The 57,671-nt window shown below is 33.7% G+C and carries 49 protein-coding genes, 2 tRNA genes and 1 pseudogene (2 of these 52 only partly in view); 31 read left to right on the forward strand and 21 right to left on the reverse strand.

Going from position 1 to position 57,671, the window contains the following annotated elements; translation table 11 throughout:
- The 5 genes from dnaG to ACXX80_RS02660 all read right to left on the reverse strand — a co-directional run.
- Positions 1-535, reverse strand: the beginning of a protein-coding gene (gene dnaG / locus ACXX80_RS02640) for a DNA primase (RefSeq protein ID WP_458551869.1). The gene continues 1,439 nt to the left of window position 1, outside the view; only the first 535 of its 1,974 coding nucleotides appear in the window; it begins with the start codon at positions 533-535; its stop codon lies beyond the left edge, outside the window.
- Positions 536-651: 116 nt separating this feature from the next.
- The gene (locus ACXX80_RS02645) at positions 652-2,244 is read right to left on the reverse strand and encodes a hypothetical protein (protein ID WP_458551870.1); all 1,593 of its coding nucleotides are present in this window, start codon (positions 2,242-2,244) and stop codon (positions 652-654) included.
- Positions 2,245-2,278: 34 nt separating this feature from the next.
- Positions 2,279-3,025 carry a hypothetical protein gene (locus ACXX80_RS02650; protein ID WP_458551871.1) on the reverse strand — a complete coding sequence of 249 codons (747 nt, stop codon included), beginning with the start codon at positions 3,023-3,025 and terminating at the stop codon, positions 2,279-2,281.
- Positions 3,012-3,572 carry an RNA polymerase sigma factor gene (locus ACXX80_RS02655; protein ID WP_458551872.1) on the reverse strand — a complete coding sequence of 187 codons (561 nt, stop codon included), beginning with the start codon at positions 3,570-3,572 and terminating at the stop codon, positions 3,012-3,014. Before ACXX80_RS02655 ends, ACXX80_RS02650 begins: the two co-directional genes overlap by 14 nt.
- 148 nt (positions 3,573-3,720) lie before the next feature.
- Positions 3,721-4,698 carry a polyprenyl synthetase family protein gene (locus ACXX80_RS02660; RefSeq protein WP_458551873.1) on the reverse strand — a complete coding sequence of 326 codons (978 nt, stop codon included), beginning with the start codon at positions 4,696-4,698 and terminating at the stop codon, positions 3,721-3,723.
- 195 nt (positions 4,699-4,893) lie between these two features.
- Between ACXX80_RS02660 and ACXX80_RS02665 the strand changes: the two genes are divergently transcribed.
- Genes ACXX80_RS02665 through ACXX80_RS02675 form a run of 3 tightly spaced genes read left to right on the forward strand, consistent with a single transcriptional unit; the run spans position 4,894 to position 10,497 of the window.
- Positions 4,894-7,983 (forward strand): SusC/RagA family TonB-linked outer membrane protein, encoded by a 3,090-nt coding sequence (locus ACXX80_RS02665; RefSeq protein ID WP_458551874.1) that lies wholly within the window; start codon positions 4,894-4,896, stop codon positions 7,981-7,983.
- 10 nt (positions 7,984-7,993) lie between these two features.
- Positions 7,994-9,403, forward strand: a complete 1,410-nt coding sequence (locus ACXX80_RS02670; RefSeq protein WP_458551875.1) for a SusD/RagB family nutrient-binding outer membrane lipoprotein — start codon at positions 7,994-7,996, stop codon at positions 9,401-9,403.
- Positions 9,404-9,414: 11 nt separating this feature from the next.
- The gene (locus tag ACXX80_RS02675; RefSeq protein WP_458551876.1) at positions 9,415-10,497 is read left to right on the forward strand and encodes an alkaline phosphatase family protein; all 1,083 of its coding nucleotides are present in this window, start codon (positions 9,415-9,417) and stop codon (positions 10,495-10,497) included.
- 52 nt (positions 10,498-10,549) lie between these two features.
- Here the strand turns inward: ACXX80_RS02675 and rlmN are convergent, their stop codons facing one another.
- A complete protein-coding gene (rlmN, locus tag ACXX80_RS02680; protein WP_458551877.1) occupies positions 10,550-11,593 on the reverse strand; it encodes a dual-specificity RNA methyltransferase RlmN in 1,044 nt (347 codons plus the stop codon).
- A 201-nt stretch (positions 11,594-11,794) separates the two neighbouring features.
- Here rlmN and ACXX80_RS02685 point away from each other — a divergent pair, with 201 nt between their 5' ends.
- The 3 genes from ACXX80_RS02685 to ACXX80_RS02695 all read left to right on the forward strand — a co-directional run bounded on the left by ACXX80_RS02685 (position 11,795) and on the right by ACXX80_RS02695 (position 12,978).
- Complete coding sequence (locus tag ACXX80_RS02685) at positions 11,795-12,046, forward strand: hypothetical protein (protein WP_458551878.1); 252 nt, start codon at positions 11,795-11,797, stop codon at positions 12,044-12,046.
- Positions 12,047-12,109: 63 nt separating this feature from the next.
- Complete coding sequence (locus ACXX80_RS02690) at positions 12,110-12,337, forward strand: type II toxin-antitoxin system RelE/ParE family toxin (protein ID WP_458554069.1); 228 nt, start codon at positions 12,110-12,112, stop codon at positions 12,335-12,337.
- The gene (locus ACXX80_RS02695) at positions 12,337-12,978 is read left to right on the forward strand and encodes an O-methyltransferase (RefSeq protein ID WP_458551879.1); all 642 of its coding nucleotides are present in this window, start codon (positions 12,337-12,339) and stop codon (positions 12,976-12,978) included. Before ACXX80_RS02690 ends, ACXX80_RS02695 begins: the two co-directional genes overlap by 1 nt.
- A gap of 132 nt (positions 12,979-13,110) precedes the next feature.
- On the opposite strand, the gene ACXX80_RS02700 is transcribed toward ACXX80_RS02695, so the two are convergent.
- The 8 genes from ACXX80_RS02700 to ACXX80_RS02735 form a co-directional block, all read right to left on the reverse strand.
- Positions 13,111-13,677 carry a phosphatase PAP2 family protein gene (locus tag ACXX80_RS02700; RefSeq protein WP_458551880.1) on the reverse strand — a complete coding sequence of 189 codons (567 nt, stop codon included), beginning with the start codon at positions 13,675-13,677 and terminating at the stop codon, positions 13,111-13,113.
- The gene (locus ACXX80_RS02705) at positions 13,677-14,078 is read right to left on the reverse strand and encodes a twin-arginine translocase TatA/TatE family subunit (RefSeq protein WP_458551881.1); all 402 of its coding nucleotides are present in this window, start codon (positions 14,076-14,078) and stop codon (positions 13,677-13,679) included. Before ACXX80_RS02705 ends, ACXX80_RS02700 begins: the two co-directional genes overlap by 1 nt.
- Before the next feature lie 110 nt (positions 14,079-14,188).
- Entirely contained in the window at positions 14,189-16,432 is a 2,244-nt protein-coding gene (locus ACXX80_RS02710; protein ID WP_458551882.1) for a M1 family metallopeptidase, read from the reverse strand.
- A gap of 60 nt (positions 16,433-16,492) precedes the next feature.
- The gene (locus tag ACXX80_RS02715) at positions 16,493-16,999 is read right to left on the reverse strand and encodes a DUF6702 family protein (protein WP_458551883.1); all 507 of its coding nucleotides are present in this window, start codon (positions 16,997-16,999) and stop codon (positions 16,493-16,495) included.
- A gap of 82 nt (positions 17,000-17,081) precedes the next feature.
- The gene (gene bamP / locus ACXX80_RS02720; RefSeq protein WP_458551884.1) at positions 17,082-17,837 is read right to left on the reverse strand and encodes a BamP family beta-barrel-assembly machinery protein; all 756 of its coding nucleotides are present in this window, start codon (positions 17,835-17,837) and stop codon (positions 17,082-17,084) included.
- A gap of 13 nt (positions 17,838-17,850) precedes the next feature.
- Entirely contained in the window at positions 17,851-18,630 is a 780-nt protein-coding gene (locus tag ACXX80_RS02725) for a peptidase associated/transthyretin-like domain-containing protein (RefSeq protein ID WP_458551885.1), read from the reverse strand.
- Positions 18,617-19,345: a hypothetical protein gene (locus ACXX80_RS02730; RefSeq protein WP_458551886.1), complete on the reverse strand. Its 729-nt coding sequence runs from the start codon at positions 19,343-19,345 to the stop codon at positions 18,617-18,619. Before ACXX80_RS02730 ends, ACXX80_RS02725 begins: the two co-directional genes overlap by 14 nt.
- On the reverse strand, positions 19,335-20,090 hold the full coding sequence (locus tag ACXX80_RS02735; protein WP_458551887.1) for a hypothetical protein: 756 nt from the start codon (positions 20,088-20,090) through the stop codon (positions 19,335-19,337). Before ACXX80_RS02735 ends, ACXX80_RS02730 begins: the two co-directional genes overlap by 11 nt.
- Before the next feature lie 148 nt (positions 20,091-20,238).
- On the opposite strand from ACXX80_RS02735, the gene pepE reads away from it, so the two are divergent.
- Positions 20,239-20,946 (forward strand): dipeptidase PepE, encoded by a 708-nt coding sequence (gene pepE, locus ACXX80_RS02740; protein WP_458551888.1) that lies wholly within the window; start codon positions 20,239-20,241, stop codon positions 20,944-20,946.
- 158 nt (positions 20,947-21,104) lie between these two features.
- Here pepE and ACXX80_RS02745 read toward each other — a convergent pair.
- Positions 21,105-21,180, reverse strand: a tRNA-Gly gene (locus ACXX80_RS02745).
- 44 nt (positions 21,181-21,224) lie between these two features.
- A tRNA-Gly gene (locus tag ACXX80_RS02750) sits at positions 21,225-21,297 on the reverse strand.
- A gap of 550 nt (positions 21,298-21,847) precedes the next feature.
- On the opposite strand from ACXX80_RS02750, the gene ACXX80_RS02755 reads away from it, so the two are divergent.
- A complete protein-coding gene (locus ACXX80_RS02755; protein WP_458551889.1) occupies positions 21,848-23,437 on the forward strand; it encodes a L,D-transpeptidase family protein in 1,590 nt (529 codons plus the stop codon).
- Here the strand turns inward: ACXX80_RS02755 and ACXX80_RS02760 are convergent.
- Positions 23,426-24,148 (reverse strand): murein L,D-transpeptidase catalytic domain family protein, encoded by a 723-nt coding sequence (locus ACXX80_RS02760; RefSeq protein WP_458551890.1) that lies wholly within the window; start codon positions 24,146-24,148, stop codon positions 23,426-23,428. The two genes, ACXX80_RS02755 and ACXX80_RS02760, sit on opposite strands and share 12 nt — an antisense overlap.
- Positions 24,149-24,336: 188 nt before the next feature.
- Here ACXX80_RS02760 and ACXX80_RS02765 point away from each other — a divergent pair, with 188 nt between their 5' ends.
- The 11 genes and pseudogenes from ACXX80_RS02765 to ACXX80_RS02815 all read left to right on the forward strand — a co-directional run bounded on the left by ACXX80_RS02765 (position 24,337) and on the right by ACXX80_RS02815 (position 39,549).
- Complete coding sequence (locus ACXX80_RS02765; RefSeq protein ID WP_458551891.1) at positions 24,337-26,730, forward strand: DUF5916 domain-containing protein; 2,394 nt, start codon at positions 24,337-24,339, stop codon at positions 26,728-26,730.
- 133 nt (positions 26,731-26,863) lie between these two features.
- Positions 26,864-29,280, forward strand: a pseudogene (locus ACXX80_RS02770) (DUF5916 domain-containing protein).
- Positions 29,281-29,420: 140 nt separating this feature from the next.
- Positions 29,421-30,938, forward strand: a complete 1,518-nt coding sequence (gene gpmI / locus ACXX80_RS02775) for a 2,3-bisphosphoglycerate-independent phosphoglycerate mutase (protein ID WP_458551892.1) — start codon at positions 29,421-29,423, stop codon at positions 30,936-30,938.
- A 124-nt stretch (positions 30,939-31,062) separates the two neighbouring features.
- On the forward strand, positions 31,063-31,734 hold the full coding sequence (locus tag ACXX80_RS02780) for a TetR/AcrR family transcriptional regulator (protein WP_458551893.1): 672 nt from the start codon (positions 31,063-31,065) through the stop codon (positions 31,732-31,734).
- A gap of 15 nt (positions 31,735-31,749) precedes the next feature.
- Positions 31,750-33,411, forward strand: coding sequence for a peptidase domain-containing ABC transporter (locus tag ACXX80_RS02785; RefSeq protein WP_458551894.1), 1,662 nt, complete (start codon positions 31,750-31,752; stop codon positions 33,409-33,411).
- Between the two features lie 2 nt (positions 33,412-33,413).
- The gene (locus ACXX80_RS02790) at positions 33,414-34,760 is read left to right on the forward strand and encodes an HlyD family secretion protein (protein WP_315206643.1); all 1,347 of its coding nucleotides are present in this window, start codon (positions 33,414-33,416) and stop codon (positions 34,758-34,760) included.
- Positions 34,760-36,148, forward strand: a complete 1,389-nt coding sequence (locus ACXX80_RS02795) for a TolC family protein (RefSeq protein ID WP_458551895.1) — start codon at positions 34,760-34,762, stop codon at positions 36,146-36,148. The genes ACXX80_RS02790 and ACXX80_RS02795 overlap by 1 nt, the downstream gene beginning before the upstream one ends.
- Positions 36,149-36,192: 44 nt before the next feature.
- Positions 36,193-37,011, forward strand: a complete 819-nt coding sequence (gene map / locus ACXX80_RS02800; RefSeq protein WP_458551896.1) for a type I methionyl aminopeptidase — start codon at positions 36,193-36,195, stop codon at positions 37,009-37,011.
- A gap of 68 nt (positions 37,012-37,079) precedes the next feature.
- A complete protein-coding gene (locus ACXX80_RS02805; protein ID WP_458551897.1) occupies positions 37,080-38,309 on the forward strand; it encodes an AAA family ATPase in 1,230 nt (409 codons plus the stop codon).
- A complete protein-coding gene (locus ACXX80_RS02810; RefSeq protein ID WP_458551898.1) occupies positions 38,299-38,778 on the forward strand; it encodes a hypothetical protein in 480 nt (159 codons plus the stop codon). Before ACXX80_RS02805 ends, ACXX80_RS02810 begins: the two co-directional genes overlap by 11 nt.
- The gene (locus ACXX80_RS02815) at positions 38,779-39,549 is read left to right on the forward strand and encodes a class I SAM-dependent methyltransferase (protein WP_458551899.1); all 771 of its coding nucleotides are present in this window, start codon (positions 38,779-38,781) and stop codon (positions 39,547-39,549) included.
- Positions 39,550-39,614: 65 nt separating this feature from the next.
- Here the strand turns inward: ACXX80_RS02815 and ACXX80_RS02820 are convergent, their stop codons facing one another.
- A complete protein-coding gene (locus ACXX80_RS02820; RefSeq protein WP_458551900.1) occupies positions 39,615-42,425 on the reverse strand; it encodes a M16 family metallopeptidase in 2,811 nt (936 codons plus the stop codon).
- A 168-nt stretch (positions 42,426-42,593) separates the two neighbouring features.
- On the opposite strand from ACXX80_RS02820, the gene ACXX80_RS02825 reads away from it, so the two are divergent.
- The 3 genes from ACXX80_RS02825 (at position 42,594) to pruA (ending at position 46,060) form a co-directional block, all read left to right on the forward strand.
- A complete protein-coding gene (locus ACXX80_RS02825) occupies positions 42,594-43,859 on the forward strand; it encodes a type IX secretion system plug protein (RefSeq protein ID WP_458551901.1) in 1,266 nt (421 codons plus the stop codon).
- Between the two features lie 82 nt (positions 43,860-43,941).
- Positions 43,942-44,328, forward strand: a complete 387-nt coding sequence (apaG, locus tag ACXX80_RS02830) for a Co2+/Mg2+ efflux facilitator ApaG/CorD (RefSeq protein ID WP_315206627.1) — start codon at positions 43,942-43,944, stop codon at positions 44,326-44,328.
- 106 nt (positions 44,329-44,434) lie between these two features.
- Complete coding sequence (gene pruA / locus ACXX80_RS02835; RefSeq protein ID WP_315206624.1) at positions 44,435-46,060, forward strand: L-glutamate gamma-semialdehyde dehydrogenase; 1,626 nt, start codon at positions 44,435-44,437, stop codon at positions 46,058-46,060.
- Positions 46,061-46,189: 129 nt separating this feature from the next.
- Here the strand turns inward: pruA and rsmG are convergent, their stop codons facing one another.
- Positions 46,190-46,819 carry a 16S rRNA (guanine(527)-N(7))-methyltransferase RsmG gene (gene rsmG / locus ACXX80_RS02840; RefSeq protein ID WP_165151913.1) on the reverse strand — a complete coding sequence of 210 codons (630 nt, stop codon included), beginning with the start codon at positions 46,817-46,819 and terminating at the stop codon, positions 46,190-46,192.
- A gap of 106 nt (positions 46,820-46,925) precedes the next feature.
- Here rsmG and ACXX80_RS02845 point away from each other — a divergent pair, with 106 nt between their 5' ends.
- The 7 genes from ACXX80_RS02845 (at position 46,926) to purT (ending at position 54,601) form a co-directional block, all read left to right on the forward strand.
- Positions 46,926-48,020 (forward strand): fatty acid desaturase family protein, encoded by a 1,095-nt coding sequence (locus ACXX80_RS02845; protein WP_458551902.1) that lies wholly within the window; start codon positions 46,926-46,928, stop codon positions 48,018-48,020.
- An 88-nt stretch (positions 48,021-48,108) separates the two neighbouring features.
- Positions 48,109-49,296 (forward strand): pyridoxal phosphate-dependent aminotransferase, encoded by a 1,188-nt coding sequence (locus tag ACXX80_RS02850; protein WP_417991361.1) that lies wholly within the window; start codon positions 48,109-48,111, stop codon positions 49,294-49,296.
- A gap of 335 nt (positions 49,297-49,631) precedes the next feature.
- Complete coding sequence (locus ACXX80_RS02855; RefSeq protein WP_458551903.1) at positions 49,632-49,958, forward strand: LytR/AlgR family response regulator transcription factor; 327 nt, start codon at positions 49,632-49,634, stop codon at positions 49,956-49,958.
- Positions 49,959-50,100: 142 nt separating this feature from the next.
- Positions 50,101-50,589 (forward strand): hypothetical protein, encoded by a 489-nt coding sequence (locus ACXX80_RS02860; RefSeq protein WP_458551904.1) that lies wholly within the window; start codon positions 50,101-50,103, stop codon positions 50,587-50,589.
- Between the two features lie 277 nt (positions 50,590-50,866).
- Entirely contained in the window at positions 50,867-51,223 is a 357-nt protein-coding gene (locus tag ACXX80_RS02865; protein ID WP_458551905.1) for a bleomycin resistance protein, read from the forward strand.
- Positions 51,224-51,378: 155 nt separating this feature from the next.
- Positions 51,379-53,247 carry a peptidase U32 family protein gene (locus ACXX80_RS02870; RefSeq protein WP_458551906.1) on the forward strand — a complete coding sequence of 623 codons (1,869 nt, stop codon included), beginning with the start codon at positions 51,379-51,381 and terminating at the stop codon, positions 53,245-53,247.
- Positions 53,248-53,440: 193 nt separating this feature from the next.
- A complete protein-coding gene (gene purT / locus ACXX80_RS02875) occupies positions 53,441-54,601 on the forward strand; it encodes a formate-dependent phosphoribosylglycinamide formyltransferase (RefSeq protein WP_458551907.1) in 1,161 nt (386 codons plus the stop codon).
- Positions 54,602-54,695: 94 nt separating this feature from the next.
- Here the strand turns inward: purT and ACXX80_RS02880 are convergent, their stop codons facing one another.
- A complete protein-coding gene (locus tag ACXX80_RS02880; RefSeq protein ID WP_458551908.1) occupies positions 54,696-55,559 on the reverse strand; it encodes an AraC family transcriptional regulator in 864 nt (287 codons plus the stop codon).
- Positions 55,560-55,651: 92 nt separating this feature from the next.
- Here ACXX80_RS02880 and ACXX80_RS02885 point away from each other — a divergent pair, with 92 nt between their 5' ends.
- Together ACXX80_RS02885 and ACXX80_RS02890 are read left to right on the forward strand one after the other, a co-directional pair.
- Positions 55,652-56,014 (forward strand): DUF983 domain-containing protein, encoded by a 363-nt coding sequence (locus tag ACXX80_RS02885; RefSeq protein WP_196852132.1) that lies wholly within the window; start codon positions 55,652-55,654, stop codon positions 56,012-56,014.
- Positions 56,015-56,052: 38 nt separating this feature from the next.
- Positions 56,053-56,370: a DUF6370 family protein gene (locus tag ACXX80_RS02890; protein WP_458551909.1), complete on the forward strand. Its 318-nt coding sequence runs from the start codon at positions 56,053-56,055 to the stop codon at positions 56,368-56,370.
- Positions 56,371-56,409: 39 nt separating this feature from the next.
- Here ACXX80_RS02890 and ACXX80_RS02895 read toward each other — a convergent pair whose 3' ends face one another.
- Positions 56,410-57,671, reverse strand: the 3' portion of a protein-coding gene (locus ACXX80_RS02895; RefSeq protein WP_458551910.1) for a hypothetical protein. 382 nt of this gene lie beyond the right edge of the window; only the last 1,262 of its 1,644 coding nucleotides appear in the window; its start codon lies beyond the right edge, outside the window — the gene reads right to left on this strand; its stop codon occupies positions 56,410-56,412.

A 57,671-nucleotide genomic window follows, 5' to 3' on the forward strand; every position in this document is an offset into this window, starting at 1 on the left:
CTAATTTATATCCTTTTCCTAAAGCTTCTTTAGTAAAAGCATCCCAAGCTTCCGGTGAATATCCTAAACTAAATTTCTTGATAGTCTCATTCGTAAATCCTCTTTCTTTAAAATAAGAATATCCAATTGCTTTTCCTTCTTCAGAGTTTAAAAGTGTATTATGAAAATAGGTTTTTGCAAACTCAGAAACCAAATACATACTTTCCCGAACATCAGTTATGGCCTTCTCCTGATCCGTTTGCTCCGTTTCTTCAATTTCGATATTGTATTTTTTAGCTAAATATCGAATGGCTTCCGGATACGTAAAATGAGAGTGCTCCATTAAGAAAGCCACGGAATTCCCACCTTTTCCAGAGCTAAAATCTTTCCAAATTCCCTTTGCCGGCGAAACCATGAAAGATGGCGAACGCTCTTCGGAAAAAGGACTTAATCCTTTCCAATTACTTCCGGCACGTTTTAATTGGACAAAATCACCAATAACCTCCTCTACTCGGGCAGTTTCGAAAACAATATCAATAGTGGCTTTTGAAATCAATTTTATTTGGGGTCAAAGTTACAAAGGGTCAAAGTTACAAAGTTTTTGAAGATTTAAACCCTTTCAAAGTTTGAAACTCTCAAAGGGTTCTTAAAAAAAACTAACTAAAACAATTTCTAATTGAAATCAAAACGCAGTCCTAAAGAAACATTGTTTTGTTTCACTGTATTGTCTTTAAATAAAGGATTCAAATCATATTTCAAGTACAAGCTAGTCGATTTATATCCTACGTAAGTACTCAATCCATATATAAAACTATCAACATTAAAATCACCTTTAGTTATTTCTCTTGACTTATACCCATCAATATCATAATTTATATGTTGCTTCGATTTTAGATTTGTACCAACGTATCCTCCTAAACCAATACGGAAACTATCGTGTGTTTTAAAATAGGTCTTCCCATCTCTTTCTTTGGATTTTGTGAAGTCAAATTCTAAGTGCACTGGAAATACTAAATTTACATTCTTGAAACGAGAATCATCTTGCTGCACTGCATTCACTCCCAAATTTGTTTGATTTCCATTTACTACAAAATACCTATTATCTGTAGCTCGCAAATTATTATACATCACTGAAAATCCATATTTTGCATGCAATAGATTATTGTTTTTTAAAATTCTGGTATTATAAGTTACTCCCCATTCATAAAAATGAGAGCCCAAATACCTAAAATCTGATTTTTGAACAGAGCCATCAGTCACTACATTATTCAATCCAGTAGCTAATACCAATTGTGAAGTGGTTCTTTTGGATTGGCGTTCTTCTTTATCTTCCTGACCATTATAAACCTTCATGGAGGTGATATTAATTTCAGTTTGAGAACCAATTGAATTTGGATTGTTACCTAGAATAATTGTTCGACCTCCGCTTCTATGATCCTTTTCATCTGCTACTTTTCCATCAACTTTATCTTGTACCAATTGATTTAACTTTGCTTGTTCAACACTCACTTTTGTCTCGATAGCTGCAGCATGAATTTTTGCTTTTTGCATTTTAAGGTCACTTGCTTGCTCCTTAGTGACAACACCTTTTTCTAAGTCATTGTCTATTAATTCCACAGCCTCTTTTAGGGCATTTTTTTCATTATCTGTAATTGCTTTAATTTCGCTACTAATAGCTTTAGCTTTGGTTTCAAAGGAAATTGCTTTATGGTCTCTTCCTTTATTTTGTCCTGTTTCTTCAAGGGAATCCTCAACTATTTCTATTACTACATCCTTAAACCAAATTTGCCCAGTTTCATTTAATAAAACACCATACGAAATAGCTGTTGCCTCAGTTGGAACATATAAAACCACCTCATATTTAGTCCAATCCTTAGTTCCTTTGATGGGTCTTCTTTGCATATTATCAAAAGCTAACACTGCTGCAGTATAATAATCTACTCGCATCCATAACCCTGCCCATGACTTTACATTTTCACTTTTTACATACGCAGTCATTTTGACTGTTTTTCCTAAAAATGCATCCGGTTGTATGGTTTTCATTATAGTACCAAAACCATTCGTTTTACTTGGAATCGATTTAATTTTGTAAACCGTCTGGTTGTTTTTTTCAGCGCCTGCATCTAATCCCATTTCATAACTTTCTGCTTTTGAACCCCTATAATGCCAGTCTGAACTGTTTTTTATAGCGTCTACTCCTTGAGCATTTACCTTAGTTAGTAAGGAAAGCAATACAATTGTTGTGATTAAAATAATTTTTTGCATGATTTTCGTTTTTTGATTGATGATTGATATTGATTTATTCTTCGTAATTTCTATTAACTAAAACTGTTTTTATAGCATTAAAATTCTTGTTGAATTTATTCAATGCAGATTCTCTAAATGATTGATTTAATTCTGTTTCGGCATTTGCCAATAAACTGTTTGGATTTACTGAAATAGCTTTTCTTGTTTTTTCAATAGTTTTATCCGTAGCTTTTGATTCAAATTTAGTATTCGTAACTTCTGCTAATAATTTTTCTGCTGAAATATATTTATTTACACTTGTTGATTGGTAATTCTTGTTTTCAGAAGAATTAACTACATCCTCATTCTCTTTTGACAGATTGATAATTAAATCCGCATCCTCTTTCTTATTAAGTTGCTTTGGCTGCTTTTTCAAATTATTATTATCAGCGACAACTTTATGTGTCTCTACTGTTGTTTTTTGAACTTGGCTAGGCAAAATACCTTCATTGATTATTTCTGGCTCTTCTAAATTATTCCTATCTGGTTTTTCTTCTAGAACTACTGGAATAGTCGGATCTATTTTCACAGTGTCAAATCCATTAAAAAAAACGGTCCCTAACAATAAAAACCCAACAAAACTTGCCGCCATATACATCCAAGGGAATTTAGCTTTTGGTTTTTGCTTCGCCTGTTCGCTATTGCTCTGGTCAGCAGCCGAAAGCATTGCATCCAGTTTGCTCCAAGCCATTTCTGACGGTTTGATTTCCCGAGAATTTAATTGCTCTTTGAACTGTTTTTCTAATTTATTCGGTTCCATAACTGTAATTTTTTAACGTATTAATCTGTGCTTGCAGCATTTTCCTGGCATGTGATAATTGCGATTTTGATGTTCCTTCCTTAATCCCTAACATGCTGGAAATTTCATGATGTTTAAACCCTTCGATAGCATATAAATTGAAAACCATTTTATACCCATCCGGCAAACTATCAATCAAAAATTGGATATCGTCTATTGAAAATTGGCTTTCGATATTATTGAAACTTTCTTCAAAATAGGTTTCATCTTCACTATACTTTAGCTTTTTTTCAACTCGAATAAAAGAAATACATTCATTGACCATAATTCTTCTAATCCAACCTTCGAAACTTCCTTTGTGCTGAAAATTCTTCAGATTCGTAAACACTTTCATAAAAGCAGTAATCATGATATCTTCGGCCTGATGAATGTCTTTTATGTATTGGCGGCAAACACTTAACATTTTTGGAGAAAATTGAGTATAAATCTGCTGTTGTGCATGCCGATTGTTTTCGACAGCCAACTGAATTAATTCATTTTCCTCCTGATGTAAGTTGATTACTTTCAAAATTTTTATAAAGTGTTTCTATAAGTATAGACGATTGACGATGCAAAAAGGTTGCATCTTAAATAGAAAAAATTTTGATTTTAAAATTAAAAAAACAAAAAAGTCAATAAGACTGGTAGTTAACGAGAAAAAAATATTTTAAAAAAAATTATTTTTTTCTTTCAATTACATAATTCACCATCAAAATCAGCGCATCTTTAAACTCAGAATCAGAATAATTATCTAAAAGCAAAAGGGCTTCTTGCTGAAATTCAACCATTTTTTGTTCGGCATAAAGTAATCCGTTATTGTCTTTTACAAAAGCAATAACTTCTTTAACGCGTTTTTTATCTTTATTGTGGTTTTTAATAGAATTGATAAGCCAGCTTTTTTCTTTGGAAGTGCACGTATTCAAAACATGAATAAGAGGCAGCGTCATTTTTTGTTCTTTGATGTCAATGCCAGTTGGTTTACCAATGGCTTCATCCGTATAATCGAATAAATCATCTTTTATTTGAAAAGCCATTCCAATGAGTTCTCCAAACTTGCGCATATTCTCAACTTGAACTTCATCTTCAATAACAGATCTTGCACCAAGAGCACAACAGGCAGCAATAAGTGTTGCTGTCTTTTTCCGAATGATTTCATAATAAACGTCTTCTGTGATATCAAGTCTTCGGGCTTTTTCAATTTGAAGTAATTCGCCTTCACTCATTTCGCGTACAGCGACAGAAATAATCCGGAGTAAGTCAAAATCTCCATTATCGATAGAAAGTAACAATCCTTTGGACAATAAATAATCACCCACAAGTACCGCAATTTTATTTTTCCAAAGTGCATTCAACGAGAAAAAACCTCTTCTGCGGTTGCTATCATCCACTACATCATCGTGAACTAATGTCGCAGTATGTATCAGTTCGATAACACAAGCTCCGCGATACGTTCGTTCATTTACTATTCCGGCCGAAACCATTTTGGCCGTTAGAAAAACAAACATAGGACGCATTTGTTTTCCTTTGCGGTTTACTATGTAATAGGTAATTCTATTGAGTAGAGCCACTTGTGAAGTCATCGATTCATAGAACTTTTTTTCAAAAAGTTCCATTTCATTGAAAATGGGCTGTTTTATTTGTGAAGTGACATTCATTTAGGATTCAAAGTTACATCTTTTGACAAATATATTCAGCCTTAAATCCAATTTATGTGGTTCATTCTAAAAAAACATTCTCCTTAACATTGCTAACCTATTCTTAATTTCATGTCACTTTTTGTTAAAGTTATCTTAATCTGACGCGAGTAGCTGAGGTATAAGTTTGCACCACAAAAATAAAACAACAAACAAATGAAAATTTTAAGAAAAAATCTACTCTTTCTTTTACTTCTATTCTGCGCACATATTACTACTGCGCAAACCACTACAATTTCAGGAAAAGTAACCGATTCATCCGGATTCCCGCTAACTGGAGCAACTGTTTTAGTTAAAGGAACTAAAACTGCAGCCGCTGCAGATGAAAATGGAAATTACACTATTAAAACCGAAAAGGGAAAAACATTGATTTTCACCTTTATGGGCTTCATTACCAAAGAACTTTTAGTGACCAACCAAGAAAACCTAAATATTACATTGCAAGATGATTCTATATCACTAGGCGAAGTCGTTGTAACTGCTTTAGGAATTAAAAGAGATAAACGTGCTTTAGGATATGCATCTCAAGAGTTAAAATCAGAAGATATTAATAAAGTAAACTCAGCAAATTTTGTATCCAACTTAACAGGTAAAATATCAGGAGTTCAAATTACAGGATCTGGAAACGGAATCACTAGCTCTTCAAGAATTACTATCCGTGGTGATAAATCTCTGAACATCAACAACAACGGACCTTTATTTATAGTTGATGGTATTCCAATCAATAATAATGTATATGGTGTAGGAGGCGGTCCCACTACTCAAACTGACTTACCAACTGATTATGGCAATGGAGCTTCAGAAATTAATCAAGAAAACATTGAAAGTGTAAACGTATTAAAAGGAGCAGCAGCATCAGCACTTTATGGCTCTAGAGCGGCAAATGGTGTTATTGTTATTACAACTAAATCAGGTAAAAAAGGCAAAGGACTTGGTGTTTCAATAGCTTCTTCTTTCATGACAAGCGAAGCATTGCGATTACCTGAAATACAAGGTGTTTATGGTGCGGGATCAAAACAAGTATACGATCCTGGTGCAGATACAAACTTAGGTCCCCGTTTTGACTCAGGTGTCTCTTTATTACAAAATGGAAGTCCAGGATATTCAATAGGACAGGGACAAGTTTTACCATTTGAATTCAGATACAACTTAAATGACTTTTTTAGAAAAGGAAATTCGATTTCAAACTCAGTATCGATCTCTGGTTCAGATGAAAAAACAAATTTCAGACTAAGCTATGGAAAAACTACTAGCGAAGATATCGTGCCTAATTCTAATTTAAAAAGAGAAAACATAAGTCTCAACCTTAATTACACTATTTCAGACAAATGGAAAATTGCCACAGTAGCTACTTATACAAAAAGTGCTAGTGATAATACTCCAGTAACAGGTTACGGAAGTCAAGGAATTATGTACAATTTACTTTGGAATCATACCAATGTAGACTTAGATTGGCTTAAAGATTACTGGATTGTTAAAGATGTGAGACAAAACAGCATGTTTGGTTGGGGAGACAATCCATTTAAAATTGCTAATGAAAACATTAATGCATTTAAAAAAGGGCGCCTTTTTGGTAACATTTCTTCTACTTATGAAATCGATGAAAACTTTTCGTTTATGGCTAGAATAGGAATGGATAATTCTAATGATTTTAGATGGTCAAGACGACCAATTGGATCTTCTAGATATGGTGCAGGAATGTACCGCGAACAAACGATTGGTTTTACAGAATACAATGCCGATATGTTATTGAGTTACGATCATAATTTTGGAGATTTTTCGGTTAAAATATCCTACGGAGCTAACAGCATGAACCAATACACATCTGAAAGCAAAATTGAAGGACAAGGAATCAGTATCCCTGGAATTTACAATTTACAAAATATTAATGTTACGCCGATTTCATCTAGGAATATTTACAAAAAACGTATTAACAGCATGTATAGTTTTGCAAATATTGGATACAAAGATTTTCTATACTTAGATCTAACGGCAAGAAATGACTGGTCTTCTACTCTTCCGGCAGACAACAATTCTTACTTCTATCCTTCTGCGTCATTAAGCTTTATTCCAACTTCATTGTTTGAAATGAATGAAAATATTGACTTCTTAAAGCTGAGAGTAAATACAGCTTCTGTAGGAAACGACACTGATCCTTATAAATTAGTTAAAACATACAACAATGGTACTATAGCGGGAACATTAACTAATCCTAACACTATTTTAAACAGTAATTTGAAACCTGAAATTGCAACATCTTATGAAGTAGGTGTTGAAGCGCAGTTTTTCAAAAAAAGAATTACGCTTGATGCTAGTTATTATATTACCAATTCTAAAAATCAAATCGTAGGTTTAGATGTGTCACAAGCTTCTGGATTTAATTCGAACGTAATCAACGCAGGTAAAATACAAAATAAAGGAATCGAAATAGGATTAGGAATTACGCCTGTTAGAACTGGAAATTTTGAATGGTCACTTAACGCAAATTTCACTCAAAACCGTGGTACTGTAAAAGAATTGACTCCGGGAATTGACAATTATATTATTGCTCAAGGTCCTAATGGCGGCACAATTGAAGCACGTATTGGCGAACGAATGGGAGATATGTACGGGCGTGGTTATTTAAGAAGTCCTGACAATCAAATTGTATTCGATACTAATGGTTCACCAATTTTAGATACGAAAATCAAGAAAATAGGGAACTATAATCCAGATTGGATGCTGGGTCTAAGCACTAATCTTAAATACAAAAACTTCAATCTAAATGCATTATTTGATGTACGACACGGAGGTAAAATATACTCAATGACCAATTCAATTGGTATGGAAAGTGGCATACTTGCCGTTTCATTACCTGGCAGAGAAACAGGAATTGTAGGCAACGGTGTGGTTCAAAACACAGACGGATCATACAGACCAAACACCACCTCTGTAACTGCGGAAAACTGGTATTACTACAATGCTTATCGTAGAGATAATATTGAGGCCAATTCATTTGACGCTTCTTACGTAAAACTTAGAGAGGTAAGTTTAAATTACAGAATATCAGACAAATGGACCAAAGCGATAAAAATGCAAAACTTAAGTATTGGATTAGTTGGGAATAATCTAGCACTTTGGACAAAAGTTCCAAACATTGACCCAGAAACTCAAGCAATAAGTGGCGGTACATTATTACCTGGATTCGAAGTATTGCAACTGCCATCATCCAGAAACTATGGAATCAAATTAAATGCTTCATTCTAAAAAAATTATCATGAAAAAAATCATAGCCTTTATAGTACTATTAACTCTTAGTATTTCTTGCACCGATGGGTTTGAAGAAATCAACACTAATAAAAATCAACCAACTTCTTCACAACCCAAGCAGATGCTTCCCAACGTTATTTTCAACTTGGCCAATAGTAACGTGACCAACTCCTATGATTTTGGAGACATCACAGCTCAATATGGTGGTTTCTACGAGTACAATCAATTAGACATTTATGACTGGGGTGCTGACAACCGTTTTTGGGGACTATACAAATGGCTTAACGATATCTACGATATTAAAAAACAAGCGATTGCATTAAATGACAAAAATTACGAGGCCATTAGTCTTGTTCTTGAAACCTATACTATGAGTCTAATTACGGATACCTATGGTTACGCTCCCTATTCTGAAGCTTCAAAAGGAGAATCAGGGATATTGAAACCTAAGTATGATTCTCAAGAAGCTATTTACACGCAGCTGCTGTTAAATTTAGACAATGCCAACGCTTTAATAAATGTAAATTCAAAAGTAGAAGGAGATTTATTGTATAAAGGTGACATGTTGAAATGGAAAAAATTTTGTAATTCACTACATGTTCGTCTCTTGATGCGTATTTCAAATAAGGTCAATGTTAGCGCTAAATTAAATGAGATTGTTACAAAACCAACAGTATATCCATTATTCCAATCGAATACTGACAATGCAAACTATGTGTACTCAGGAAGCTATCCTAATATTTCACCTATGAGTGATGGAGTGAACAGATTGTACGGTTACAATATTGTAATTCCTTCCACAAATTTAGTGAATACATTAATAGCAAATAATGACCCTAGACTAGACGAATGGATTGATCCTATTGCAGGAACAAAGAATCATTTAGGATTAAGACCAGGATTACCGTTAGATCAGATTGGCGAACCAACAAAATATTCTAGAAGAGCTGAAGACTATTTTTATACGAAAACGAAAATATCTTCAATATTCATGACCTATAGTGAATTGAATTTCTTATTGGCAGAAGCGAGCCAACGCAATCTTATTACAACTGGATCAGCCAAAATGTATTACGATACCGCAGTAACAGCTTCTTTTGGACAATGGAATGTAACAATGCCAAATAATTACTTGACAGTCACAGCACCATATAACGCGACAAATGAAGTTTTATATACCCAAAAATGGCTAGCTTTATACCACACGGGAATTGAATCTTGGTTGGACTGGAAAAGAACTGGAAAACCAAGTTTTATTCAGGCAGGTCCTGGAGCTAAGAACAATGGTAAAGTACCTAGAAGAATTTTGTATCCAAGTTTAGAGCAATCAGTAAACAAAGAAAACAACAGCGAGGCGATACAAAAAATAGGAGGTAGCGACAATATTAACGCAAAAGTATGGTGGGATAATTTTTAATTAAAAAAAACATGAAAAAAATATTATTAATTCTGGTACTTTTTGTTTCGGTTTGTTCCCAAGCCCAAAAAGCAGAGAACATCATTATCATCACCACTGATGGATTTAGATGGCAAGAGGCTTTCAAGGGAATGGACGAAAGTTTAGCAAAGGACAAAAAATTCAATCAGAACGACAGCTCCTATATTTATAAAAAATATTGGGCTGAAAATGTAAACGAGCGAAGAGAAAAATTAATGCCTTTTATGTGGTCTGTTCTGGCTAAAAAAGGACAAATTTATGGTAACAGAACCCTTGGCAACAAGGTAAACAATGCCAATCCCTATTGGTTTAGTTATCCTGGTTATAACGAAATCATGACAGGCTACGCTGATACTTTAATCAATTCAAATAAGTATCCTGCAAATCCCAATATTACTGTTTTAGAATTCTTAAACAAGCAAGCTAAAATAAAAGGCAAAGTTGCTGCTTTTGGAGCATGGGATGCTTTTGATAATATCTTAAACGAAAAAAGAGCAGGTTTTCCTGTGGTATCTGCTTTTGATAAGGTAGGAGGAAAATCACCAACAGAGAGACAAAAATTAATTAATGCTATGCTAGCAGATTCATTTAAACCTTTTCACGAGGAGGAATGTCTGGATGTATTTACACATTATGGCGCTCTTGAAGAATTGAAGACGAACAAACCAAAAGTATTATACATCTCGTATGGTGAAACTGATGAATGGGCTCATGCAGGCTTTTATCGTTCCTATTTAGATGCAGCACACCAAGTGGATGCTTGGATTAAAGAGATTTGGGACTTTGTACAAAATGATCCTCAATACAAAGACAAAACGGCTTTAGTATTTACAACAGATCACGGAAGAGGCGATCTCACAAAAGCAGAATGGACGAGTCATGGACCACAAATAAAAGACGCATCAGAAATTTGGTTTGCCACTATGGGACCAAAAATTGAAGCAAAAGGGGAAATGAAAGAGAAAAACCAATTGTACCAAGATCAATTTGCGCAAACCATGGCTAAAATTATGGGATATACATTTGAAGCCAATCATCCAATTGCAAAAGAAATCTCTTCAGTAGTAAAATAAAAATAATATTTTAAAAAAAAGCTGTCCAAAAGTACTTTTCGGACAGCTTTTTTTATGCTTCTTTATTGGCCAATTGCCCGCAAGCAGCATCAATATCTTTACCTCTACTTCTTCGCACTTTTACGATAATTCCGCTAGCTTCAAGTGCTTTTATGTATGCATTTATCGATTCTTCAGATGCTTGTTGAAATTCTCCATCATCGATTGGGTTGTATTCGATAAGATTCACTTTGCAAGGAACGTATTTGCAAAACTTCACCAAAGCATCTATGGAAGCTTTATTATCGTTGATATCTTTCCAAACTACATATTCGTAGGAGATTTTACTTTTGGTTTTTCGGTACCAATATTCTAATGATTCTCGTAAATCAGCCAAAGGAAAATTAGCACTAAACGGCATAATTCGAGATCGAATTTCATCGATTGCTGAATGTAGCGAAACGGCAAGTTTGAATTTCACATCATCATCCGCTAATTTCTTAATCATTTTAGGGACTCCCGAAGTCGAAACCATAATACGTTTAGGCGACATTCCTAAACCTTCCGGAGACGTAATCATTTCGATTGCTTTCAACACATTGTTATAGTTCATAAGCGGTTCGCCCATTCCCATGAAAACAATATTCGACAACGGATGATTGTAATACAAACGACTTTCTTTATCAATTGCAATTACCTGATCATAGATTTCAGCCGGTTCCAGATTTCGCATTCTTTTTAATCGCGCTGTGGCGCAAAAGTTGCAATCTAAACTACAACCCACTTGACTCGAAACACACGCTGTAGTTCTTGTATTTGTAGGTATCAAAACAGACTCTACCACTAATCCATCATGCAAACGAACGGCATTTTTTACGGTTCCATCTTCACTGCGCTGCATGGTATCTACTTTGATATGATTGATAACAAAATGCGTTTCCAGCATAGTTCGTGTTCCCTTAGAAACATTGGTCATATCCTCAAAACTATGTGCGCCTTTGCTCCACAACCATTCGTAAACTTGGTTCCCACGAAAGGCTTTGTCGTCATTAGCAACGAAAAAATCACGTAGTTGTTCTTTTGATAAGGCGCGTATGTCTTTTTTGTCGATTTCCATGGTGCAAATTTAATGACAATTTGTTGATTTGTTGATTTGATAATTTGATAACTTTATTCTCAATTGAAAAAAAATCAAAAAATACATTTCATTTCCTAAGAATTAGAAGATTGAAAATTAAAAAAAAACCAAAACACCAAACCTATCACAATAAAGAAACCTATTATAATTTTTTGTAAATTTGTGTATAAATACGTAAAAATGGGACTTCCAGAATTAAAACATAAAATCCAACTTCAATTAGATTTAGCAGATGAACGAGTACTTCGTATTGTATCCTCTGTATTTGATAATTATTTGAACGAAATTGTTTCTTACGATGCAAAAGGAAATGCCGTAACACTCTCTGAATATCATAACAAGGTTGAAGAAGGTTTAGACGATATTAAATACAATAGAGTAATTTCTCAAGAAAATCTCATTGAAGAAATGAAAACATGGAAAAATGAGTAATCCTGATTATCCAATTTTCTGGACTAAAAATGCAGAACTTGATTTAAAGGACATTTATCTTTCATTGAACAAAATTTTTCTCTCGCAGTTGCCTCCAAAGTTACCGACAAAATTTTCGAAAGTGTAAATTCAATAACTTTTCCTGATCAATTTCAAATTGATGAATACCGAATTGATTGCAGAAGAATAATTACACGAAACTACAAAATACTTTACCAATTCCATAACAATACAATTTACGTTATTAGAATATTCAATACTTTTCAAGACCCAATAAAAAGTTTAAAATAATGCATTTCATTTCCCAAGAATTAGAGGATTACATCGAGCAACATTCCGAAAGAGAACCTGCTTTACTGGCAGCGTTAAATAAAGAAACGTACCAAAAAATTCTATTGCCACGAATGTTGAGCGGGCATTTTCAAGGTCGGGTTTTGAGTATGTTGTCAAAATTGATTCGGCCTGTGAATATTCTTGAAATTGGTACCTATACCGGCTATTCAGCATTGTGTTTGTGCGAGGGCATGCAAGAAACCGGACAATTGCACACGATTGATATCAAAGAAGAATTAGTTGATTTTCAAAGAAAACATTTTGACAAATCACCTTGGGGAAAGCAAATTTTCCAGCATTTAGGAGAAGCAGTTGACATCATTCCAACATTGGACATAAAATTTGATTTGGTTTTTATAGATGCTGATAAAGAAAATTACCTCAACTATTTTGAATTGATTGTTCCAAAAATGAATAAAGGCGGGATTATTTTATCGGATAATGTGCTTTGGAGCGGTAAAGTTTTGGAGCCGTTACAACCGAATGATTTGAGTACAAAAGTATTGCTGGAATACAATCGATTATTAGCAACTGATTCAAGAGTAGAGACGGTTTTGTTGCCTATTCGTGATGGTTTGACAGTGAGTAGAGTTCTATAGTTTCAATATTTCTATTGAAAACAAATGCCCTAGCCCTGATAGAAGCGGCATCCTTTCTAGTCCTGAACCCTCAAGTTCAGGATTAGAAAGATACAGCGTAGAGCAGGAAAAAGCTCCTGAGCAATTCTAAAATTATTTTTGTGGAAAATATTTTTGTTGTGCTATTTTATATCCTTTGAAGATCAAAAATCCAAAAGTAAATCCGAACAAATAGCCTGATAAAATATCTAACGGGTAGTGTAATCCCAGATAGATTCTACTGTATGCAAAGATGAGCGGCCACAAGAATAGGAAGCCGAAATATTTGATTTTGTCTTTAAAACTAAAAAACAAAAATGTCGCAACTGCCATTGAATTTGCTGCATGTCCAGAGAAAAAACTAAATGAATTTCTGACTTGAACAATTCGTATAAAGGAATTGATTTCAGGATTATTGCAAGGGCGTAATCGTTGAAATCCATTCTTGAACAAGTTAGTTATTTGGTCAGTAAATGTAACTAAAACTGCTACAAAGAGTAATAAATACAAGGTTTGTTTAGCGCCAAGTTTTTTATAAATAACATACAAAAGGATTAAAAAAAGAGGAATCCAGTTGCTTTGTTTGGTAATAAATAACCAAAGTCCGTCATACGTTTCCGACCCTAATCCATTCAAAAAAACAAATAATTTTGTATCTAAAGAAAGTAATTTTTCCACCATTACATATGACGTTTTATAGGTCCTGCAACGTCTTCTATAATTTCTTTAGTAGCTTGAATTTGAGTGGTTGTATCTCCCAGTAAACTGTCTTTGGCTTTATTAATTTCTGAGGTGATATTTCCTGTTATATCAGTTATTTGAGAGGTATCTCCCAATAGATCATCCTTAGCTTTATTGATATGCGATGTGATATTTCCTCTGAAATCAGTTAATGTTTGTGTATCAAATCCATTAGCCTCAGCTCCTTTTTGAATCTCACTTTTTATGTCGTTTGTAGCATTTTTTAATTGCGCCATTGCTTTACCCATGGTGCGGGCTATTTCTGGTACTTTATCTGATCCAAAAAGCATGAGTACTATAAACATGATGAAAATTAACTCTCCTCCTCCTATGCCAAACATATTTCTTATTTTTTATTGCTACAAATATACCTAATTTTGAATCTTTGACTTTTAATTTTTTCATAAAAAAAAGACTCTTTTCAGAGTCTTTTTTAATTTTAGGTCTTTATTTAATCAAATTTAGACTTCACTTCTTCTTTAGGCCAAGCGTTATTGGTTACATCAATATCAGCTGTTTCTAATTTTGGATCTATCTGAATCTTTTTGATTGCTTTTTCAGTTGCATAAACTTTTTTAGCGGTATCATTGTTTTTTCTCCAAATTTGAGCTGGATATTTGAATGTTTCTTTCGTATCATCCTCGTAAGTCAATTCAACAATGATTGGCATTAACATTCCTCCTGGCTTATTAAACTCTACTTCATAGAAAAACTTAGGAGATTTTAATTTTGATTTTTCATCCGCAGAAAAGTTTTGGTTTACATACTCCGATAGTAAATTTACATCTGCAATTGCTAATGCTTTCTTATCTTTTGATGATAATTCTTCACTTGTTCCAGGAACTAAATATACGAAAGGTCCTTTTTCTTGTCCAAAACGTCCTCTTCTTACTACTGCGTCTTTCAATTCTTTTGTTGCAGTCTCAGATACGTAATATTGTTTTACTTCTTTCACTCCGATATCTACAAAATCAGTAGAGTAAAACCATCCTCTGAAAAACCAATCTAAATCTACTGCAGATGCATCTTCCATAGTTCTAAAAAAGTCTTCTGGTGTAGGATGCTTAAATTTCCATCTGTTTGCATATACTTTGAAAGCATGATCAAACAATTCTCTTCCCATAATCGTTTCTCTAAGGATATTTAAACCCGTTGCAGGCTTACCATAAGCATTAGCACCAAATTGAACTATCGTTTCAGAGTTTGACATAATTGGCTCCAAGAATTTTTGATCTCCACTCATGTAAGGAACAATTTTACTTGCCGGTCCACGACTTGAAGGGAAATTTGTTCCCATTTCTTGTTCAGCCATATATTGCATAAAGGTATTAAGACCTTCATCCATCCAAGACCATTGACGCTCATCAGAATTTACAATCATAGGAAAGAAATTGTGTCCTACTTCATGTATAACTACACCAATCATTCCGTTTTTAATACGTTCACTTGTCACACCTTTTTCATCAGGACGACCATAATTCCAACAAATCATTGGATATTCCATACCTTGATCTTCTGCTGAAACAGAAACTGCTTTTGGATAAGGATAGTCAAATGTGTGTGCTGAATAACTTTTTAAAGTATGCGCTACAGTTCTAGTTGACGTTTCTCCCCAAAGCGGATTACTTTCTTTAGGATAAACGGAAATTGCCATAACTGTTTTGTTCGTCAATTGAACTGCCATAGCATCCAGAATAAATTTTCTAGAAGTAGCAATACCAAAATCCCTTACGTTTTTAGCACTAAATTTCCATGTTTTTTTCTTTTCTGAAAAGCCTTTTTCACTTGCTTCTGCTTCCGCTTGAGTAACAATTACAACTGGTTTGTCAAATGATTTTTGAGCCAATTCATATCTTTTTACTTGCTCAGCAGTAAATACTTCACTTCTGTTCATCAATTCCCCTGTAGCTTCCATTACGTGATCTGCAGGTACGGTGATGTTTACATCAAAATTTCCAAAAGGCAACGTAAATTCTCCCGTTCCCCAAAATTGCATATTCTGCCATCCTTCAACATCATTATACACTGCCATTCTAGGATAGAACTGAGCAATTACATATAATTTATTTCCTTCTTTTTCGAACAACTCATAGCCTGAACGACCACCATCTTGTCTGTAATTATTAATATTATACCACCAATTGATCGAAAAAGTGAATTTTTCACCTGGTTTCATTGGAGTTGATAAATTAATACGCATCATGGTTTGATTGATCGAATAGGACAAAGGATTTCCTTTTACATCTTTCACGAACTCAATGTTAAAACCACGCTCTTGCTCTTGTTTCAAAAACTTATTTGCGAAGTTTCCAGCAGGAAAAACCTGTTCCATTCTTTGGCTTTCTGCCAATGGAGTTTGTGACGTTTTCGCAGCTTGATTTTGATCTAATTGAACCCATAAATACTCTAAAGTATCTGGAGAATTGTTATAATAAGTAACCGTTTCAGACCCTGTTAATTTAGATTCTTTATCATCCAGCTCTACATTTATCTTGTAGTCAGCTTGTTGCTGATAATAAGCCGGACCCGGAGCTCCAGAAGCAGTACGAAACATGTTAGGTGTTGCTAACAGATCATACATTTGGCTAAACTTATTGGTATCGTATTTTCCTGTTTGTTTTGGCGCAACAGGTGCTGTTTTTTCTTGGGCAAATAAAATTGCGGGAAGAAGTAATAATAATGTGAATTTTTTCATAGGTGGGAATCTGGTTATTCAGTGGGTGAAAATAATAATTTAAAACAAATTTTTCTAAATTTATTCATATTTTAACATTCCCTTGGATGTGGATTCTGTGAATAGTAATGTGTTTTTTACTCCAGCCACATTAAAATGCATAATATTCTGTTGCTCTGAATTTCCTTCTATGATAACGGTGTTGTAAATTTCGAGTGAATTAACTTTAAGGACTTCCTTAATACTTAAATAACAGATAAGTACATCCCCTTCCATTTCTTTACTTAAAAGATTCATGGACTTAGATTGTCCATTTATTTTTATGGAGAATTTTTCGCTTAAATACTTTTTCAACAAAATCAAATCTTCGTCTGTTTCTTTTTCGGAGCCTAAATTGATTTTTTTAGTATACTTTTTTCCAACAGCACTATTCAAATCATCAACAAAAATACGAGCGGTGATTTGAAGCATTTTCTTTTGAGGAGCGTAATTAACTTGGTATAATGCTACATAAAATTTATGTACACTAAATGAAGTCAACGTTAAAAAAAATAGGCCAAAAAAAGTAATTAAGATCGTTTTTTTCATTCAAAGATTCTATTTGTTTTTTTTATCGGAATATGGCATCGTCGTTCTTCAATCTTATTTGTATTCTGGAATCATGGCGATTTCATTTTTCAAAAGTAGTAATTCTTTTAAACTCTTCGTTCTTGGTAATTAAAAAATCAATTAGTAAAAATTCGTCTTCTTGTTTTAAAAGACTTTTTGATTTTGGATCATTTTCGCAATAATCCAGAAAAAGTCCAATTTCCTCATTTTTCAACTTCAATGTATTGATGAAGAAATACTTGTCAATTCCTTTAGAAACTACATCCGAGAAATCTACATTAGAACTCAAATCGGTTTTCTTTGCCGAATCATTTTTAAACACTTTAGAAACCATTTTGAATATTCTAACAAAATCCATTCCGTTTTCTATGCTACCATCCGATGGCATTGTTCTATTTACAGGGGAAGATTTCGCATCGTCAAAAAATTGCAGATCTACAATTCCCTGAGAATTTCCCGTTATTGGTTTTATTTCCGCTTTACGTTTAACAATAACTTCCTTCAAAAGCGTAGTTTGCATTTCTAAATTGACTATAAACAAAGGTTTTGAAAAATCTTTGTCCTGAATCACAATTTTTTTAGACTTGAAAGATGGGCTTGAAACTAACAATGTATCTTTGGCTTTCGCCAAAATATCAAAAAAACCTTGATCACTAATAAAGGTTTTCGTTTTTGAATTCAAATTAAAAACATACCCGTTGTCTACAATTGCCGTTTCATTTGTAAACTGACCATGTAGTGATTTCCTATTTTCATTTTGACCAAAAGAGATTTGGCAAATGAAAATCATGCACAATATTTTTATTGAAGTTTTCATTTTGGTTTCTGTTTTATTTACTTAGACCGGTTTGTATTTCATTGCTCAATAACTTAATATACTCCTCTGCCAAACCCACCATATAAAAAGAAATTTCCTCCTTATCCTGAAATTCTAACACCTTTAAAAAAGCTTCATGCTCTACCAGATAATATTTAAATCCACTTACATACGCGACAGGTATTCCTAATTGTGTTGTAAAATAATCCTGCTCATACCACTCAGAAATTATTTTAATTGATTTTTCTTTTTTCTCTAAAGCAACTAATTTTTTAAGTCGTTTGGTTCGCCCATTTATTTTATTGATCACTGGATCGAGAGGCATTACTCCGCCCAATAAATTTAGCAGCATAATGGGTTTAAAATCGCCTGCTGTCCTCAATCGTCTTTCTGCTGGTGTATAGTTTAAAGGAATCTTAGCTAAAATCCCCTGTGAAACTGCATTAATTGAATTCAAATTAACAATTACCTCTTTCAACTCCGTTACTTTAGAAGCCATTTTTATATTTAATACATCCAAAATCAAATCTTCTTCCTCGATTAACTTCCTGTGAATTTCAAGATTTACCGCTGTAAAAACCAGTACGTCATTGGCCTTAGCCAAAATAAAAAATTCTCCATCACTATTTGTGACAGCTGTTTTTTGGCTTACTAAATTTAAGATATTTATTCCACTTATATAAGCCGAATCGACTCTAATTTTGCCATGAAGGAGCTTTTCAGCAGCAGTTTGCCCAAAAGATATTTGGAACATTAAAAATAAAACCACCAGAAGAATTCTATTTATTTTCACCTGCAATAATTTCATTATAATTTTCGGCGAGCCTTACTATTAAAAACATGACCATTGTCTTATTTTTAGATCGCAAAGCATTTGCAAAACTAGTATCATCAATACAATAATATTGAAAACCTCTAATATAATCTGTGGGGATTTTTAAGGTTTCGATGTAATATTTATCTTCAAAAAGGACTTCGATTCTAGCTAATAATTGTTCTTTTTTTTCAATTACAATTTCCTTTTTCAGCATGGCTTTCCGACCTGAAATTGCATTCAGCAATCCATCGATACCGTTACCCGAAGTTGCCGTGTATAATTTCCTTTCGGCAGGTGTATATTTTTTTTGTCCATAAGGGATAATCCCTAAACTTTCTGCAGTGATGGTAGATTCATTCACTATTACTTCTTTCAAGATAATACTTTTAGGAATCATCTTTACCGTAATAACTTCCTGCAGCATATCCTGTTTGTCAATTTTCATTCGGAGACCTTCTAAATTAACGGCTGTAAACACCAAAACGTCGTTTTCTTTTCCTACTATAGTAAAGAAACCGTTCGCATCCGAAAAAGCAGTTTTATCCGTTGTTACATTCTCAATAGTAATGCGATCAACCGCAACAGAATCGGCGATAATTTTTCCTCGAAGCTCTTTTACATTACCCGTTTGAGCAAAAACAACTTGCACGAACAAAAAAACAATAAACTGTAGCGTAGTTTTAATTTTCACTTGCGATTATTTCTTTATATTTAGTTGCTAATTCTCCAATTAAGAAAGTAGTCATTGTAACATTTTTTGATTTTAAAATAGTCACGAATCTTTCGTTCTCAACAATATAATATTCAAATCCTTTAACATATTCAGAAGGTATTTTTAATGTATTTACAAAATAATCAATGGTAAACATATTCTCTAACTGCCTCATATAGGATTCTTTCTTTTCGACTTCAACTTCTTTTTTAAGCATTTTAGTCCTACCTGAAAACCAATTTAATAAAGGATCCGCTGAAATTGAACCGCCCATCATAGAGCCAGCATTAGCTGTGGCATTAAGATTACTGGCAGTATATAACTTTCGTTCTGCGGGAGTGTATATTTTTTGTCCCTTTGGAATTATCCCCATTGAAACCGCATTAATACCGCTCCTTACAATAACTTCGCGTAATTGATTTACTATGGGCATCATTTTTACAGTAAGCATTTCTTGTTCAAAATCCTTTTGGGTTAAGCCAATTCTAACTTCTTTAAACTGTCCTTCCGTGAATAATAATGTATCTCCAACTTTAGCCAATACAGAAAAATTTCCCTCTTTATCTGTAACTAATGCTTGCTCGCTTTTTAAGTTTATCACATAAATTCCCTCTAAAACAGAAACATCAGAAGTCACTTTTCCTTTCAATTTTATTCGAGAAGTTTCTTGTGCTACAACATTCGTTGCTACAAAAGCCAAATATAAGTACACAATTCTGATCATCCCTTTTTGAATCCGTTATTCATACCTCGTAAAAGTATCTTAATGCGTTCCAAATTAATTACTAATGGGTTGGTAAAAAAATGTTAATTAAAAATGTGAAATCAAAAAGGCTGATTTAATACCTTTAGCACAAATTATTCACTAAAAAATGAAAAATATACTAATCGCAAGTACTTCTACTCTTGCTAACCAGAATTATCTGGACTATTTATTACCTGAATTGCAATTGCATTTTCAAAACTGCAATACTATTCTTTTTATTCCTTACGCAAGACCCAGTGGCATTTCTCATGAGGAATATACCGCAATGGTAAGCTTGGCTTTCGCCAAAATAAATAAAAAAGTAATCGGAATTCATGAGTTTGAAGACGCTCCACAAGCAATAAAAAATGCAGAAGGAATTTTTACCGGAGGCGGAAGCACATTTGTCTTAGTTTCACAATTATACAAAAACAACAGTATGGAAATTCTCGCTGATGTGGTAAAAAATGGAACTCCGTATTTAGGAACAAGTGCAGGAAGTAACATTTGCGGATTAACGATGCAAACGACAAATGATATGCCGATTGTATATCCGCCAAGTTTTAAGACGCTGGGATTAATTCCTTTCAATCTAAATCCACATTATTTAGATCCTGACACCAACTCTGAGCACATGGGAGAAACTCGTGAAACCAGAATAAAAGAGTTTCATGCATATAATTCTGTACCTGTTTTAGGATTAAGAGAAGGAAGTTGGCTAGATGTAAAAGGAGACAATATCACTTTGAAAGGCGATTTGACAGCACGCCTGTTTAGAGAAAATCAAGCACCCGAAGAACTGGTAAGCGGAACTGATTTAAGTTTTTTAAAGTAGTCCCAAAATAAATGATAAAAAAAACCGAAACTATTAAGTTTCGGCTTTAAAGAGCGAAAGACGAAGCTTCCCGTATCTCTTCGTTCACGGGATATCCCGAAGCTTCGGGACTAGCACAACCTTAAAATAAAAAACCTCAAACAAAAGTTTGAGGTTTTTGGAGCGAAAGACGAGGCTCGAACTCGCGACAACCAGCTTGGAAGGCTGGAGCTCTACCAACTGAGCTACTTTCGCATTATAACAGTAAAATAAAATTTCAAAATAAATTTGAAACTTAGAGCGAAAGACGAGGCTCGAACTCGCGACAACCAGCTTGGAAGGCTGGAGCTCTACCAACTGAGCTACTTTCGCATTAACAACGGTGCAAATATAATTAATAAGTTTGCTTGAATGCAAGTTTTTTTCTTAAAAAGTCTGAATCTTACCGCTTGAATCTTTTTTAATAAAGAGGATTCAAATCATAAAGAATTTAATATGAAAATATTATACCTTTATAAGACATAAAAAAAACTTTGAAAAAATAATGCAAAACATTGAACAAATAGTTGCTTTGGATACATTTTCTGCAAGAAATCCTATACTTCGGGTTGAAAAAAACGATAAAAAATTGTCGTTTTGATGGAGGTTCTTTAGAGATTACTCTTCATTTTGATTTGTATGACACAAAAATCTGTAAGAGTTATTTCTTTATTCGAAGTAAAAAACGATTTATTTACTGCAGAAAAACAGTATCAAAAAAGGGATTTGGAGAAATATTGTATGGACCAAAATTCAAATTTAGTTAGGTTCAATAGTACGAAAGAAGCCATTAGATTCTATTAAAAAAAATATCAAGTCATAAAGGATTGCCTTCTGAAATATAAAGGAGTTGGAGAACACATTATCATATTTAAAAAATTGAATGATGAAAACGTTGATTCTAATACTATTAATCTGTGCAACTATTAGTTGCAAAAAGGAAAAACTAAAAAGTGAGGTAATCTTGAAAAGTGACTTTTCTAATCCTTATGTTCTACCTAAAGATAAATCTATTAGAATTGACTCTACCTTGCTATCTTCTTTTAACAGTAAAACACTTTCCGATTTTTACAAATCCACTAATTACAGAACGACTTGGCAATCTGTGGATAGTAAAAAAATAATTTTAGCAGCACTCCTTAAATCTGACGAGGAGGGATTAGATCCAGAAGATTACAATGTAAAAACATTAATTGATTTTGAAAAAAAATCAGCAACACTTAACGATGCAGATTTGGCTAAATATGATATTTTACTGACCGAAAGTTTTCAAAAATACATCTCACATTTAACAACCGGAACATTAAATCCAAGAGAACTATATAAAAACTGGGATTTAAAAGAAAACTTTATTGATATAAACGAAACCTTGACGGATTTACTCAACAACGATTCCTTAGCAGATAAAATAGAGCAATTAAAACCCAATCATATTGTTTACAAAAGATTAAAAACAGCACTGAAATTAATCAACACTTTTCCTAAAGATAATTTTAAAGCATTAAAAATCGCAGAAATAATTTCTCCAAACGATACCAATCCCTCTATAATTGACATTAAAAAAAGATTGATCTACTGGAAAGAATTACAACCTCAAGACAGCTTAACATCCATTTACGATGAAGAAACAATGCTTGCCATAAAAAAATTTCAAAATCGTCATGGCTTAGCCGCGGATGGAATAATTGGACCCGCTACAATTGCCTCTCTCAATTTTTCTAAAAAACAACGAATACAACAAATCATAGTCAATCTAGAGCGCTGGAAATGGTATCCAAAAGAAATGGGTAAAGAATATATCATCATTAATATTCCCGACTACAGATTGACATTAATCAAAGACAAAGACACACTAAGGTCTCATAGAGTTATTGTAGGGAGAGCGAAAAGGAAAACACCAATCTTATCATCTAGACTAACTCAGGTTGTTTTTAATCCAACTTGGACAGTTCCTCCAACCATTTTGCGAGAAGATGTTATTCCTGCCATTTTAAAAAATAGAAGCTACTTAGCTGAATCAAATATTAAAATATACGATCGCAATGAGGGAATTGTAAGCCCTTACGAATGGCACCTATCGCAAGCCAAAAGCTATCGTTATGTGCAAAGTCCAGGAACTTTTAATTCGTTAGGAATGGTTAAAATTATTTTCCCAAACCGCTTTTCTGTTTATTTACACGATACCAATCACAGAGATTATTTCGGCAAAATAAATCGTTCGTTGAGTTCCGGTTGTGTCAGAGTAGACAATCCACTAGAGCTAACAGAATATTTACTGAATGATTCCCTAAATTGGAATCTGGAGAAAATTACAGAAATCCTACAAAGCGAAAAAACAAAATTTGTAAAAATAAAAAAAGAAGTTTCCTTCCAATTATTATATTGGACTGCTTGGAGCGAAAACAACAAACTGATTTTTAGAGACGATATTTACAATCTAGATGCCGATTTATATACTAAACTAAGAAATTGATTGTGCTCCAAATTTAGAAACTCTTGAAGGATGATAAATAAAGAAACATGATTTGTTTTTTATCGTACTGATAATTTCTTTAGACAATTCAACAGGCACAGCAGGACAACCTTGACTTCTTCCTAGTCTGTGATTGTTTTTGATAAATGAATTAGAAACATAATCAGCAGCATGCATCACAACACCTCTTGCTCTTGCATTGTCATTAACTCCTTTTTCTAAACCATCTAATTTAAGTGACATTCCATGTTTGCCATTGTAAATCTCTCCAGTGACATAAAAACCTAAACTGCTTTTATACGATTCAGCTGAATTTGAAAAATTAGAAGCAAATTCATTGCCTGTATTTCTACCATGAGCAACAAGGGAATGAAACAATATATCTCCAGTTAGTAAGTCAATTACCCAAAGTCTTTTGGTATTCGAAGACAAACTGAAATCAATTAAGGTTAAAACATCTTTCTTAATTAATCCTTTTTCTTTCAACGAATAATACCCTTTCAAAGCTTCTGCAAAGCTTTCTAACTTAGGTAAAGCAAATTTATCAGAATGCAAATTGTTGTATGCCATTTCGATTTTGGCATCAACACTAGACTCTACCGTTTTAGCATAAACTACTGGTTTAAAATTATTTGGCTCAGGAATGATTGTTTTGCTAGAAGAGAAAGAAAAAAGCACAAACAAAATAGTAGGAAATAGATTATAAATCATTGATTATCTTTAAGTTATAAATTAATTCGGGTTTGCAAACGTACGTCAAAAAATAAGAATCAAAACATTTTTAACAAAATTTTAGTTCATTTACAACGAAAAACTTGATGGGATATTGAGTGAAAAATCATAAAAAACACCATTTCTATGTTAATTTTGTTATTTTTGTTTAGAATCAATCCCAATTTATGTCAAAATTACATTCTATAGCTTTATTTTTTTTAATATTCTTTAGCCATACTGTTTATAGCCAAAAAAAAACACTTCAAGCAAAATCAATCACTGAAAACATAACAATTGATGGGAAGGTAAACGAAAAAGTTTGGGAAACAGCTTCAGTTGCTTCCGATTTTATAATGTTTGAACCTGATAATGGAAAACCTATAAGCAATGATAAAAAAACAGAGGTAAAAGTACTGTACGACAACAACGCAATTTACATATCAGCATTGCTTTATGACAATGAACCGTTAAAAATTCAGAAAGAAATAACAAATAGAGATGTTTTTGGAGTTTCAGATCACTTTTCAGTTTACATCAATGGTTTCAATGATGGCCAACAAGATTTTAGGTTTTTTGTAAGTGCTGCGGGAGTCCAAATGGATTGTTTAGCAATTGAAGATTCTGAAGATTTTACTTGGGATGCCATCTGGGACAGCGAAGTAACACTCACTGAATTTGGCTGGGTCGTTGAAATAAAAATTCCTTATGCCGCTTTACGATTTTCAAAATCCGATAAACAAACTTGGGGTTTAAACTTCATGCGTGAAATCAAGCGCGATGTCCAAAAATACACTTGGAATAAGATTGACACTAAAATTGGCGCTGTTATTCCGCAAGCAGGAATTCTTCAAGGAATCGAAAGTATACAAACTCCTACCCGACTTTTCTTAATTCCATATTCATCTGCTTATTACCAACAAAGTGATATTGGTTCTGATACTACTTTAAAAGCTGGATTAGATATAAAATATGGAATAAACGACTCCTTTACATTAGATGCAATTTTAGTCCCTGATTTTGGGCAGACAAAATTTGACAATGCTATTTTGAACTTAGAGCCTTTCGAACAACAGTTGGAGGAAAACAGACCATTTTTTACCGAAGGAACTGATTTGTTCAGCAAGGGAAATCTATTCTATTCCCGAAGGATTGGTGGAGCTCCAAGTACCGAACCAGCAACCGCATCAAATGAAGAAATAACTAATTATCCTAGTACGGTAGATTTATTGAATGCCGTTAAAATATCTGGCCGTACAGAAAAAGGGTTGGGTATTGGATTTTTGAATGCCGTTACCGAAAAGACAAAAGCAACTATTTTAAATAATGACACTGGTGAAGTGAGAAAAGAGGTCATTGAGCCGCTAACTAATTACAATATGTTAGTATTGGATCAGCGTTTCAACCAAAACTCATCCGTTACATTTGTTAATGCAAATACCACCAGAAATGGAAGTTTTAGAGACGCGAATGTTTCTGGATTACTATTCGATTTAAACACAAAAGAAAACACGTATAACTTATACGGAGATTTTAAATACAGTACTATCAATACCGTTGAAGATTACGATGGCTATAAAGCAGAATTGAATTTCAGAAAAACTAGTGGGAAATACCGATATTTACTTTCTGGAAAATATGTTTCAGAAAACTATGATGTAAATGATTTAGGAATTATTTTTTATACTAATTACCATAATGCTTACGCCAGTGGCAGTTACAGAATCGTTAACCCAACAAAAACTTTCAATACATTCAGAGTGAACCAATTTGTCAATTTGGAAATCGAAAACAACACCGGAAAACTGCAAACCGGCGCTATTGGTACTGAAATTAAAGCAACAACTTTAAAGAATGACTATTTCGAATTTGTCTTAGAAGCCACACCGTTTAAAACTTTCGATTTTTACGAACCTCGTGAATATGGAAGATATGTCTTTATTCCTGAAAAAATTTTTACTGCTATAAATTTCACATCAAATGAAAACAATGCTTTTTCTATAATTATTCAACCTTCATTCACAAAATACAATGAGGATGGCCGAGACAATTACGGTCTTTATTTAGGTCCAAAATACCGATTCAACGATAGACTTTCTATCGCATTCGCAATGGATTATATCAACCAAAGTAATTATCGAGGCTGGGTTGATTCTAATGAAACTGGGGTCATTTTTGCCGAACGTAATCGAGAAATATTTCAAAATGATCTTACTGGAAAATATTCCTTAAACAATAAAATGACCATCAATCTTACGGCACGTTATTATTGGTCGTATTCTAAAAATCATGAATTCTTCACCTTACAAAACAACGGCTATTTAACTCCTAACAGTACTTACACACAAAACAAAGACCGAAATTTCAATTCTTGGAACTTCGATCTATCGTATTCTTGGTGGTTTGCTCCAGGAAGCGAAATCTCTATTTTGTATCGTAATTATGGCTTAGAAAGAGCTGACGTAGTCGAAAAAGATCTATCAAAAAATATTAAAAGTATTTTTAACAGCGATCTTACCAATGTACTTTCTATAAGCATCCGTTATTTTATTGATTACAATGCTGTGAAAAATAAATTTTAATTTTAAATCAAACTGTAACATTCAATTAAAAATAGAGTCTATTAACTCAAACTATTCGGTGGATTGGTAATTTCTCCTTTTGAAGCTTTCTGGTTTTTATAATTTTTGCATCAATCAACCAATCAATCGCTTCATGAAAAATCAGTTATTACTTTGTTTTCTATTTCTATCTGCTTTTGGCTACAGCCAAAAAAAAGTCTTACAAACTAAATTCATTTCGGAAAAAATTGAAATCGACGGAAAATTAGATGAGAATACATGGCAAACCGCTTCAATAGCTAATGATTTCATCATGTTTGATCCGGACAATGGCAAAGCTATTCCAGAAAATAAGAGAACAGAAGTAAAAGTCTTATACGATAACGACGCCATATACATTGGAGCCTTGATGTATGATGACAATCCAGATAAAATTTTAAGAGAAATCACCCAAAGAGATAATTTTGGTACTTCTGACCTTTTTGGAGTTTTTATAAATGGCTTTAATGATGGACAACAAGATTTTCAATTTTTTGTCAATGCAGCAGATGGCCAAGCCGATTGTATTACCACAGATACTAATGGAGAGGATTATTCTTGGGATGCCGTTTGGAAAAGCAAAGCATTAATTACAGATAAAGGATGGGTTGTTGAAATGAGAATTCCATACGCCGCATTGCGTTTTTCTGCCGAAAATAAACAAACCTGGGACTGAATTTTTTTAGAGAAATAAGACGAGACCGACAAAAATTTACTTGGAACTTCATCGATTCAAAACTAGGAACATTTACCCAACAAACAGGAGTTCTCGAAGGAATTGAAAACATAAAACCTCCTACTCGACTCTTCCTTTTGCCTTATTCTTCCTTTTATGTAAATGCTGACTCGAAACAAAAAACATATGGAACGCTCAAAGGCGGATTGGATTTAAAATATGGAATAAACGACGCTTTTACGCTAGATATGATTCTGATTCCTGATTTTGGACAAACAAAATACGATGATCAAATCCTTAATTTAGGACCATTCGAACAACAATTTAACGAGAACAGGCCTTTTTTCACAGAAGGAACGGATTTGTTCAGCAAAGGGAATTTGGTTTATTCAAGACGAATTGGGGGAAACCCAATCAATTATCCAACCGCTGGTGCAGATGAAGAAATTATAGACAATCCGGCTAGTGTCAATCTTATCAATGCTTTAAAAGTTTCTGGAAGAACTAAGAATGGATTAGGAGTTGGTATCTTAAATGCTGTTACCGAAAAAACAACTGCTACAATTAGAAATAATAACACACAAGATGTCCGAAAAGAAGTTGTTGAACCACTCGCAAATTATAATGTTTTGGTACTGGATCAGCGCTTTCGCAAAAATTCCTCCGTTGCATTTGTAAATACGAATGTGACTCGGAACGGAAGTTTTAGAGATGGAAATGTTACAGCTTTAGTTTGGGATTTAAACACTAAGAAAAACACCTACAACCTTTCTGGAGATTTCAAATACAGTTATATCAATGATGTTGAAGATAAAAAAGGGATTAATTCCCAATTAAATTTCTCTGAAACCAGTGGAAAATACCGTTATGGTTTTGGTGCTAACGTAGCTACAAAAGATTTTGACAATAATGATTTAGGAATCAATTTTGAAACTAATTATTACAGTTTATATGGGAATACAAGTTACAGAATCCTTAATCCGACTAAGGTGTTTAACAGCTTTAATGCTTACCTAAACCTTTACTCACAGTTTCAAAAAGAAACAGGTAAAATTCAATCCAGCAATATCAATTTTGAGATAAATTCTAAAAACAAAAAAAATCACTTTTTTGGAATTGGGATTGATGCCAATCCATTAGAAACATTTGATTATTACGAACCTAGAACGGCCGACAGATACGTTATAAAACCAACTAAAATAGGAGGTTATATATATGTTTCCACTAATTACAATAATAGTTTTGCCATCGATGTAAATCCTTCTTATGCTTTTTTTGATGAGTCAGGAAGAAATTCCTATGGTTTTTCTATTGGTCCAAGATATCGTTTTAATGATAAATTATCACTGAATTACAACTTCAATTTTTTCAGACAAAATAATAATAAAGGATACATTGACAGCATTAATGACGACCTGAATTCGGCTACGCCAAACACAATAGTTTTTGCCAATAGAAACGTAATTACGTATTCGAATACGCTTTCTGGAAAGTATTCATTGAACAGCCAAATGACATTTAATATTTCGTTGCGTCAATATTGGTCATATGCCGAAAATAAAAATACTTTATCATTAGAACAAAACGGAAGACTTGCTGATTTTACAGGATATACAACTAATAAAAACTCGAGTTTTTATTCCTGGAATGCTGACTTGTCCTATTCTTGGTGGTTTGCTCCCGGAAGTCAAGTTTCTGTTTTATATCGAAATAATGCTGGTGCATTTGAAAGAGACATCAATAAAGAATTTAGGGACAATGTTACTAATCTATTGAATAACGATGCATTGAGTCATGTTTTCTCAATAAGTGTGCGCTATTTTATAGATTACAATCAAGTTAAGAATAAATTCTAAATGCATTAATTTTAAAAAAGACAACTTTCCACAACAAAATAATCATTATTTGTTATTGTTAACCTCCGAATGTATAATAGTGATTTCCATTCATTCGAACATTTTTAGAAATACTTTATCTTTGTTTAAAATATAGTATAATGAACAAAAAAGTAATTCTTATGATTTTGGACGGTTGGGGAAAATCTCCTGACCCTAAAGTATCAGCAATTGATAATGCCAATGTGCCATTTATTAACAGTTTATATAGAAATTTTCCAAGCGCCCAACTTAGAACAGACGGTTTAAATGTTGGACTTCCTGAAGGACAAATGGGAAACAGTGAAGTAGGACACATGAATCTTGGTGCTGGTAGAATTGTTTATCAGGATTTAGCCAAAATTAACCTTGCCGTTGCGCATGACACTTTAGCAAAGGAACAAGTTTTAGTTGATGCCTTTACTTATGCTCGAATAAATAATAAAAAAGTACACTTTTTAGGTCTGGTTTCAGATGGTGGTGTACACTCGCATACTTCTCATTTACGCGGCTTGATTGACGCGACACAACAACACGGATTACAAAAAGTTTTTGTCCATGCCTTTACAGATGGTCGTGACGTAGATCCAAAATCCGGTAAACATTATATTCAGGATTTACAGGATTATATTGCTAATACTACCGTAAAACTGGCTTCAGTTGTGGGACGTTATTATGCAATGGATCGCGATAGACGCTGGGAAAGAGTAAAACTCGCTTACGATTTATTGGTAAACGGTACTGGAACACATTCAACAAATGCTGTTGCTTCCATCGAAGAAAGTTATGAAGTTAATGTAACCGATGAATTTATTCATCCAACAGTTATTGTTGATGAATATAACCAACCATTAGCCACAATTGAAGAAGATGATGTCGTTATTTTCTTTAATTTCAGAACAGACAGAGGAAGAGAATTAACGGAAGTATTGACTCAAATGGATTGTCATGAACAAAACATGCACAAACTCAATTTGTATTATGTCACGCTTACTAATTATGACGAAACCTACCAAAACGTAAAAGTCGTTTACAACAAAGATAATATTACGGAAACTCTTGGTGAGGTTTTAGAAAAAGCCCACAAAAAGCAAATTCGTATTGCTGAAACGGAGAAATATCCTCACGTGACTTTCTTCTTTTCTGGTGGAAGAGAACAACCTTTTATTGGCGAAAGCCGCATCTTGAAAAACTCTCCAAAGGTTGCCACTTATGATTTACAACCAGAAATGAGCGCCTTTGAATTGACAGAAGCTTTAATTCCTGAATTGGAAAAAGAAGAGGTAGATTTTGTGTGTCTTAATTTTGCCAACGGCGATATGGTGGGACATACCGGAATTATGAGTGCAGCGATACAAGCCTGTGAAGCGGTTGATAAATGCGTTGAAAGAGTAATTACAACAGCATTAGCACACAATTATACGACTATTGTAATTGCAGATCATGGGAATTGTGAGACGATGATTAATCCTGACGGAAGTCCAAATACAGCACACACTACAAATCCTGTCCCAATTATTTTAGTAGACAAAGACTTAAGAGTGATTCATGATGGAGTTCTTGGCGATATTGCTCCTACTATCTTAGAATTAATGGGAGTAGAAAAACCAGAAGTAATGACTTGTCATTCTTTACTTTAAATAAAATCAACTACCAATATTTGAATTAAAAGCTACTCCAAACGAGTAGCTTTTTTTATAAATAAAAGTTAAAATCTCATTATTGATAGTAATACTATTATATTTGCATAAAATATTATCAATTATGGATACAATACTATCTAATTTAAAAATACAAGTCAACGAAAAAATCTACGTTAAGGATCCGGAAACGTCTCCTTTAGGTAAAAAAATTATAGAACAAAGTATCCTTTTGATAAACGAAATTGGATTCGATAATTTCACCTTCAAAAAGTTAGGAGAAAAAATTGGTTCCAATGAAAGCTCGATTTATCGTTACTTTGAAAACAAACATAAATTATTGGTTTATTTATCCTCTTGGTATTGGAGCTGGATGGAATATAAACTGGTTTTTGCTACGACAAATATTTTGGATCCAACCGAAAAATTAAAAAAAGCAATCACTATTGTAACTGAAAAAGTTACTGATGACGCGAACACTGATCACATCAATGAAGCTATTTTGAATAAAATTATCATTGCTGAATTTACAAAAACAGTACAAACGAAAGAAGTGGATCAGGAAAATAAGGAAGGTTTCTTTCTGATTTATAAAAGGGTAATCAATAGAATTGTAGGTATTATAAAAGAAGTTAATCCTGAATATCCTTTTGCTAAATCACTAGTTTCTACTATTGTTGAAGGTAGTTTACACCAACATTTTCTGACTGAACATTTAAAAACGATTACCGATTGTAATGAATCCGTGAGTACCACTGAATTTTATCTAAATCTTACAACGAATGTCCTTCGATAAACTAAAAAAACTACTATGACTCCATTAAAACGTTTTTACAACTTACTTGAATTAGATAAAAAAGATGTTTATCAAATATTTTTCTATGCCATTTTTGCCGGATTAATAAGCTTGTCTTTACCATTAGGTATTCAGGCTATCATCAACTTTATACAATCTGGAAGAGTAAGTGCCTCTTGGATTGTTTTAATTATTTTGGTGATTTTTGGTGTTGCATTAGTTGGAATTTTATCCTTGATGCAATTGCGAATCACTGAAAATTTACAACAGAAAATATTCGTTCGCGCTTCATTTGAATTTGCAGCCCGTTTGCCAAAAATAAAAATGGATCAATTGTACAATTCCTATCCACCGGAATTAGCCAATCGATTTTTTGACACAATGACCATCCAAAAAGGAACTTCCAAACTGTTAATCGATTTCTCGGCGGCACTGTTGCAAATTGCTTTTGGAGTAATTTTACTGTCGTTATACCATCCTTACTTTATTATTTTTGGAGTACTATTATTTTTTCTTTTGTATTTTATTTTCCGATTCTCTTTTAAATCTGGTCTAGAAACAAGTTTGAAAGAATCGAAATTCAAATATAAAGTAGCAGGCTGGTTACAAGAATTAGCTCGGAATAATTATAGTTTCAAAAATGACCTTCACTACAATTTTGGACTCCAAAAAAACAACAATATAGCGGCTGCTTACTTGAATTATAGAGAAAAACATTTCAATGTTATTAAAAGACAATTTACTCAATTAATCATTTTTAAAATTTTAATAACTGGTGGATTATTATCTATTGGGGGCTTTTTGGTACTTTCAGAACAAATGAATATTGGCCAATTCGTAGCGGCAGAAATCATTATTTTATTAGTTATAACCTCTGTCGAAAAAATCATCATTGGACTTGAAACATTCTACGATGTACTGACCTCCATTGAAAAAATTGGTCAAGTGACTGACATGGAATTAGAGGACGACACCGCTTTTAGCAGCGATACTTGCTATGCTAATATATCTTTGGAAATAGAAAATCTTACTTTTAAATTTCCGGACTCCAAGAAGGAAATATTGAGTAATTTATCCCTTAAAATAGAACAAGGAGAAAAAATAGCGATTGAAGGTCCTAATGGTTCTGGAAAAACAACTCTAATTCGCATATTGTCCGGATTATTACAACCTACATCCGGTACTTTTTACATTAATGACGATACGTACAGAAAAATCAATCTGAAACAATATCGTTCCCAAATTGGCGGTATTATTCAAGGTGAAACGCCATTTGAAGGTACTCTGTTAGAAAACATTACGTTCAATGACAAGTCAATTAGTTCTGAAAATCTAAAATGGGCTATTGAGGGCGTACAACTTTCGAGCTTTGTAAAAACGATGCCGAAGGGTTTAGAAACACACATCTTCCCGGAAGGCAAGCAATTATCATCTTCCGATGCTGAAAAAGTACTGTTGGCTAGAAGTATCATACACAAACCAAAAATCCTTTTTTATGAAGATCCTATGGACATGATGGACATTAAAGTTGCTAATGAAATAATTGATTTCCTTACATCCGAAAAGAATAACTGGACGATAATAGTTTCCTCAAAAAACCCATATTGGAAAACCAAATGCAGTCGCATCATCACTATGGAAAATGGTACTATTCAACTTGATTTAAAAAATAAATAGTTATGCTAAACATATCTGACAATAAAACAAAACTGCCGCCATTAGATCGTTTTAGTACGGTGAAAAACTTGGTCAACAGACCTCACTATAAAATTTTGAATAAAATTATTGTAGGGGTTTCAATTATTGGTGTAATAGCACTTTTCCTGCCCTGGACACAAAACATTTCAGGTAGCGGAAGCGTTACCACATTAAGACCTGACCAAAGACCGCAGTCCATTCAGAGTGTGATTTCTGGTCGACTTGAAAAATGGTATGTTCAGGAGGGCGATTTTGTAAAGAAAGGCGACACCATCCTATTCATTTCGGAAATAAAAGAGGATTATATGGATCCGAATTTAGTTCAAAACACCAAAAATCAAATAGATGCAAAAAAACAATCTTTACAATCGTATGGTTCAAAAGTAAGCACGCTTACCGGCCAGATACAAGCCATCGAAAGAGAAAAAGTTTTGAAACTGGAACAAGCGCAAAATAAAATCAAACAATCAGTTTTGAAAATAAAGAGCGACAGTATCGATTTAGTTGCCGTAAGAACCCAGCTAAAGATAGCCAATACACAATACAATCGTTCTGTTCAATTGAATAAGGAAGGACTGAAACCACTTACTGATATTGAAGAGAAAAGACTGAAGTTACAAGAAGTGGAAGCGAAAATTATCACTCAGGAAAATAAATACTTAACCAGTAAAAACGAGTTTATCAATGCTAAAGTTGAGATAAACAGAATAAGTGCGGAGTATGCAGAAAAGGTCTCAAAAGCTAATAGTGACAAATTTACAGCACTTAGCAGTCAGTACGACACTGATGCACAGGTAAACAAACTTGAAAATCAATATGCAAATTACAGCATTAGAAACGGAATGTATTATATCAAAGCATCGCAAAACGGCTACATCAACAGGGCTTTGCAGTCCGGAATAGGAGAAACCATAAAAGAAGGAACACCAATTGCAACCATAATGCCTTCAAAATATGATATTGCAGTAGAAACTTTTGTAAACCCAATTGACCTTCCGCTGTTACGCAAAGGAGAAAAAGTCAGAGTTTGGTTTGATGGATGGCCTACAATTGTATTCTCCGGATGGCCAAACATGTCGTACGGAACTTTTGGTGGTAAAATTGTTGCCATTGAAAATTTCATTAGCGTCAATGGAAAATATCGCGTATTAATTTCGCCTGACGATAGTGGTGATAAATGGCCTGAGCAACTGAGTATAGGAGCTGGAGCACAAACTATTGCATTGCTAAATAATGTACCTGTTTGGTTTGAATTGTGGCGATCCTTAAACGGATTCCCTCCTAATTATTACAAACCAGCGGTAAAACCAACAACAGATAAAAAATAATGAAACAACTATTTTTAGCATTTTTATTTTTGGGTTTTGCTGCAACAGCCCAAGATATCACCTCAAAAGAACTTAGCTACAACGAGTTTCTGGGCTATGTAAAAAAATACCATCCGCTCGTGAAGAATGCCAACTTGGAAATCAATAAAGCGCAAGCTAATTTGATGATGGCTCGCGGTGGTTTTGATCCAAAAATTGAAGTGGATTTTAGTAAAAAACAGTTCAAAGACAAGGAATATTATTCCATTTTAAACAGCAGCTTCAAAATACCAACTTGGTACGGAATCGAGATTAAAGCGGGATTTGACAATAGTGAAGGTGTTTATTTGAATCCCCAAAACACACTTCCCAATCAAGGATTAACTTCGCTGGGCGTAACGGTTCCGCTTGGACAAGGTTTATTTATTAATCAAAGGATGGCTGATGTTCGAAAAGCAAAAATGCAAATGCAACTAAGCCAATCCGAAAGAAAACTACAAGCTATTGCCGTGCTATATGATGCTTCCTTGGCTTATTTTAATTGGAAGAAAAACTTCAATGAAGTGCAATTGTATGAAGAATATAACAAGAATGCACAAATTAGGTTCAAGGGAATTCAGTCGTTAATCAATCAAGGAGATAAACCTGCAATAGACAGTGTAGAAGCCGGAATTATTGTAAAAAATAGGAAACTAAGCTTGGAAGATTCGAATTTGAAATTGGCTAAAGCCAAATTAGAACTCGCTAATTTTCTTTGGTTAGAAAACAATATTCCGCTGGAATTATCCGATGAATTGATTCCTGAAACCCAATTGGAATTCACGATTCAGGAAAGCTTAAAAACGAATGATTTATTGAACACTGATTTCTCCATCGCCAATCATCCAAAAATTAATGCGTTACAAAGTAAAATTGATATGCTAAATGTGGAAAAGAAATTAAAAGCCAACATGCTCTTACCAAAAATTGATGTCGGTTACTCCTATATATCAGAACCCAGTTATATTGATAACTATCAGTTTGAGGATTATAAAATTGGATTGGATTTTTATTTTCCTTTGTTTCTTCGAAAAGAACGCGGTAGTCTGAAATTAGCAAAGTATAAAGTACAGGAATCTGAATTTACATTGGATTTAGAAAAAGTGCAGTTGACCAATAAAATCAATGCCCAAAAAATGGAAATGGAGTCATTGCTCAGACAAAAGGAGCTGATAAAAGGTTTGGTTCAGGACAATCTCACTATGTTAAACTCAGAGGAAAGATTATTTTCTTTTGGTGAAAGTTCCTTATTTTTAATCAATACACGAGAGAATAATTTAGTCAGCGCTCAGCTTTCTAAGATTGCGCTAGAGAATCGTTTTTACGTCTCAAATTCAGAGCTTTTTAAAATTATGGCTAATCCGGATTAAATAATTTATAAAATTGTACTTTTGCAAACTGAAAATTCGAAATTATGATTATTGTAAAATCACGTGAAGAAATAGAATTAATGCGCGAAAGTGCGTTGATCGTATCAAAAACATTGGGAATGATTGCTTCTGAAATCAAAGAAGGAGTTACTACTTTATATCTGGACAAATTAGCCGAAGAATTCATTCGTGACCATGGCGCTGAACCAAGTTTTCTTGGATTATATGGCTTTCCAAATTCACTTTGCATGAGTCCAAACGCTCAAGTCGTTCATGGAATCCCAAACAATACGCCTTTAAAAAGCGGCGATGTAATCTCCGTAGATTGTGGCGCATATAAAAACGGATACCATGGCGATCATGCCTATTCTTTTGAAATAGGTGAAGTTGCTCCTGAAACTAAAAAATTATTGCAGGTTACTAAAGAATCATTATACGTTGGAATCCGCGAATTAAGACTAGGAAATCGTGTAGAAGACGTAGGAAATGCAATTCAAAAATATACGGAATCGCATGGTTATGGTGTTGTTCGTGAATTAGTAGGTCATGGCGTAGGACAAAAAATGCATGAAGATCCTGAAATGCCTAATTATGGCAAAAAAGGAAGAGGAAAACTTTTTGTAGAAGGAATGGTTGTTGCCATTGAACCGATGATCAATATGGGAACCCGAAATATCAAACAGCACAAAGACGGCTGGACAATCACGACTGCTGACGGAAAACCAAGTGCACATTTTGAACATGATGTTGCCATTATTGATGGAAAACCGGAGATTTTATCGACTTTTGGATATATTTACAAAGCGTTAGGAATTGTGAGTAATGAAGAAGATGAGTTTAGAAGAGAACCGCTAGTTTTGTAAAGTACTTCATAAATGATTAATATTTCTTATTAAAAATAAAAACAACTACTTTTATAAAAAATAGTACAATGAAACTAAAACTTCAAAATATTGGAATTATTGAAGAAGCCAATATTAATATTGATGGAATTACTTTAATTGCAGGTCAAAATGATTCTGGAAAAAGTACTGTTGGAAAAGTACTATATGCTGTTGTCAAAGGTTTTAACCAGGATATTAATTTATTTCACGAAGAGAAAAATGGAATGATAATATATTATTACCAAAACATTCTAAAAGAATTAAAGAAATTTGATTCTTTTAATATTAACGAATATCAAACTAAAGAAATCAATTCAGACTGGATTGAAAAAATTGAAAAAATTATTAATTCAGAATTAATCACAGAGTCAAAAAAAACAGTTTCTAATTCATTATCCTCTTTGAAGAATTATGATAAAAGTGAATATAATACAAGAGAGGAAAAAGAAAATGAAATTGAAAAATGGCTTAAATCTGAAATAGCAACTCTTCATAATTTATTTAACATTAATGATAATATTTCTAAAATTGAAATAGATGACTTGGAGGGAAATGCAACAATTGAAGATTGGTTTATTGAACTAGGTCGTTACTACCTAAAATTAGACAATAATTTAGAGACCTACTTCAAAGAAGCTTATTATATCGAAAGCCCATTGATTATCGATGAATCATTACAAAGATTTGTGGGAAAAGACAATTTTCAAAGCTATACTAGAAACAGACAAGAAGAATTAGAAAAATCTTTATCAAATCCTCTCCAAACAAATATTTTAGATTATTCTACAATATATAGTGATATTTCTAAAATAATAAGTGGAGAAATTACAATCGATTTACTGGAAGGAGTTAGGTATAAAAAAAATGACCAAGAGATTGACATAAAAAACACTGCAGTTGGTATAAAAAGTTTTGGAATAATTCAATTATTATTGAAAAATAATCGTCTTAACAATAGGACATTACTAATTATTGATGAACCAGAAGTTCATTTACATCCAACCTGGCAAGTAAAATATGCAGAAATTCTTGTAAGACTTTCAAAAGATTTTGATATCCCAATAGTTTTGACATCCCATAGCCCTTATTTCATTGAAGCTCTAGATGCCTTCTCAAAAAAGTACAAATATGAAAAATCTACAAATTTTTATTTTTCTAAAAGAAATGAAGATGGATTATCATCTAAAATTATTGATGTTACAAAAGACATAAGTCCAATATTAAGTTCGATTTCTGAAGCATTTTATAAAATTCAAGATATAAACGATGAGAATTAATGATATCGAAGCCTTTTTTGAGGTAAATGTTTTTAAAAAAAACTTAAAAGATATTTCTTGGGATAAGACAAATCAGGTTTCTTTGATAAATTCGAACAAAGAAAGTTTTGACTTTGATGAACTCAACAAAGAGATAAAAACTTCCGATACAATCTATTTTAAAAATGGAAAAATCATTTTTGTTGAGTTCAAAAGAGGAACTATAAGCGATATTGACTTCAGACTTAAAGCAACCGAAAGTATTATATCATTTTATAATTATGCTTTTAGAAATGGCTTTAAAGAAAATCTATCTTTCCCAAATGATACCTTTCAAATCTACTTTGTATATGACAAAAGTAATTCAAGCCCCGCAAAGCTCAATACATTTAAAGCTTCTGAAAGAAAACTTAAAGCTGAATACAAACATTTGTTTTCAAAATACGAAGTGATAGATAATGATAGATTCCAGAAAATCTTTAAAATATAAATGAAAAAACTATTTAAACTTATACTCAATACCATTCCGCGTCCTATACTTATTCGCTTAAGTTATGTGGCACGTCCTATTATCGCTTATTCATTAAAAGGAACTAATTTCACCGATCCAATCGACGGAAAAAGCTTCAAATCGATGTTGCCTTATGGATACGAAACACAACGAAATAATGTGCTTTCGCCAAGTACACTTTCCCTGGAAAGACATCGTTTATTGTGGTTGTATTTAAATAACGAAACTGATTTTTTTACTTCGACAGTAAAAAAGAAAGTATTGCATTTTGCACCAGAGCAAGCTTTTTATAAATTGTTTCGAAACCAAAAAAATCTGGACTATACAACAACCGATTTATTTTCACCGTTAGCGGATGTGAAAGCAGACATTTGTAATTTGCCTTTTGAAGACAATCAATATGATGTTATTCTTTGTAATCATGTTTTAGAACACATTCCGGATGACACGAAAGCCATGCAGGAATTGTATCGGGTTTTGAAACCAGGCGGAATGGCAATTTTACAAATTCCACAGGATTTATCCAGAGCAACCACTTTTGCTGATGATTCAATTACGGATCAAAAAGAACGCGCTAAAATCTTTGGTCAATACGATCACGTGCGTATTTACGGTCGCGATTATTTTGATAAATTACGAAGTATCGGTTTCAAAGTAATTGAAGAAGATTACACCAATAAAATTGCTCCTGAATTAGTAGAAAAATATTGTTTAGCCAAAGGGGAAATCATCCCTGTTTGTTTTAAATAATTTACCTCATAAAAAAACCTGCTAAAGTTAATTTTAGCAGGTTTTTAGTTTATAAACGAGTTGGTTTATTTTTTCTCTGGCATCAACATTCCAATTACTTTATCTTTTGTAAGATATTTTTTTGCAATATCTTGAATATCCTTAGCGGTTACTGAATTAACAGTTTCTTCAAATTTCAAGACTTCTTCAGCACTACTTCCATTAGTATAAGATCTAGTAAAATTAGACAACCAATATCTGTTTTCTTTGCTATCTTTTCTGAAATCAGCTAATTCTCCTTCTTTAAATTTAGCTACATCTTTTTCATCTGGACCGTTATCAATGATGCTTTGTAATTCTTTCAACGCAGAAGCAGTTAATTTCTCGGCATTATCTGGTCCACATGGGAAACCAATCGTAAAGTTGTACGATCCATTTGGAACTTTATTCATGCTTCCTCTTGCATTAACACCATAAACACCACTTTCATTTTCACGTAATTGCTCGATTAGTTTTATAGTCAAAACTTCACCTAATGCTTGTATACTCATCGCATCTTTAGCAGAATATTTTGCATCTCCATAATACATTATGGTTACATTACTTTTAGGATCTGTTCCTTTATTAACGACTTTTTTCAAATCTCCTTTTAGCAATCTATACCCTAAATCTACTGCTTTTTCTTTTTTATCATTAGCAGGCAAAGATGCTAAATATTTAATAGAATACGCTTCCATAGTTTTATCATCTATGTTTCCAACGAAATAAAACTCAAAATCAGCAGCATTAGCAAAACGCTCTTTGTACTTATTGTACGCTAACTTGTAATCTGTATCAGCCCAAGATTTATCCGTTGGCATAACTCCGTTGAATCTTGGATTTTCCTTGTTCAAATACGTATAAAACTCTTGTTGAAAATAGTTTTGCGGTTGCGAAGCCATATTCTTAAAGAAACTAGACTGCTTTTGTTTAAAACCTTCAAAAGCTTCTGCATCATAGTTCAAATCAGTGAAGTAAGCATGCGTCATTTGGAAAAGATATTCTAAATCCTTAGGAGTGGCATTTCCTCTTAAACCTTCAGTAACACCGCCGATATAAGGACTTACTCTCGCTATTTTACCCGTCATAAATTTATTGATCTCATTCAATTTTAATCCTGAGAATCCGGCTTCTGCCAATGCTCCGTTAGCAAATTGAACTTTTTTCATATCCTCATTAGAGTATAAATTAGTTCCTCCAAGACTCACTGCTTCAAAAAGAACCTCATCGTTTTTGAAATCAGTATTCTTATAGGTCACTTTCACACCATTAGATAATACTAGCGTTTTTGTTCCAATTTTAGCATTGCTTTCACGACTAACAATTGTACCAGGTTTCACCTCATTTCGCATTAAACTTGTAGCAACGGCAGCATCTTCATAAGGTTTAAGATCATCAGCGTTAACTTTCAAAGCATCAAGAACTTGTTGTTCGGTAACTTTTTTCAAACCTTCTTTTTCAGGGCCAGTAAGTATAATTACACGGTTATCTTCTTTTACATAATCTTTAATCAAACTATTTACATCCTTTAATTCAATCAAAGGCATCAATTGTTTCATCGTTTGATAGGTCCATTCAATACCTGGAACTGGTTCTTTTTCTAAGAAATTAGCTTGATATTCTCCAACAAAATTCACTGAATTCGTTTTGTCTCTGTCGTTGTATGCTTTTTCAATAGAAGCAAGGAATTCTAGTTTCGAACGATCTAATTCTCCTTGAGTAAATCCAAATTTCTTAGCTCTCTCATTTTCAGTAACCAATACTTTCAAAGCACTTAATTGCTTATCTTCTTGAGACATTGCTAGAGACTGATATGCTTTTTTATTTCTGGCAAAAGTTCCACCATAATACGAATAACCATAGGTAAATGGAGGTGTAGCTGAATTTGTAAGTTCACCCAATCTAGTATTTAAAAGCGTGGAGAACAATCCTTCAACAATGTAATTTTTAAAATCTCCAATATTTACGATTGCTTTTGGAACTCCATAATCTTTGTAAATCAATTGTACCTGAGTACTTGAAGCTTCTTTATCACTTTCAACAGCTACAAAAGTTTCCTTGTGATTAGGAACGTCATAAAATTTTCTAGGTTTTTCTTTGGCTGGATTTTTATAACTTGAAAAATGAGATATGATTTTCTTCTCCATTTCGGCAACATCAATATCACCAACAACAATTACGCTCATTAAATTAGGACGATACCAATCTTTATAGAAATTGATTAGGGATTGGTGTTTGAATTTTTCTAAAATTTCTTTTTGACCAATTGGCAAACGCTCCGCATAATGTGATTCATGCATCATTTTAGAAATGTAACGACCCAACATTCTCTTTTGAGCACCTAAACCCAATCTGTATTCTTCTAAAACTACGCCTCTTTCTTTATCGATTTCTTCTGGTGTCAAAACCGTATTAAATGCCCAATCTTCAATAATTTGAAACCCTTTTTCTAATTTTTCAGGACTATCAGATGGAATTGGCAAAAAATAAACAGTTTCATCAAAACTGGTATACGCATTTAAATGCTGCCCAAACTTTACACCAATACTTTGCAAATAATCAACCAATTGATTTTTAGGAAAACGCTTGGTTCCGTTAAAACACATGTGCTCCATAAAGTGAGCCAATCCTTGCTGATCATTCTCCTCAAGGATAGAACCAGCATTAACCACCAGCCTAAGATCTACTTTTTTTTCTGGTTTGGCATTTTTCTTGATGTAATAAGTTAAGCCATTTTCCAGCTTACCTGTTTTTACAGAAGGATCAAAAGGAATTGCTTTTGAATAATCCATTTGCTGTGCAAAAGCAGCCAATGGAAACAGCATTATTCCAAATAATAAATTGTTGATTTTTTTCATAAGGTTAGATATATTTGAAGTAAAAATAACAAGACAACTCCTAACTTTTAAAAATATTATATTTTAATTAACAGAAATTACATCCAAAATATATTTACGCTTTGAATTACATTATCGGATAAAAACGGGGAGTATTCCTTATATTTACAAAATCTTAAGCGCTGCAAAATGACAAACCCTTTTTTTAAAATTACCACCTTTATTCTTTTGGTATTTACGGCCAATTCTTCCACTGCACAAGCAGAAAAAGAAATAGCCGCGCCTTACAATATCAAAACGATTTCTTTTTTACAAAGTGATCGAAATGTGATTCCAATTTTTAAATTAGGTGAAGGATTTCAATTGCAGTTTGATGACCTTTTTGGCAATGAAGCCAATTATTATTACGAAATAATTCATTGCGATTACAACTGGAATCCTACCGCAATTCCGAAAAACGAATATTTACAAGGTTTTGACAATCAAAGAATTCAAGATTACACGAATTCCTTCAATACATTACAAATCTATTCGCACTACAAATTATCAATTCCCAATCAATTTACGCAGCAGTTACGAATCAGCGGGAATTACATCATTAAAGTTTTAGACGAAAATAAAGAAGTCGTGTTTTCCAGAAAATTCATTTTATGTGAAGATCTTGTTACAGTTCCAATGCAGGTGAAGCGAGCACGAACAGTAAGCAACATAGAACTGAAACATAATTTAGAATTCTCTATAAAATCAAGTGTAATTACATTTCAAAATCCTATGAAAAATGTTAGAGTAGTCTTACTTCAAAACGGACAGTTTAACACAGCGATAAAAAATATAGTTCCACAATATACCATTGGAAATGACTTGATTTACAAATATGACCCAGAAACACAGTTTTGGGCAGGAAATGAATTTCTATTTTTTGAAAACAAAGACATACGATCCGCGAGTAACAATATATCACGCATAGACTCTAACACTGCAATTTATGGATCTTACTTGTACACCAATGCTGCAAAAACAAACTTTCCTTACTCGTTTACCCAAGATGTTAATGGTGATTTTGTTGTTACTAACGTAAATGCCACTAATCCTGAAATCGAAGCGGATTATGTTTGGATTTATTTCAGTCTTTCTGCCCCTACTTTTAGAATGAAAAAAAATATTTATGTTGGCGGAATGTTTAATAATTACAATTTGACACCAGAATACAAAATGGAGTATAATTCCCAAAAGAGCGTTTATGAAAAAGCTATTTTGGTTAAGCAGGGTTTTACAAACTATAAATATATTGTAGCTGATGACAAAGGAGTTATTGACTATGAAAATGCAATTGACGGGAATTTTTATCAAACCGAAAATGATTACACAGTATTAGTTTATTACAGAGAGAATACAGATCGATACGATAGAGTTGTTGGGAAAGGAATAGCAAATTCACTAAATATCACCAACTAAAAAAACTTTTCAAAAATTTGGCAAAACGAGATCAATTTTTTGTAAATTTGTCAATAATAATCACATATTCATCCATTTAATCATGGTTTCTCAAATAACAAGAGGTATAAAAATTTCAGTTTTGACTAGTTTTGAAGGAACCTACTTCAAAAACTATAAGATTCACTTTGCCTTTAGTTATGTAATCACAATTGAAAATCACAGTAAAGATTCCGTTCAGTTGATTTCTCGTCATTGGGAAATTTTTGATTCTCTAAATGCAATAGAAATCGTTGACGGAGAAGGAGTAATTGGTAAAAAACCAGTACTAAAACCCGGCGAGCAACACACCTATAGTTCTGGCTGTTTACTTTCTTCGCCTTATGGTGCCATGAAAGGATATTTCAACATGATTAACTTCACCTCTACAAGAAACTTCAAAGTTATCGTACCTACTTTTAGGTTATGCGCGCCGTTTGCTTTGAATTAAACCACAACTCTTTTATTAGAATTTTAACTTCCAATCTGATTCTCTGATTGATGAATTATTGCTACCTTTACAGCTCAATTTTTGATTCTAATTAAAATCTATTAATATGCCAAAAGGAATTTACAACGTCCCAAAAGCGTTTAACGAAACCGTTAAGTCATACGCTCCAGGAAGCCCGGAAAGAGAAGAAGTTCTAGCCACTTTCAATAAAATGTATAACGAAACAGTAGATGTGCCTTTATACATTGGAGGAGAAGAAATCCGTACAGGAAAAACTCAATCAATAAATCCTCCTTTCGACCACAAACACACTGTGGGACAGTATCACGAAGCAAATAAAGAACATATAGAAAAAGCCATTTCAACTGCTCTAGAAGCTAAAAAGAAATGGGCAAATTTAGCTTGGGAACACAGAGCTTCGATATTTTTAAAAGCTGCTGAATTGCTTGCCGGACCTTACCGTGCAAAAATAAATGCAGCTACTATGATTGCTCAGGCAAAAACAGTACATCAAGCTGAAATTGATGCAGCATGTGAATTTATAGACTTTTTACGTTATAACGTACAGTTCATGACTCAAATTTATGCTGAACAACCCGTTTCATCAGAAGGTGTTTGGAACAGATTAGAGCATAGACCACTTGAAGGATTTGTTTATGCCATCACTCCATTTAACTTTACAGCAATTGCAGGTAATTTACCAGCTGCTCCAGCATTAATGGGGAATGTTGTAGTTTGGAAACCAAGTGCTACACAAATTTATTCTGCAAATGTAATCGTAGAAGTATTCAAACAAGCAGGATTACCGGATGGCGTAATCAATGTAGTTTATGGAGACTCAGCAATGATTTCTGAAACTTTATTAGGAAGTCCAGATTTCGCAGGAATTCACTTTACAGGTTCCACTCGTGTTTTCAATGACATTTGGGGAAAAATTGGACAAAACATCAGCAAATACAAAACATATCCTAGAATCGTAGGAGAAACTGGTGGTAAAGATTTTGTTGTAGCACATTCATCAGCTATACCAGCTCAAGTTGCTACAGCACTTTCCAGAGGAGCTTTCGAATACCAAGGACAAAAATGTTCCGCTGCTTCAAGAGCTTATGTACCAGAATCTATATGGCCGGAAGTAAAAAAACTACTAGTAGCCGATTTAGCTTCTATGAAAATGGGATCTCCAGGAGATACAAATAATTTCGTTTCATCCGTAATTTCAGAAAGTTCATTTGACAAATTAGCAGGTTTTATTGACCAAGCTAAAAAAGATGCTGATGCCGAAATTATTGCAGGAGGAAATTACGACAAGTCTGTTGGTTATTTTATAGAGCCTACCGTTATCGTAACTACAAATCCAAAATACAGCACAATGGAAACCGAATTATTCGGACCAGTATTGACAATTTACGTTTACGAAGATGCTAAATGGGAAGAAACACTTGTATTAGTGGATTCAACTTCTGAGTACGCATTAACAGGAGCTGTTTTGAGCCAAGACCGTTATGCAATTGAATATGCTATGAAAGTTTTAGAAAATGCCGCAGGTAATTTCTACATCAACGACAAACCAACAGGAGCCGTTGTGGGTCAACAACCATTTGGTGGAGCAAGAGGGTCAGGAACTAACGACAAAGCTGGTTCTGTATTAAACTTATTGCGTTGGGTTTCTCCAAGAACAATCAAAGAAACTTTTGTTACTCCAGAGAACTATAGATATCCGTTTTTAGGGTAATAAATTAGTCGTAAAGTTTAAAAGTCGAAAGTCTTAAAGAACATACAAATAGTAAAAAAGCCGAATCTAAAATTTAGATTCGGCTTTTTTTACATTTTTTCTACTAACTTTTATCTTTCGACCTTATGACTACGATTGAAACTTCAAAGGCAAATGCACTACTTTCTTAGTTTCAAAGAATTCATCTTCAAAGAAATCAGCTAAATTGTATTCCGTAGCTTTTGGGAAATCCTTCAATTCTTCAGTTAAGTCTCCACCCTTTAAATAGAGAATTCCGTTTTTCAATTCGTGTTTGTTGTTCTTTTTGATTTTGGTTTTTACCCAAGAAACAAAATCCGGCATATTTGTAACGGCACGACTCACGATAAAATCGAAATCTCCTTTCACATTTTCGGCACGCATTTGTTCCGCTTTTACATTTTTCAATTCTAATCCTTCGGCAACAGCCTGAACTACTTTTATTTTTTTGGCAATAATATCAATCAAATAAAAACGCGTTTCTGGAAAAAGAATCGCCAAAGGAATACCAGGAAAACCGCCACCTGTACCAACATCCAGAACATAAGTACCTGGTTCAAAATTTATAATTTTGGCAATTCCCAAAGAATGCAATATATGTTTGGTATACAAAGCATCAATATCTTTTCTCGAAATAACATTGATTTTTTCATTCCAATCATGGTATAAAAAATCCAATTTTTCGAACTGTTCTTTCTGAATATCAGTTAAATTAGGAAAATACTTAAGAATCTCGTCCATCTATTAATTTTTTTAACAAAAGTAATACTTTACAGTTAAAATATTTATCTCAATTTTGTATATCCAAAAATTTATAATAATTACCTTTGAACTTTATTGAAAATATATGAATAATAATGCGCCAACATTTGCTAAGCAAGATAGCCTAAAGTTTTTTAGAACACTTAACTCACGGGTTAACAATTACTTCAAAGAAAACAATATCCAAAAGACCGGGAATTGGAAACTATATTTAAAAACTATAATTCTCTTTTCAGTTTTTCTTGCGCCTTATTTTTTAATTCTGACACTTGGCATGCCATTTTGGGCACATCTTCTGTTGACCATTGTTATGGGAATTGGAATGGCTGGAGTAGGAATGAATGTGATGCACGATGGAAATCACGGTTCATATTCTAATAAAACCTGGGTCAACAAATTCATGGGTGGAACTATTTATGTTTTGGCAGGAAATGTATACAACTGGCAAGTGCAACACAATGTTTTACACCACACCTATACCAACATTCCCGGACATGATGAGGATTTAGATGCCGGACGTGTTATCCGTTTTACTAAAGAAGCAAAATGGTATAACTTTCACCGTTTTCAACAATATTATTCGGTATTCTTATACGGATTACTAACCTTCAACTGGGCTATCACAACTGATTTCAAACAGATGAGAAGCTACTTGAAAAGAAAATTATCCTACGGAGAAGCAAAAAGCCCAAAAATACTTTGGACGACTTTAATTATCACAAAAGTAATTTATGTTTCAATCTGGATTGTTTTACCAATCGTTATTGGAATCACATGGTGGAAAGTTCTTATTGGTTTCTTCGTGATGCATTATACAGCTGGTTTAATCCTAAGTATTGTGTTTCAATTGGCACACGTTGTGGAAGAAACAACCAATCCATCACCAAATGAATTAGGAGAGATGGACAATACTTGGGCCATACACCAATTATTTACCACCACTAATTTTGCTCCAAAAAACGCAATCGTAAACTGGTACACAGGAGGGTTAAATCACCAAATCGAGCATCATATTTTCCCAAATATCAGTCATGTACATTATGGTAAAATTGCCAGTATCGTAAAAGAAACGGCTCAAGAATGCAACTTGCCGTATTACGAATATAAAACAATGCGAAGTGCAGTTATTGCTCATTTCAAACATTTGAAAGAGTTGGGAATGAAACCGGAACTTACATAATTAAACAGAACATGTTGTAGAGATGAACTGCAATGCATCTCTACATGCATCTTTACAATAATAAATATACTAACTACAACCTATTACAATGAATCCATTATCCGATAGAATTAACAATCTAGCAACATCACAAACACTAGCAATGGCGGCTTTGGCCAGAGAATTAAAAGCACAAGGAAAAGACATTATCAGCTTAAGCTTAGGCGAACCTGACTTTAATACGCCTGACTTTATCAAAGAAGCAGCAAAAAAAGCGATTGATGAAAATTACAGCACTTATTCTCCAGTAGAAGGATATGCTGAATTAAAAGAAGCAATCTGCAGAAAATTCAAAAGAGACAATGATTTAGACTACAAACCATCTCAAATTGTAGTTTCAACTGGAGCAAAACAATCCTTATACAACATTGCACAAGTTATGCTAAACGATGGTGACGAGGTAATTTTACCGGCACCTTACTGGGTTTCTTATTTCGAAATCGTAAAATTATCCGGTGGAGTTCCTGTAGAAGTTCCTACATCTGTAGATACTGATTTCAAAATCACACCAGAACAATTAGAAGCGGCAATCACACCAAAAACAAAAATGATGTGGTTCAGTTCTCCTTGTAATCCAAGTGGATCTGTTTATAATAGAGAAGAATTAACTGCTCTTGCAAAAGTGTTAGAAAAATACCCACACGTATATATTGTTGCTGACGAAATCTACGAGCACATCAATTTCTCAGGGACTTTTTGCAGCATCGCATCTATCCCAGGAATGTTAGAAAGAACAATTACCGTAAATGGAGTTGCTAAAGCTTTCGCCATGACAGGATGGAGAATTGGATACATTGGCGCACCAGAATTCATCGCTAAAGCGTGTACAAAAATTCAAGGTCAAGTAACCTCAGGAGCAAATTCTATCGCACAACGCGCTACAATTACAGCAGTAGATGCTGATCCAAGTGTATTGAAACACATGGTTGATGCCTTCCATAGCCGTAGAGATTTAGTGGTAGGATTATTAAAAGAAATTCCAGGAGTAAAAATCAACGTTCCTGAAGGAGCTTTTTACGTATTCCCTGATGTTTCCTCTTTCTTCGGTAAAACATTGAAAGGAACCGAAATCAAAAATGCAATGGATTTATCAATGTACCTTTTGGCCGAAGCTAACGTAGCAACAGTAACAGGTGACGCTTTTGGAAATCCAGACTGTATTCGTTTCTCTTACGCAACCAGCGACGAGATCTTGAAAGAAGCATTAAAAAGAATCAAAGATGCTTTGGCACTTTAGTCAAACCTCATAAAATAGAAAGTTAGAAAGTCAAAAATCCAACTTACAATATCATCTAAGCCTCAAGATATTCTTGGGGTTTTCTTGTTTTTGGGCGTGACCACAAGGGTCAGGCTTTCCGCTACAATCTTTATATTTTTAAAGAAAAAATATAAAGGATTTCCACTGCACTCCCTCACGCAAACCCTGCCAAAATCCTAATTATTCTAATCCAGCACGGAATGTTCGTGAGCTTTCCTTACACTTCTTAACACATTCAGAAACATAATGAAATCGCTGATGATTTGTATTTTTAATTTTATACTTTTAAGGTAATAATTAAAAAACAAACTTCTATGATAAGTGAAAATTTTACTTTTATCAAAACTGATAAAAAATTAGTAAAATTATATTTCAACGAAATTACCGTAATTAAAGGTTTAGGAAATTATGTTGAAATTCAAACAACAGAAAATAAAAAATATATTTATTACAAATCGCTAAAAGATTTAATTGAAAACTTACCAAACGAATTTATGAGAGTCCATAATTCGCACATAGTAAATTTAACTAACATTGATATTTTAGAGGATAATCACATAATTTTAAAGACCGCAAAAGTTGCAATCGGAAAAAGTTACAAAGAATGTCTAAATTCGGCTATAAATAAATACACGTTGTAATTACAAAATAAGAAATAGAAATAACGAAATAAGAAATTAATACGTTTGAATAAAAAGTTTTTAGAAAAGGTTTATTAAGTTTTAGTTTACTCGAAAGAAGAAAATAAAAAGAACAATATTAAAACTAATTTTAATCGTAATTATGACAACTCAAAATTCAAAAGCACAAGAATTAACTAAAAATTATCCATTAGAAAAAGACGTTTTAACAATCGACGGAATAATCAAAGCATTTTATGAAGTCGTTTCAGGAGAAGCAGGAGAAAAAAGACAATGGGAAAGAGATTCATCAATTCATGATCCAAATGCAATTTATTCATACTTGGACAATGTAAACGGGGAATTAAAACAAGTAACAATGTCGCTGAAAGATTTTCATAAAAAAACCGATGCAATGATAATGGAAACTGCATTTTATGAAAGTGAAATTAATAGAGAAATGAGATTATTTGGAAACATTGCACATGTTTGGAGTACATATGAAACGAGATTGGTGAAAAATGGACCAGTAGCAAGAAGAGGAATTAACAGTATTCAACTTTTCTTCGATAAAGGAAAATGGAGCATTGTTTCGCTGATATTTGAAAGAGAAAGAGAAGAAAAAATTCCAAAAACATTTGAACCAAATTAATAAATTTTGATAAAAAAAACATCGTCCAACCGCCATTTGCAAAATAGCAGATTTAGGGTCAATTTAAAGTTGGTATTCTAATTGTAAAATCAGTCTTTAACTGAAAGTTTAGGCTTACTTAAGCAGTCACATCACCAAGTAGCCAACCGTTATATGACCTGAAATATTTATAAAAAAAAGAAAAAAATATATGTTTAATATTTAGACAAACCTGTTACAATCATTTAACATTATTCTAAAAACAATCTCTAACATTCACATCAAAACCCAAACCATCATGCTAACCGCCATCAACCCAAAGTTACCCATGCGCAACAAAACGATTACACGGAATTTCTATATAAACCAATTGGGTTTTCAGGAATGGGGTAGCGCGGATTTTGATGGGTATTTGATGATACAAAAAGACAGCATTGAAATTCATTTTTTTGAGTTTGCAACCATTAATGCTGTTGAAAATTACTCAGGAGTTTACATTCGGGTGCAGGATATCGAAACCGTATATAAAAACTTCTTGAACAATGGCGTTACCATTCATCCCAATGGTCCTCTGGAAATCAAACCTTGGGGACAAAAAGAATTTTCTATCCTCGATCCAGACAACAACTTACTTACTTTTGGGGAAAGTTTGTAACTAAATCAGTGACAAACCGTACAATGGAATTATTTCTAAAAAAAATCGAGTTCTGAATTAGAAATCTTGAATAATTTATAGGAACTTTACAAACTTTTTTGGGCGAAAGCCAAAAAACTTAAAGTTTTAAAAATAATTAATTTATCATCAACTCGATGAAGAAAAAAATAGAGATACTTGCTCCTGCTAAAGATTTAATACATGGAATGGCAGCCATCAATAGCGGTGCCGATGCCGTTTATATCGGAGCCCCACAATTTGGAGCCCGTTCTAATGCTACCAATTCTATCGAAGACGTTGCCGCGTTAGTAAAATATGCACACTTATTCCACGCCCAGGTTTTTGTGGTTATCAACACCATTTTGTACGATAATGAACTTGAAACCTGCCGTCAGATGATTTGGAAATTGTATGACATCAATGTTGATGCCCTCATCGTTCAAGATATGGCGATTATGGAAATGGACTTGCCACCTATTGTTTTACACGCCAGCACACAAGCAAACAACCGCGATGCTGACAAAATTAAATTCTTAAAAGATGCCGGAATGAAACGTGTGGTTTTGGCCCGCGAATTGAATCTGCACCAAATCAAAGAAATCAGCACCGCTTCGGATGTAGAGTTGGAGTTTTTTGTAACTGGTGCCTTGTGCGTATCTTTCAGCGGAAACTGCTACATGAGCGTTGCCAATGGAGAACGAAGTGCCAACCGTGGTTCTTGCGCTCAAAACTGCCGCTTGCCGTACAACTTAATCGACGGTCACGGTGATACTTTAATCAAAAACAGCCACTTACTTTCTATAAAAGATTTTGATGTTTCAGACCAGATTCCCAATCTTATTGAAGCTGGAGTTTGCTCTTTTAAAATCGAAGGCCGATTGAAAGATATTGTCTACGTAAAAAATAATGTTTCGTACCTGAGACAAAAACTGGATGCTTTCCTCGAAGAAAATGATAGTTACGCCAAAGCTTCTTCAGGAAAGTGCACCTTTACATTTGATGCAGCATTAAACAAAAGTTTTAACCGTGGTTATACGGATTATTTTGTAAACGAAAGACACCAATCCATCGGTTCTTGGGAAAGTCCAAAATCCAAAGGGCAATATATTGGTAAACTCATTAAAACTGTTGGTGGCGCTTATGAAATCGAAAACGGAGAATTGTTAAACAATGGCGACGGACTGTGTTACATTAACGAAAATAATGAAGCCGATGGAATTTATGTCAACAAAGTCGAAAATGGCTTGGCATATCCAAACGTATTAAAAGATCTAAAAGCAGGCACTTTCATTTACCGCAACAATGATGCTGCTTTCATCAAAATAGTGGAGCGTGAGGACAGTGCCATTCGAAAAATAAGCACCACTTTATTGCTGACTGAAAACGAAAATGGTTTCGAATTGATTGCTACCGATGAAGATGGTTATGTGAGTACCGTAAACTTGGTCCATGCCAAAGAGCAGACAAAAAATAACGAATCTATTGCTGAAAATATCAAAATACAATTGGCCAAAACAGGTTTTACACCCTACACCGCCGATGGAATAAACGTAATGTTTTCGCAAAACTGGTTTCTTCCTATTTCTAAAATCAATGAAATGCGAAGAACGGTTTACGAACAATTATCGGAAATTCGTCTCGTTAATTACAAGTGCGAAGAACACCAAATAGTTAAAACATCGCATCCGTATCCGGAAACCAAACTAGATTTCATGTACAATGTATCTAATAAACTGGCTCGAAAATTCTACGAGCGTCACGGCGTTACTGAAATCGAAAAAGCATTCGAATTGCAATGGGACCCCGGAAAATCACGCGTGATGACCACCAAATACTGTATCAAATACGAATTAGAAAGATGCCCAAAATACCATCGTGAAAACATGGAACAAAAACTCAAAGAACCATTGGTATTGAAACAAGGAGAACTGGAGTACAAACTGAAATTCAATTGTAAACCTTGTGAAATGGAAATTTGGGAGAAAGATGCCGAATTCGAAATCGAAGAAGATCACGTTCACTAAAACACTAATACATTTTTTGAACCATTAAGAAATTAAGCGAAATGAAACTTAATTTCTTAATGGTTTTTTATTCGCTTAAAATGAAAAGCAATTTTCATTTTAAAAACGTGCCATTGAACACAAAATAACTGGCACTTTTGCAGTCATAAAAAAGCAATTCAGTATTTTTACATTCTAATTAAGACTTCAAAAAATGAAAATACTACTGCTTGGCTCAGGCGAATTAGGAAAAGAATTTACAATCGCTGCACAACGCATCGGGCAAATCGTAATCGCCGTGGACAGTTACGAAAATGCTCCGGCAATGCAAGTTGCCCATGATTTTGAAGTCATCAATATGTTGGACGGAGATGCGTTAGACAAAATCGTCGCCAAACACAAACCAAATTTCATCGTTCCTGAAATCGAAGCCATTAGAACCGAGCGTTTTTATGATTACGAGAAACAAGGAATCACCGTAGTTCCTTCTGCGAAAGCAGCAAACTTCACGATGAATAGGAAAGCAATCCGGGATTTAGCATCCAAAGAATTAGGTTTAAAAACCGCAAATTACCGTTACGCAACAACTGCCGAGGAATTACAAAAAGGTGTTGAAGCCGTTGGAATGCCCTGCGTGGTAAAACCCTTAATGAGTTCCTCAGGAAAAGGACAATCAACTATAAAAATCGAAGCCGATATTGAAAAAGCATGGAATTATGCTGTGGAAGGTTCCCGCGGCGATGTGGTAGAAGTAATTGTAGAAGCATTTGTCAAATTTAATTCGGAGATTACTTTATTAACCGTGGTTCAAAATAACAATCCAACACTTTTTTGCGCTCCTATTGGTCACCGTCAAGAACGTGGCGATTATCAGGAAAGCTGGCAACCCGCCAGAATATCCGACAAAGATTTGTATGAAGCGCAAGACATGGCTGAAAAAGTAACCGAAGCTTTGGGCGGTGCAGGACTTTTTGGAGTCGAATTTTTCTTGACTGATGATGGTGTTTATTTCTCGGAATTATCCCCTCGACCTCATGATACTGGAATGGTGACATTAGCCGGAACGCAAAACTTCAACGAATTCGAATTACATTTACGAGCTATTTTGAGTTTACCCATTTTCGAAATTACATTAGAAAAAGTGGGAGCGAGTGCTGTAATTTTAGCTTCGGAAAATTCAACCAATCCAACCTATTCCGGAATAGAAAATATTGCTTCCTTACCAAAAACTGATTTCAGAATCTTTGGTAAACCAACTTCAAGACCGTATAGAAGAATGGCTGTAGCTTTAGTCAATGATACTTTAGAAACTCCAATTGAAGAAGTGGTAGAAAAAGCAAAGAAAGCAGCTAGTTTAGTTAACGTGCACTCGTAATTTATTTAATACATTTTCTTTATTAAAAATACAACAAGATGAAAAAAATCCGCTAAATCCGTGTCGTCAGCGTTCTGTTTTTTCATCTTGTAAGTTATCGTTTAAGCATTCGAAAGTTCGTCGGAGTCATTCCAGTATGTTTCTTGAACAAGCGGGTGAAATACGAATAATCATCAAAGCCTAATTCGGTTGCAATTTCATTTACAGTAAACTTTTTATCCATCAGCATGCGTTTCGCTTCAAGGATAATTCTAGCTGTAATCACTTCGGTTGTGGTTTTTTGCAACATTTCATTGCAAATCCTGTTCAAGTGTTTCAAAGTAATATTGAGTTGTGAAGCGTAGAAAAAAGGTGCCTTTTCTGTTTTAAAATTATTCCCTAAAAGCACTTCGAAATTTTTAATTTTCACATTATACGAATGTGCTTCGTGCAAATGTGTTTCACCATATTTTCTGGCAATTTCGATGTGAATGATATCCAACAAATTCATTATTTTATCTTGCTTCAACAGCTGATTCGATTGTGTTTCTACAATCAGGCTTTCAAAATAAGGCAGAATCGCTTTCAATTCAGATACTTCAAAAACCATTTCCGGTTTATTGTCCACCGAAGAATAAAATGGATAGTCAGCGATTGTTTTTTGTCCAAAATAAAGATTATACATTTCCTGAGAATAGAAAATTACAAATCCTTCCACGTCATCAGATAAATTCCAATGGTGCATTTGTCCGGGTTGCAGAAAAAACATACTTCCGGGCTGAATCGAAAATACATCAAAATCGACTTCATGCGTTCCGGAACCTTTGGTAAAAAAAACCAAAACATACGAACTATGTCGATGCGGTTCCTCAACAAAACTATGGTCAATTAAGTGATTTTTAAAGGTATTAATATACAAATCACTATTCACTGAAGTACAGTTAAACCGCTGAATGTTATAAATAGGATATTTTTTCATTTTGGCCTAAATGTCTTTATTGTGCTATAATTAGCGAATATAGAAAACATCCATGACATGAATAAGAAATACCTTTGATAAAAATAATTACGATGTCAAATTCTATTGTACACATCTTGAATAATGATTGCCCTCATTGTCTTAAAGGCAAAGTTTTCAATGAAAAAAGTATCTTTTTCAATTTTGGATTCCCTAAAATGAACGAATATTGCTCTCATTGCAACTATAAATTCGAAAAAGAACCTGGTTACTTTTTTGGAGCCATGTATGTAAACTATGGTTTAACAGTAGCACAAGGAATTGCAACTTATGTTATTGCTCAATTCTTCTTTAAAGAAACTTTCGATTTACGAATCATTCCAATCATTGCCGTGGTGATTATTGCAATGGCTTCCATCAATATTCGTCTTTCCAGATTATTGTGGATTTACATGTTTAAAAATTATTCGATGTAAAAAACCTGTATCTTAGCTAAAGTAAAATTTAATCATTTATGAAAAAGATACTATACTTAGCTATTTTATTCTCTGCGACACTTGCAAGCGCTCAGGATAAAAAAGAAGAACCAAAACATCAAATTGTTGAAGCTTCGTGCGGACAATGTCAGTTTGGGATGGAAGGACACGGTTGTGAATTAGCTGTTCGCATTGACGGAAAATCCTATTTTGTTGACGGAAGTTCCATCGACTCCCATGGTGATGCGCATGCCAGTGATGGTTTTTGCGCTGCTATAAGAAAAGCTGAAGTGGTTGGTAAAGTGGTTGACAATAAATTCAAAGTCAGCTCATTCAAATTACTGTCAAAAAAATAAAAAAAAGGGCTTAAAGAAAAATCTTTAAGCCCTTTGTTATTAATTCGATTTCATACTCAATTTGAGATTACTATTCTCAAAACTCGAGATATCAATTACTTCTTCTAAGTCTACATCAAAAGAAATTGTGACACTATCACCCACCATTGTAACAGGTAATTGATTGGATATTTGGGATGAACCCACAAAAATATTAGTATAATCTTTGACTTTAAAATAATAAAAACTATTCCCGTTTTTTACATCATTTTGGATTCGGGTCACAACGGATTTCAACGATTTTTTATTAGAAACACTATTGGGATTTATTTTATTATCCGCCATATTATAAACGTTTTTAAACGAAGTCAACGTTTCCCGCATGGTATTGCCCACGCCCACAATCGTGTAATCTGAAATGGCAACCATCGCAAACATTTTAACCAATCCGCCATCATCTTTCAGCGTCATCACATAGGTGGGGATATTATTAATATTGTAAGGAATAGGCAATGAAGCCTTGTATCCTTTCTCCTGAACTTTCCCTTGTGCAGAGCTTTGAGCAGCAAATTCTGTTGCGCCACCTTGCTTATAAAAAGTAGTTTCTTTGGTCCTGGTATCCACCAATACAAAACCTACGGCAGACTCTTCTTTCCCCACTGAAGTCAATCCGGTATACCAATACGATTTATTGTCTTTTCCGTAAACCAATGTCAATCCTTCCGTAATTTGAAGTTTATCCTGATTAGAAAAATTCCAATACCCGTGAACGTATTCACCCCAATCATTCAATTGATCTTCTATGAAATCCAAAGGCTGGATTCGATCCACCCATTTTGGTGTTTTAGCAATTGAATATTCATTTATAACACCAGATTGGGCATCAACCACAATAACACCGATCGCTTCTTTTCCGGAGAAACCAATTTTTTTTCCATATTTCGTAATAATCCAAAACGGATTTCCAGCATCATCAATCTCAAAACTAAAATCAGCCAGACCAACCGTAGCATTTCCGTTAAAATAAACGTGTCTGTGAATATCACTTTGAAAATAGGCACCTTGTTGGTATTTAATTTTAATGTCCTTCCCTCCTATACTCTGAACTAATTTTACATCACGTTCATTAGTTGCAGAAACCATAACATATCCCGCAGTTCCTTCTTGGTTGTTAAACCATTTTAAAAAACCCGAATGCAATAAAGGCGCAACCCAATATAAATTGTTATTCACTTTTTGGATGCAAAAATCTCCCAATTCGACCTGACTTCCCAAGGCCGGTTGTGAACCTAAAATTTTCTCTCCCAAAAGATGTGCTAATT

Source organism: Flavobacterium sp. GNP002, from assembly GCF_054343795.1.

Coding starts and splice junctions, on each gene's coding strand:
- ACXX80_RS02715 (WP_458551883.1), bottom strand. CDS start 16,999: ATGAAAAAAACGATCTTAATTACTTTTTTTGGCCTATTTTTTTTAACG.
- ACXX80_RS02755 (WP_458551889.1), top strand. CDS start 21,848: ATGATGAAAACGTTGATTCTAATACTATTAATCTGTGCAACTATTAGT.
- pepE (WP_458551888.1), top strand. CDS start 20,239: ATGAAAAATATACTAATCGCAAGTACTTCTACTCTTGCTAACCAGAAT.
- gpmI (WP_458551892.1), top strand. CDS start 29,421: ATGAACAAAAAAGTAATTCTTATGATTTTGGACGGTTGGGGAAAATCT.
- ACXX80_RS02780 (WP_458551893.1), top strand. CDS start 31,063: ATGGATACAATACTATCTAATTTAAAAATACAAGTCAACGAAAAAATC.
- ACXX80_RS02890 (WP_458551909.1), top strand. CDS start 56,053: ATGAAAAAGATACTATACTTAGCTATTTTATTCTCTGCGACACTTGCA.
- ACXX80_RS02710 (WP_458551882.1), bottom strand. CDS start 16,432: ATGAAAAAATTCACATTATTATTACTTCTTCCCGCAATTTTATTTGCC.
- purT (WP_458551907.1), top strand. CDS start 53,441: ATGAAAATACTACTGCTTGGCTCAGGCGAATTAGGAAAAGAATTTACA.
- ACXX80_RS02685 (WP_458551878.1), top strand. CDS start 11,795: ATGGGACTTCCAGAATTAAAACATAAAATCCAACTTCAATTAGATTTA.
- ACXX80_RS02785 (WP_458551894.1), top strand. CDS start 31,750: ATGACTCCATTAAAACGTTTTTACAACTTACTTGAATTAGATAAAAAA.
- rlmN (WP_458551877.1), bottom strand. CDS start 11,593: ATGGAAATCGACAAAAAAGACATACGCGCCTTATCAAAAGAACAACTA.
- ACXX80_RS02645 (WP_458551870.1), bottom strand. CDS start 2,244: ATGCAAAAAATTATTTTAATCACAACAATTGTATTGCTTTCCTTACTA.
- ACXX80_RS02765 (WP_458551891.1), top strand. CDS start 24,337: ATGTCAAAATTACATTCTATAGCTTTATTTTTTTTAATATTCTTTAGC.
- ACXX80_RS02695 (WP_458551879.1), top strand. CDS start 12,337: ATGCATTTCATTTCCCAAGAATTAGAGGATTACATCGAGCAACATTCC.
- ACXX80_RS02735 (WP_458551887.1), bottom strand. CDS start 20,090: ATGATCAGAATTGTGTACTTATATTTGGCTTTTGTAGCAACGAATGTT.
- ACXX80_RS02880 (WP_458551908.1), bottom strand. CDS start 55,559: ATGAAAAAATATCCTATTTATAACATTCAGCGGTTTAACTGTACTTCA.
- ACXX80_RS02870 (WP_458551906.1), top strand. CDS start 51,379: ATGAAGAAAAAAATAGAGATACTTGCTCCTGCTAAAGATTTAATACAT.
- ACXX80_RS02860 (WP_458551904.1), top strand. CDS start 50,101: ATGACAACTCAAAATTCAAAAGCACAAGAATTAACTAAAAATTATCCA.
- map (WP_458551896.1), top strand. CDS start 36,193: ATGATTATTGTAAAATCACGTGAAGAAATAGAATTAATGCGCGAAAGT.
- ACXX80_RS02820 (WP_458551900.1), bottom strand. CDS start 42,425: ATGAAAAAAATCAACAATTTATTATTTGGAATAATGCTGTTTCCATTG.
- pruA (WP_315206624.1), top strand. CDS start 44,435: ATGCCAAAAGGAATTTACAACGTCCCAAAAGCGTTTAACGAAACCGTT.
- bamP (WP_458551884.1), bottom strand. CDS start 17,837: ATGAAAACTTCAATAAAAATATTGTGCATGATTTTCATTTGCCAAATC.
- ACXX80_RS02865 (WP_458551905.1), top strand. CDS start 50,867: ATGCTAACCGCCATCAACCCAAAGTTACCCATGCGCAACAAAACGATT.
- ACXX80_RS02665 (WP_458551874.1), top strand. CDS start 4,894: ATGAAAATTTTAAGAAAAAATCTACTCTTTCTTTTACTTCTATTCTGC.
- ACXX80_RS02885 (WP_196852132.1), top strand. CDS start 55,652: ATGTCAAATTCTATTGTACACATCTTGAATAATGATTGCCCTCATTGT.
- ACXX80_RS02795 (WP_458551895.1), top strand. CDS start 34,760: ATGAAACAACTATTTTTAGCATTTTTATTTTTGGGTTTTGCTGCAACA.
- ACXX80_RS02660 (WP_458551873.1), bottom strand. CDS start 4,698: ATGAATGTCACTTCACAAATAAAACAGCCCATTTTCAATGAAATGGAA.
- ACXX80_RS02790 (WP_315206643.1), top strand. CDS start 33,414: ATGCTAAACATATCTGACAATAAAACAAAACTGCCGCCATTAGATCGT.
- apaG (WP_315206627.1), top strand. CDS start 43,942: ATGGTTTCTCAAATAACAAGAGGTATAAAAATTTCAGTTTTGACTAGT.
- ACXX80_RS02855 (WP_458551903.1), top strand. CDS start 49,632: ATGATAAGTGAAAATTTTACTTTTATCAAAACTGATAAAAAATTAGTA.
- ACXX80_RS02815 (WP_458551899.1), top strand. CDS start 38,779: ATGAAAAAACTATTTAAACTTATACTCAATACCATTCCGCGTCCTATA.
- ACXX80_RS02805 (WP_458551897.1), top strand. CDS start 37,080: ATGAAACTAAAACTTCAAAATATTGGAATTATTGAAGAAGCCAATATT.
- ACXX80_RS02825 (WP_458551901.1), top strand. CDS start 42,594: ATGACAAACCCTTTTTTTAAAATTACCACCTTTATTCTTTTGGTATTT.
- ACXX80_RS02845 (WP_458551902.1), top strand. CDS start 46,926: ATGAATAATAATGCGCCAACATTTGCTAAGCAAGATAGCCTAAAGTTT.
- ACXX80_RS02850 (WP_417991361.1), top strand. CDS start 48,109: ATGAATCCATTATCCGATAGAATTAACAATCTAGCAACATCACAAACA.
- ACXX80_RS02760 (WP_458551890.1), bottom strand. CDS start 24,148: ATGATTTATAATCTATTTCCTACTATTTTGTTTGTGCTTTTTTCTTTC.
- ACXX80_RS02705 (WP_458551881.1), bottom strand. CDS start 14,078: ATGTTTGGCATAGGAGGAGGAGAGTTAATTTTCATCATGTTTATAGTA.
- ACXX80_RS02810 (WP_458551898.1), top strand. CDS start 38,299: ATGAGAATTAATGATATCGAAGCCTTTTTTGAGGTAAATGTTTTTAAA.
- ACXX80_RS02700 (WP_458551880.1), bottom strand. CDS start 13,677: ATGGTGGAAAAATTACTTTCTTTAGATACAAAATTATTTGTTTTTTTG.
- ACXX80_RS02675 (WP_458551876.1), top strand. CDS start 9,415: ATGAAAAAAATATTATTAATTCTGGTACTTTTTGTTTCGGTTTGTTCC.
- rsmG (WP_165151913.1), bottom strand. CDS start 46,819: ATGGACGAGATTCTTAAGTATTTTCCTAATTTAACTGATATTCAGAAA.
- ACXX80_RS02650 (WP_458551871.1), bottom strand. CDS start 3,025: ATGGAACCGAATAAATTAGAAAAACAGTTCAAAGAGCAATTAAATTCT.
- ACXX80_RS02670 (WP_458551875.1), top strand. CDS start 7,994: ATGAAAAAAATCATAGCCTTTATAGTACTATTAACTCTTAGTATTTCT.